Below are 57,671 nucleotides of genomic sequence, written 5' to 3'. Positions count from 1 at the left end.
GAGGTATAATTTGTTTTTCAATAACTTCATCCGGTATTGTTAACTGCATACCTACACCTCCTCAATAAATTTTTTAATCTTTTCGATTTGATGCTTCGGCTTATCTTTCCCATTTATGATACGAGATAGATAACCTTCATTTATCCCAAGCTCATTAGCTAACCACGACCGGGACTTACTCTTCAATGCTAGAAAGACATCAACTTCTTTCTTTAAAGTCATTTATCACACCTCCTTTCTTTTTAGATTAAAACTAATAATTTTCACCACTAACAGCATTCACTGAAATGTCACAAGTCAAAACTCTTGGGTAGCTGCTCAAGCTACAAAACTTATGTCTGAGGATGTGATGCCATCGGCCCATAACATGAATAAAGTTATTTCTGTTATATAGTCACTTAACAAAAACGCTTCAGTAGCTGCTGCTCTAGCTGGTAATGAAAATGATTAGTCTGCCACCTGTTTCTGCAGACGGCTTTTTATATGTTAGCAAGAATATTTACAAATCTTATTGACATTTTTACGAAGTTTAGTAAAATAAGAGTATACAAAATAAACCTATCTAACACATTAATGCTTGCTGGGGAGCGGTTTTAATGAGTTCTATTTAGCAATTTATTTTGTAAATATTCTTGCTTACAAGATAACTATAACTAACTTTAATAAAATAGTCAACTATTTTTTATTAAAGTTCGTAATTAATTTCGGTAAGCTATTAAGGTGATGTTTATGAGTTTATTTGATCGAATAAAAGACCTAGCTGCCAAAAGAGGAAAAAATGTTCAAGATGTCGCAAGAGACTTAGGATTCGGCGAAAACGTAATTTATTATTGGAAGAAAAAAACACCGTCTACAGAAAAACTTCAGAAAGTTGCAGACTACTTCGGTGTCTCTGTAGACTATCTCCTTGGTAGAGAAGATTCTAAAAGAGTTGAGCTAAAGCCGGAAGAAGACGAATTGATTGTTATGTTCCGTAAAAATACGTCGGATATGGACGACGATGAAAAAAAAGAGTTCAACGAATCACTAGACAAGCTAATGTCATTTGCTAGAGAATTATTTGAAAAAGATAAAAAAAAGAATTAAGGACTGTTGCCTATGTATAATCGTGAAACTTTTGAGTACAGAAAATTAGATGCTTCCAACTACCTTTCATATTCAGAAAATGCTCTTTCCCTTCTGACTATCATTTCAGAATGGGCAGAAATGCCCATATCTGAAATTACTTACTTTAACGTCATTGATTTTTTTGTAATGCATTTCGAAATTGAAATCGTTTTTTTTGATAGTTCATCCGGAACTTATAAGTCTATCTATGACTGCTTCAATCCAGAAGTATTGGAGGTTGACGCAACATTCTATAAACATGTCTCTGGTTTTACGGTTACAAACGGATCGAGTTTTAAGATATTCCTGCACAAATATAGAAACAAACATCGAATAATCTTCACTCTACTACACGAACTTGCTCATATTTATTTTCATTGCTCAGATAATTCATATATGCAAATTTTTGCTTCAATGGATGTTAGGAGTCACTATCCAGATGAAATATTACCTTTCGAAGATGAAGCAAATGTAATCGCTTCTATACTTTACCTGAACAATGAAAAGCTAGCTGAATACCTGGACGATGGGAGTTCTTTCGATTTAATTCTAGCAAAACATTGTATAAGTCGTAGAGCTTTGCACAACAGAATTAAAAACTATCTTATTTATGACCTAGGCTTAAACCACGATGTTGCAATTTCTAAATACCTAGTGCCTTATAGGTCAGAAGTATATGGTAAATACGCTATTACTCAGCTTCAATCAGTTATGAGCATGTCCAAAAGCTTTCATTTTTAAGCATAAAAAAATACCCCCTAGAAGCTGTATACTTCTATCAGGGTACCCTCTTACTCTAACAACTATAATTTTACCAGAAAGAGGGAATGGAATGAAGAAAATTATGTTTTTAGGATTATTAATAACGGTATTTTTGTTATCTGGATGTGGAAACAATAAATCCATTGATTTGAGTGATATTAGAAGCACTACTTTCGACGATACCGTATTCACTCCAGTTGAAGCAGAAATTGAAAACAACGAATTACTAAAGCTTGAATTTACATGGAAGTATGGGAAAAACGAAAATAGTCGTGAAAAGTATATATTTAACGGCACTTATGTAAGAATTGATGTTTCACAAAATGGACGAAACCTTAAACAGGCAAATACTCCTGCTGAAGCTCGAATGAATAATCCAATCTATGAGGCTCAAGAAGCAACTATTCGTCCAAGGTATGAGTTATTAAATACGAAAGATGCGGTTGAAGTGCTAATATCTGACAAAACAACAGGGAAATCATATAGACACTTTGTTATCGACTTAAATAATGGTACCGCAGAACAAACCGAAATTAATGATATTTCTATATCTTCTAGGGAGGCTAAAAGAAAAAACGAAAGCTCGGATGACAACGCCGATGCACTAAACATGTTTATCTCTATGTCAGATTTTTATGCGAGTTTGAAAGAATATTTAAATTCAAATGAATTGAATAACGTCATTGAAATTAGCTCAGACAACCTAGTTTGGGCTGCCGAACAGACTCTAACCAAACTGGAAACACAAGCTCCTGATTCTGCTGAATATCTTAAAATGTTATCAAATAGATGCATTGACTATGCAACTGCTGCCCGAAAATCAGATGAAGAGAAACTTGATGAGTTATCAACCCAAATTGACAGAATTATTGGAACTCTTTCTAAAAATTACTTTGATGACTATATGCCAGATTCTATAAAATCTTTACAAGGAAACTAATAGGGGAAATAGTCTCAGATTATAAATTGATTAGGTATAAGAATATTTGGAGGAGTTTTTACAATGAATGGATATAGAAAATACAAAAAAATGTTTTGGATACTCTCACTAGGTATTATCGGATTTTATCTTTTTCTAGGGTGGAAATTGGGTAGCTATAAAGAAGATGGGATACTATTCATTTTAGCAATCGCTCTTATCACCCTATTTCTGGCTACACGTAGTAATAATTTCTATGATAAGTGGGAAAAATGGAATACTGAAGGACCCGAAAAATATGATAAGTTGACCGCTCAAACACGAGTAAAAAAAGAGAATAAAAATATCATCAAATGCCCAACCTGTCAATCCAGAGATGTGCAATTCATGCAAAATAATAAAAAAGGATTTTCAATTGGGAAAGCTGTCAGTGGTGCTGCATTGACAGGCGGAATAGGTACATTGGCAGGATTTGCTGGAAAAAAAGGGAAAAATCAGTGGTTCTGTACGAATTGCCACACTACATTTGAAACAAAAAATTAAAGACTAGCCTTTGGGCTTTTCTTTTCCATATTTACAAGAACATATATTCTTGAAAGGAATTTTATTATGGCTATGATCAAACAATACACAAAGAAAAATGGAGAGAAAGCTTGGTATTTCAAAACATATTTAGGCATAGATCCGATGACGAAGAAGAAAAAGTATACTACTAAAAGAGGATTTAAAACACAAAAAGAGGCTAAAATAGCCTTATCAAGACTAGAATTAGAAGTTGAGAAAAACGGACTTCCAACTAAAAAAATTGAAATTCCAACTTTCAGAGAAGTCTATAATCTTTGGTACGAACAATATAAAAACACGGTCAAAGAAAGCACGCTATTTGTCCAAAAAAATGCGATTGAAAAGCATATCCTGCCAAAGTTTGGATCGCTCTCGTTAGACAAAATAACCGTTGTTTATTGTCAAGAACAAGTGAATAATTGGTTCACTTACTATAAAAAATATTCTAATCTTATTGGCTTAACGACTAGGATAATTGATTATGGGCTTAAAATCGGTCTTCTCTCAACTAATCCAATGAATCATGTGATAAGACCACGAAAATCCGAACGAATTGATCAAGAAAAATATGTCTCCCCTTTTTATTCTAAAGAGCAATTGAAGAGTTTTTTAGAGATCTTAAACCGTTACGAAGACATACAACTGTTTACTATGTTCAGAGTGATGTCATTCACAGGACTACGAAAAGGAGAGCTACAGGCCCTGCGTTGGAAAGATTGCGATTTATCAAAAGGCACTATATCAGTCAATCAGACATTGGCAAAAAGTGAATACGGTAAAGAAATATTCCAGACTCCCAAAACAAAGCATAGCCGTCGTACTATTTCAATTGATGATGAAACTCTTAAGTACCTTGTATCTTGGAAAAAAGAGCAACGTAGAAGATATCTAAAGCTAGGTATTAATACTCTCAAACCTGAACAGCTTCTGTTTACTGACATTGACAATAAACATCTTTACCTCGATTATCTGAATAATTTTATGAAAGCTTTTTTAAAGGAACACAATTTAGAGAAGATTACTATTCACGGTTTTAGGCATACACACTGCAGCTTATTATTTGAAGCAGGCGTCAGCATTAAAGAAGTACAAGAGCGAATGGGGCACACCGATATAAAAACCACGATGGATATCTATACTCACGTAACCGAAAAAGCCAAGGAACAAACCGCTGAAAAATATGCCGCGTATATGAATTTTTAAAAGTATGGTCAAAAGTATGGTCAAAACAAAAAAAGAGGCGTCTCTCGAATTGAGAAACACCTCGTAAAGCTTGATATAACAATGATTAACGTTTCGAGAATTGTGAAGCTTTGCGGGCTTTTTTAAGACCTGGTTTCTTACGTTCTACCATACGGGCATCACGTGTAAGCAAGCCAGCACGTTTAAGAGCTAAACGGAAGTCAGGATCAACTTCTAGCAATGCACGAGCGATTCCGTGACGGATAGCTCCTGATTGTCCAGCGTAGCCTCCACCGTTTACGTTAACAAATACGTCATATGCGCCTTTTGTTTCAGTAACGCCGAAAGGTTGATTGATAACTTCACGCAAGTCAGCATGTGGAATATATTCTTCAACATCTTTTTTGTTGATAGTAATTTTACCAGTTCCTGGTACTAAGCGTACGCGAGCAACTGCATTTTTACGACGGCCTGTGCCGATATATTGAACTTGTGCCAATGAAATTCCCTCCTATTAGATTAAGTTTGTGATGTCTAAAACTTCTGGTTGTTGTGCTGCATGTGGATGTTCTGCTCCACCGTATACATTCAATTTTGTAAATTGTTTGCGGCCTAAAGTATTTTTAGGTAGCATGCCTTTTACAGAAGTTTCGATCAAACGACGAGAATTTTTAGCACGCAATTCACCAGCTGAGATTGATTTCAATCCTCCTGGGTAGTTGCTGTGACGGTAATAAATTTTATCAGTCGCTTTTTTACCTGTTAATTTCACTTTATCTGCATTGATAACAATGACGAAATCGCCAGTATCCAAATGAGGGGTGAAAGTTGGTTTATTTTTTCCACGTAGTACAGATGCAACAACTGTTGAAAGACGTCCCAATGGAACATCAGTTGCGTCTACTACATACCATTTACGTTCTACTTCGCCTGGTTTGGCCATATATGTTGTACGCACGTTAGTTTCCTCCAATTTAAGTTCTGATGTTTGACATACACTTCGAGTTTCCGGGGCTCTTTGTGGGGCAAACAATACCATTTAACATATTACCTGCAAATACCGATAATGTCAACGTTTTTCTGTGCTTTTGAAAAATTAAATTTCTTTTTCATTTTTATTTTTTCATCATTTTGGTTTCTTTTAGACTAAGAAACCAATTTTGTATAAAAAATTGTGTATTTACATTATTTTTGAATATTATTTTCATTTTATTTATTTTTTATGTATATTTATTTAATTTATTGATTGCTTTTTTATTTTTATGGTGTTATCATTTGAAACATCTATTTTGAAAACACTTAAAAATAAAGGGGCGATTTTATGAAAGAAAAAATTATATTGGCTTACTCAGGTGGCTTAGATACCTCTGTGGCAATCAAATGGTTGGCAAAAGATTATGAGGTGATTGCTTGTTGCCTAGATATTGGTGAAGGCAAAGATACAGCTTTTATTAAAGAAAAAGCACTTCAAGTTGGCGCAATTGCGTCTTATGCCATCGATGCCAAAGAGGAATTTGCTCAAGAATTTGCATTGATCGCGCTACAAGGTCATACGTTTTACGAGCAGTCTTACCCACTGGTTTCTGCGCTTTCTCGCCCCTTGATCGCAAAAAAATTAGTGGAATTAGCCCGAAAAACTGGCGCAACGACGATTGCTCATGGCTGTACAGGCAAAGGTAACGACCAAGTTCGTTTTGAAGTGGCTATCAATGCCTTGGCACCTGAAATGAAAATCATTGCACCGGTTCGTCAGTGGCAATGGTCTCGGGAAGAAGAAATCGCCTATGCAAAGGAAAATGATGTGCCGATTCCAGCAGACTTGGAGAATCCATATTCTATCGACCAAAACTTGTGGGGACGTGCTTGTGAGTGTGGTGTGTTAGAGGACCCTTGGGCGACTCCGCCAGCAGGTGCTTATGATATTACGACAGCCTTGGAGTATACACCTGATCAGCCGGATATCATTGAACTCACTTTTGAACAAGGTGTACCAGTTGCTTTGAATCAAGAAAGTTTACCTTTATCTGAATTGATCTTGTCTTTGAATCAATTAGCCGGCAAGCATGGAATCGGACGGATCGATCACGTGGAGAATCGTCTGGTAGGGATCAAATCGCGGGAAGTGTATGAATGCCCTGGAGCGATCACTTTGATGCAGGCACATAAAGAACTGGAAGATTTGACCTTCGTTCGTGAATTAGCACATTTCAAACCAATGATCGAGCAACAGTTGAGCCAAATGATTTACGATGGTCTCTGGTTCAATCCATTGACCGATGCGTTGATCTCTTTCTTGAAAGCAACACAGACTGCGGTCAATGGGACTGTCCGTGTCAAACTATTCAAAGGAAATGTCATCGTTGAAGGACGTAAATCAGCCAATAGTCTATATAACGAAGAACTAGCAACGTATACTTCAGCGGATACCTTCGATCAACAAGCTGCTGTCGGTTTTATCAAGCTTTGGGGTCTACCATCGAAAGTCTATGCGGAAGTTCAAACGCAACAACAAACAGCCGTAGGATCAGAGTAGCGAGTAAAGCAATCAAAAGAAAAGTAAGGTAAAAGCTGAGTGCGAACTCAAACAGGACCTTTTACCTTCTTTTCTTTCATTCAAAACATAGGAGGAATCACATGGATAAACTTTGGGGTGGACGGTTTCAAGGAAAAAGTGAACAATGGATCGATGCATTCGGTGCTTCGATCTCCTTTGATCAAAAATTAGCTGAACAAGATATTTTAGGTAGTCTCGCCCATGTGAAAATGTTGGCCCATACTGGGATTTTGTCCGTGGAAGAAGCGCAACAGATCATCGCTGGTTTGGAAAAACTGCAAACACGCTTAACGAATGGCACTTTGCATTTTTCGGTGGAAAATGAAGACATCCACTTGAATATTGAAAAATGCCTGCATGAGGAAATCGGACCTGTTGCTGGGAAACTACATACTGCTCGTAGCCGTAATGACCAAGTCGCAACAGATATGCACTTGTATCTGAAAGAAATGGTCCTTGAACTGATCGACAAACTTCATTCGTTGCGCCAAACGTTCGTGGAAAAAGCAGCGGAGCATACGGCTACGATTATGCCAGGATATACTCATCTACAACACGCCCAACCGATTTCCTTTGGCCATCATCTCTTGGCGTACTATCAGATGTTTACCCGTGACCATGAACGGTTCACAGAAAGCCTGAAACGAATCGATATTTCACCGTTAGGCAGTGCTGCATTAGCAGGTACGACATTCCCTATCGATCGTTCATTCACCGCGACTGAATTAGGCTTTTCTGCTGTTTATGCAAACAGTTTAGACGCCGTTAGTGACCGTGATTTTATTCTGGAGTTTTTAAGTAATGCTTCATTATTGATGATGCACTTGTCCCGTTTTTGCGAAGAAATCATTTTTTGGTGTAGTTATGAATGCCAATATATTGAACTTTCGGATACTTTTTCAACAGGCAGTTCGATCATGCCCCAAAAGAAAAATCCTGATATGGCGGAATTGATTCGTGGAAAAACTGGTCGGGTATATGGTAATTTATTTGGTTTACTCACGTTGATGAAAGGCTTGCCTTTAGCTTATAACAAAGATTTCCAAGAAGATAAAGAAGGCATGTTCGATACGAGTGAAACGATTTTAGCCAGCCTCTCAATCATGGAAGGCATGGTCAAAACCATGGCAGTAAATAAAGCTCGAATGTATGCGGCCACGCAAAAAGATTTCTCCAATGCGACTGAGTTAGCCGATTACTTGGCTGCGAAGGGTTTACCTTTCCGTCAAGCACATGAGATCGTCGGCAAATTAGTCTTACAATGTACACAACAAGGCTGTTCCCTTCAAGATGTATCTTTTGCGGAATATCAACAAATCAGTCCACTGATCGAGATGGATATCTATGATGCTTTACACCCAGAAACAGCAGTAAAACGTCGGAATTCATTCGGCGGGACCGGATTTGATCAAGTTCAACAACAGATCGATCAAGCACGCCAACAGTTACAAACAGAGAAATAAAAAAGACCCCTCACTTATCCTTACGTTCAAGTGAGGGGTCTTTCAATTCAATTTATGCGTCAATTCCTGGGGCTTTACCTAGATGTGCTTGTATCATCCAGATGCGTTTTTCTGTTGCTGCTTTAAATTCAATAAACATATCTTGCGTAGGATCGTCGCCTTCTTCACCAGCAGCTTCGATTCCTTTTTGGAAAAGATCTGCTAAATAGCGGTAACCTGCGACTAATGTTTCTAAACGTTCTTCCATCGTGCGATCCCAACGACCAACTTCATCAGGGATTTTTGTGTTGTCTGCAAATTCACGTAATGTTGAATAAGGTGAACCATCTAATGTGATCAAACGTTCTGAGATTTCATCTAATTGTTCGTTCAAGTCGTCCATGAAGCTGTCCATCATTGGATGCAATGTCAAGAATCCAGGACCTCTCATATACCAATGTGTTTGGTGGACGATCACCGACATTTGGCTTAAATCTGCTACTAATTGATTCAATACTTCTTTTGTTTGTTGAAATTTCATGTAATTCTGCCTCCTCGCATTTGCCTATATTAAAATCATAGTAAACTTTGAGGGAAAAGTACACTAAAACCCTTTAACTGAGAACGATTTTCATCCCCGGAGTAATGCTTTTTTTAATAGCAAAAAATCCGCTAACTAAATAGAAATTATAACTAATGTTATCATTTACGATTCGCCTTCTTCATCTATCATCTCTATTGATAGATCCTCTCGTAGTTCCGCAAACAACTGAGAATAGCGGCTTAATTCTTGTTGTGTCGAAACAAACAAAGGATATATTTTGTTGTACATGCGACTGGCTTTTTTCTGAACAGTCACTTGTTGTGCTAATTCAATATACGCGGAAGCTTCACCTAATGTTTCGATTCTGCCTTGGCTCTGCCAACCTAATATGACTGCCCCTAACGCTGAGGCTTCTTTAATTTTTGGAAAACGGATGGGCTGCCCTAATACATCTGCCATGATCTGCCGAAATAAAACCGACTGAGCAAAGCCACCAGTTGCACGTAACTCAATGACTTGATCGGGTGGACAGATACCTCGCAAAATTCGTTTGAGATTAAAACAAACCCCTTCCAGGACCGCTCGCATCATGTCTTTTTCCGTATGCCATCGTTGCAGACCAATAAAACTTCCAAATGCCTCCGCATCCCATAGAGGTGCTCGTTCACCCAGTAAATACGGTTGAAAAATCAGTCCATTGGCTCCAGGCGGGACAAAAGCGATTTCTGAAAGAATTGCTTGATACGGATCTGCACCTTGTTCCTTGGCTCGTTGAACGACATCTTGCATCAATGTATGGACCGCCCAATCAAAGATCCCTGCGCCATTACTGGTTGCTCCTCCGATGACCCAGTGTGTTTGATCCAAAACGTAACAGAAGGTTTCCATTGTTGGATGAAGCTTTGGACGATTTGTAATAAACCGTAATGCGCCACTGGTACCGACAGTCAGCGCTGCCGTCGTCTCACCAAATGCACCTAAGCCTAAATTGGATAATGGCCCATCCGCTCCACCTAAAATAAAAGGGATTTCTTGATCAAAATGAAACTTCGTACGGGCTTGTTTTGTTAATTTCGTGAACCGGGTAGTCGCAGGTACCACTTTTGGTAATTGCTCTTCTTGTATCCCTAACTCTTCAAGAATAGGCTCTGACCATTGGAAATGGTGGATATCGAAGTACCCTGTGCCAGAAGCAGTACTATAATCACTGACTAATTCAGCAAACAGCTCATAAAAAAGATAGTCTTTGATCCCTACAAAATAAGCCGCTTGCTCAAATACATCAGGAAAATCCTTTTTCAACCAATTGATTTTGATCAATGGTGTCATTGGATGGATCGGCGTACCCGTCCGCTCATAGATTACTCGACCTTTTTCAGTTGCTTTTAATTTTTCTGCTTCATTGACGGCACGAGTATCTGCCCAAGTAAACATACGAGTTAAAGGTTTTTTATTTTCATCTAATAAAATCAAGCTGTGCATGGCTGTTGAAAATGAGATGAATTGGATTGTCTGTGCGGGTAACTGTTGGATCACTTCATTTATGACCGTATACACTGCATGGACGATCAATTCCTGATCTTGTTCAGCCATTCCTTGGATTTCTTGGATCAGCGGGTAATGAAAGTAGGCTGTAGCTACTTCTTCTGCTTGTTCATTGAATGCAACTGCTTTCGTTTGCGTAGTACCGATGTCAACACCAACTGCAATCATTTTTTTCATCCTCTCTTCTCCTTTTTGCGTATCTTAACCAAAAGGAGGTTGGTCTGATGTTTCTTCATTTTATCATTGGTTGTTGCTTTGGTTCTTTTTTGTGCTTGGTCGCACAACGTGTTCCTAAAGACCTTTCTATTATTTCCCCTCGTTCTCATTGTGTCAACTGTCACCAAACATTGCGTTGGTATGAGTTGATTCCATTACTTTCGATCCTCATGCAACGATTTCGTTGCCGCTCTTGTCAGACCAAACTTTCACCCATGTATCCACTGGCTGAGTTGATCAGCGGTACGCTATTTATGTATGCAGAATGCTATTTGCCAGATACAGTCCATTTGATTTGGCTATCCATTGCTTTTTTATTTTCACTGATGGATATTTTTCATCTTGCGATCGACATTCGTATCCTCTATTTCTCATGGACGTTCTTATGGGTCTACTGGTTATTGACCGATCAGTTTCAAGTCAGTACAAGTTTACTATTCAGCTTGATCAGTTTCGGTTTGCTGCGATATGGTCAAGCCTATTTAGGGGCCGGTGATACGTTACTCTTGCTTAGTTGGAGTGGCGGGATCACCTCCTCACAGCTCATCATGCTTTTATTTCTCGCCAGTTGCCTTGGAATCAGTTATTTTGGTCTCACGGCCTTACTTCATAAAAAAAGAAAACAGCTGCCCTTCATTCCTTTTCTGAGTATAGCTTTATGGTTGACTCTTCATTTTCGATAGCATAAAAAAGAAGAAGTACCCGGAGAAAATATCCGTCCTTCCTCTTGTCTTACATCTATCATACGTGACTACTTATGCTTAAAAGACTAGTCTTTCCAGTTTTTTCTAAGGAACCCTGCCCGGCCAGAGCCTTCACGATACAACTGATAATGGATTTTGTTTTTCTTGTAGTAATCTTGATGATACTCCTCTGCGGGATAAAAGGTCGTACGAGGTTCGATCTTTGTGACGATCGGTTGATCGAAACGGCCACTTGCTTGTAACTGTTGTTTTGAGTTTTCTGCGACTTCACGTTCTGCTTCATCACTATAATAAATGACCGGACGATAAGAGTCCCCACGATCAGCAAACTGCCCTAAAGCATCTGTCGGATCGGTCTGTTGCCAATAAATCTCGACCAATTGTGCATAGGTGATGATTTCAGGATCATATTCGATTTCAACCGCTTCAGTATGTCCTGTTGTTCCAGTCGTCACTTGTTCGTAGGTTGGATTTGGTACATGTCCTCCAGTATAACCGGACGTAACGGAGAGGATACCTGGTTGTGTTTCAAACGGTTTGACCATACACCAAAAACAGCCACCTGCAAATACAGCTTTTTTCACTGCCATTTCTTATCAGCTCCTTTGGTTTTATCATACTCATTTTCATTGAAATAAATAGTAATATGCTTATTTTACCCCCTACCGGTATTTTCAGCCTATTTTTATTGTTTTGCTTTTATTATTTGAGGACTTGTGGATAAGTTTTGGTATACATAATAATTATCCCCTGTGGATATCTATTGCCGTTTCTTTTATCCACAGTTACCTTCTACTTCCTTGATTCTAGTTTATCCACAAAAAGAAGGTCAAGTCCCTGAAACAGGAACTTGACCTTCTTTTTGTGAACTCATGGTTTATCGTGTTTGTTCATTCATTGCATCTTCGGCAGCCATTTGTGCTTCGATGTCAGAAATGCTATACACGTTTTCACTTGCAACGCCAACTTCTTTTGGTTCCATGTTGCGGTAACGTGGCATACCAGTACCAGCTGGAATGATCTTACCGATGATAACATTCTCTTTCAAACCAAGAAGTGGATCTTTTTTGCCTCGGATTGCAGCATCAGTCAAGACACGAGTTGTTTCTTGGAAGGATGCAGCTGATAAGAAGCTGTTTGTTTCTAATGATGCTTTTGTGATACCTAGCAAGACTGGACGAGATGTCGCAGGAACGCCACCAGCAACTAACGTATTGTAGTTTTGGTCTTTGAAGTCTGCGATATCTAACAGTGTACCTGGCAAGATTTCTGTATCACCTGGGTCCATGACGCGCACTTTACGAAGCATTTGGCGAACCATTACTTCGATATGTTTGTCGCCGATTTCTACCCCTTGCATACGGTAAACGCGTTGTACTTCACGTAAGAGATAGTTTTCAACAGATAGAACGTCACGTACTTGCAACAATTGTTTTGGATCGATTGATCCTTCTGTCAATGGTGCACCACGATGGATCATATCGCCTTCAGCCACTTTCATACGTGCAGTGTAAGGCACTGTATACGTACGTGTATCTGTTTTCCCTTTGATCGTTACTTCTTTGGTACGTGTAGCAGGATCTTCAGAGATATCGATGACATCCCCTGTTACTTCAGTGATCACTGCTTGCCCTTTCGGATTACGTGCTTCAAAGATTTCTTGGACACGAGGAAGACCTTGAGTGATATCATCTCCGGCAACCCCACCCGTATGGAACGTACGCATGGTTAACTGAGTACCTGGTTCACCGATTGATTGAGCGGCGATCGTACCAACTGCTTCTCCGACTTCAACGTCAGAACCAGTTGCCAAGTTACGTCCGTAACAATGTTTGCAGACACCATGTTTTGTGTTACATGTGAAGACAGAACGGATCGTTACAGTTTCAACACCTGCATCAACGATTTGTTTTGCGACATCTTCAGAGATCAATTGATTTCCGGCAATGATCATTTCGTTGGTTTCAGGATGACGAACTTCTTTACGTGTGTAACGTCCAATCAAACGATCTTCAAGAGATTCGATGATTTCATTTCCTTCACGGATTGCTTGGATCTCAAGACCGCGGTCAGTGCCACAATCTTCTTCACGAATGATGACATCTTGGGCAACGTCAACTAAACGACGTGTCAAGTAACCAGAATCGGCTGTCTTCAAGGCTGTATCAGTCATTCCTTTACGAGCCCCGTGAGTTGAGATAAACATTTCCAAGACAGAAAGTCCTTCGCGGAAGTTCGAAATGATCGGCAATTCCATGATACGTCCATTCGGTGCGGCCATCAATCCACGCATACCAGCAAGCTGAGTAAAGTTGGAGATGTTACCACGGGCACCAGAGTCTGACATCATGAAGATTGGGTTTTTCGCTTCCAAACCTTCCATCAGTTTTTGTTGGATGCTGTCTTTCGCAGCGTTCCAAACAGCGATTACTCGTTCATAACGCTCGTCGTCAGTGATCAATCCACGACGGAATTGCTTCGTGATCGACTCTACTTGTTTATGTGCTTCGTCAATGATCACTTGTTTTTCATTCAAGACACTGATGTCGGCGATCCCTACAGTGATACCTGCATGTGTTGAATGTTTGTATCCTAAGTCTTTCATACGGTCAAGCATCTTAGATGTTTCAGTTACTTTGAAACGTTTGAAGACTTCGGCGATGATGTTTCCTAAGTTTTTCTTCTTGAATGGTAAAACTAGTTCTTGTTCTTTGATGTGAGCAGGAATATCTGTTCCAGCTTCAACAAAGTATTTGTCCGGTGTTTGGACAGTCAAGTTGAAGTCAGTTGGTTCATTCAAGTAAGGGAATTCTGGTGGCATGATCTCGTTGAAGATGATCTTACCAACAGTCGTGATCATCGTACGTTCTTTTTGCCATTCTGTAAATGGTTTGTCCCCTAATGTCGTTGGGTTCACCCCAATACGTGAATGTAAATGAACGTAGCCATTACGCCATGCGATGACTGCTTCGTTTTGGTCTCTAAAGACCATTCCTTCGCCTTCACGACCTTCTTCTTCCATTGTTAGGTAGTAATTTCCTAAAACCATATCCTGAGAAGGTGTAACAACTGGTTTACCATCTTTTGGATTCAAGATGTTTTGAGCAGCTAGCATCAGCATACGTGCTTCTGCTTGTGCTTCTTCGTTCAACGGTACGTGAACGGCCATTTGGTCTCCATCGAAATCGGCATTGTATGCTTCACATACCAATGGATGCAAACGGATCGCACGCCCTTGGACAAGAACTGGTTCAAATGCTTGGATACCTAATCTGTGAAGCGTAGGTGCCCTGTTCAATAGAACTGGATGTTCTTTGATGACGTCTTCTAAGACATCCCAAACTTCATCTTCTTGACGTTCGATTTTGCGTTTCGCATTTTTGATGTTTGAAGCAAGTTCACGTTGAACTAATTCGCGCATCACGAATGGTTTGAACAATTCGATCGCCATTTCTTTTGGTAATCCACATTGGTACATTTTCAAGAAAGGACCTACGACGATAACTGAACGACCAGAGTAGTCGACACGTTTACCAAGTAAGTTTTGACGGAAACGACCTTGTTTCCCTTTCAACATATGAGAAAGAGATTTCAATGGGCGGTTACCTGGTCCTGTGACAGGACGGCCACGACGACCGTTATCGATCAACGCATCTACCGCTTCTTGTAACATCCGTTTTTCATTTTGAACGATGATTCCTGGTGCATTCAAGTCTAACAAACGTTTCAAACGATTGTTACGGTTGATTACACGACGATATAGATCGTTCAAGTCACTTGTTGCAAAACGTCCACCTTCTAATTGGACCATTGGTCGTAGATCTGGCGGGATGACAGGGATAACGTCCATGACCATCCAGCTTGGTTCATTGCCAGAAGCACGGAATGCTTCTAAAATGTCCAAACGGCGGATCGCACGTGTACGTTTTTGTCCTTGTGCAGATTTCAATTCTTCTTTCAACTCAGCTGCTTCAGCATCCAAATCAACGTTATCAAGTAATTGTTTGATCGCTTCTGCACCCATTGCTGCTTGGAATTCCTGGCCATATTGTTCACGTTTTTCGCGGTATTCGCGTTCAGTCAACAATTGTTTTTTCTCTAAGCTTGTGTTTCCTGGTTCAATAACAACATATGAGGCAAAGTAAATGATTTCTTCTAATGCGCGTGGGCTCATGTCTAATACAAGACCCATACGAGAAGGAATACCTTTAAAATACCAGATATGTGAAACAGGTGCTGCTAATTCGATATGACCCATGCGTTCACGACGAACTTTTGAACGAGTCACTTCCACGCCACAGCGATCACAAACGATTCCTTTATAACGGATACGTTTGTATTTTCCGCAGGCACATTCCCAGTCTTTTGTAGGACCAAAAATCCGCTCACAGAACAACCCTTCGCGCTCAGGTTTTAAGGTACGATAGTTAATCGTCTCAGGTTTTTTTACTTCACCGTAAGACCAGCTTCTGATTTTTTCGGGAGAAGCCAAACCTATTTGCATACTTTCGAATTTATTTACATCGATCAAAAGGGGTTCCCTCCATTTCATTTAATGGCAAAACCGCAAGGCGGCTGATCTTCGACCGCCTCACAGTATCTCAGACCGGATTAGTCTAAATTATCTTCTGCGGTTTCAAAGTTTTGGATGATGTCTTGTCTTTCATCTTCGACTTGTTCAGCAGCTTGTTTTTCTAGTTCTTTTGCTGTTTGTTGTTCAGCGAATTTTGTCAAAGCATCCACTGTGATCAAATCATCGTCTTCGTCATCCATGTCACGAAGTTCGATTTCGCTGTCTTGGATATCTAGAACACGCATGTCTAATCCTAGTGATTGTAGTTCTTTGACTAATACGCGGAAGGATTCAGGTACACCTGGTTTTGGAATTGGTTCACCTTTGACGATTGCTTCATATGTTTTCACACGTCCGACTACGTCATCTGATTTGTATGTCAAGATTTCTTGCAAGGTATAAGCCGCACCGTATGCTTCCAGTGCCCAAACTTCCATTTCCCCAAAACGTTGTCCACCAAATTGCGCTTTACCACCTAATGGTTGTTGCGTAACGAGTGAGTAAGGTCCAATTGAACGTGCATGCAACTTGTCGTCAACCATGTGAGCTAGTTTGATCATGTACATCACACCAACAGATACACGTCCGTCAAATGGTTCACCTGTACGTCCGTCATAAAGAACAGTTTTCGCATCGCTAGCCATACCTGCTTCACGAACTGTTTCCCATACGTCTTCATCACTTGCACCATCAAATACTGGTGTTGCAACGTGGATGCCTAATTGACGTGCAGCCATCCCTAAATGCAATTCCAATACTTGTCCGATGTTCATCCGTGATGGTACCCCTAATGGGTTCAACATGATATCGATCGGTGTTCCATCAGGTAAGAATGGCATATCTTCTTCCGGCATAATACGGGAAACAACCCCTTTATTACCGTGACGTCCGGCCATTTTATCCCCTTCGTGGATTTTACGTTTTTGAACGATATACACACGAACTAACATGTTGACACCTGGTGATAATTCATCGCCAGCTTCACGAGTAAAGATCTTCACATCGTGAACGATCCCACCTCCACCATGTGGTACACGTAGAGAAGTATCACGTACTTCACGTGCTTTTTCACCGAAGATCGCATGCAATAAGCGTTCTTCTGCTGAAAGTTCAGTTACCCCTTTTGGTGTTACTTTACCGACTAATAAGTCACCGTCTTGGACTTCCGCCCCAATACGGATGATCCCCATTTCGTCTAAGTCTTTCAATGCGTCTTCACCGACGTTCGGGATTTCGCGAGTGATTTCTTCAGGTCCTAATTTTGTATCACGAGCTTCTGATTCATATTCTTCGATATGGATCGATGTGTAAACATCATCTTTTACTAGACGACGGCTCATGATGATCGCATCTTCGTAGTTGTATCCTTCCCAAGTCATGAAACCGACTAAGACGTTTTGTCCTAGAGCCATTTCACCTTGTTCCATTGATGGGCCGTCTGCCAAGGTATCCCCTTTTTCGACTTTCTCACCTAAATGAACGATTGGGCGTTGGTTGTAACTTGTTCCAGAGTTTGAACGACGGAATTTTGTCACTGAGTATTTGTCTAATGCGCCATTGTCGCGACGAACGCGGATCTCAGAAGCATCGACAAATTCAACTACACCATCGTGTTTACATAATAACGCAGCTCCTGAGTCATGAGCTGATTTATATTCCATCCCAGTACCAACCCAAGGCGCTTGTGGATTGATCAATGGCACTGCTTGACGCTGCATGTTGGCACCCATCAAGGCGCGGTTGGAGTCATCGTTTTCCAAGAAAGGAATACATGCTGTCGCTACCGCAACTACTTGTTTCGGTGAAACGTCCATATAATCGACTTTATCGATCGATACTTCTAAGTTTTCACTTTGGGCACGAGCCATGACGATTTCTTCAGCAAATGTACCGTCATCATTCAACTTACTATTTGCTTGGGCAACGATATAATGGTCCTCGATGTCTGCTGTTAAATAATCGATTTGTTCTGTCACACGTCCAGTTTCACGATCAACACGACGATACGGCGTTTCGATAAAACCAAATTTGTTTACTTTCGCGTAACTAGATAAACTATTGATCAACCCGATATTTGGTCCCTCAGGCGTTTCAATCGGACACATACGGCCATAGTGGGAGTAGTGAACGTCTCGTACTTCATAGCCGGCACGGTCACGAGTCAAACCACCAGGTCCTAAGGCAGAAAGACGACGTTTGTGTGTCAATTCGCCCAATGGATTGGTTTGGTCCATGAACTGAGACAATTGTGAAGATCCAAAGAATTCTTTAATACTTGCGACAACTGGACGGATATTGATCAATTGTTGTGGTGTCAATGTTTCTGTATCTTGGATTGACATTCTTTCACGTACAACACGTTCCATACGTGCTAATCCGATACGGAATTGATTTTGTAAAAGTTCTCCGACAGAACGAATACGTCGATTTCCTAAGTGGTCGATATCGTCCACGTTGCCGATGCCTTCCATCAAGTTCAAGAAATAGCTCATTGAAGCAACGATATCCGCTGGACGAACAGTTTTCACTGTTGTGTCTGGGTAGCCGTTACCGATCACGTTGACTTCACGTTCTGGGTCTTTTGGTGAAAAGACTTTGATCACTTGGACAGTCATTGGATCAGTGACTACGCCATCTTCTGTTGGGTAGTAAGTCACAGAGTTCAAACCATTGTCGATGAACGGTGCTAATGTTTCCATCACTTGATGGGTCAAAGCTGTTCCTTTTTCAACAATGATCTCGCCTGTTTCAGGATCAACCAACGTTTCAGCTAACGTTAAGTTCAATAGACGTGTTTTCAAGTCTAATTTTTTGTTTACTTTGTAACGACCAACATTTGCTAAGTCGTAACGTTTTGGATCAAAGAAGCGGGCATTCAGCAAGTTACGTGAACTATCTGCTGTTTTTGGTTCGCCTGGGCGAAGACGCTCGTAGATGTCTTTTAATCCTTCTTCTGTTCTAGAATCACTTGCGTTTTTGTGTAAATCTTTTTCGATCGTGTTACGCAATGTTTCACTATCCCCAAAGATTTCAAAAATCGTGTCATCTGAACCGAAACCTAATGCACGAACTAATACAGTCAATGGAATCTTACGTGTGCGGTCGATACGTACATAAGAGATGTCTTTTGCATCAGTTTCCATTTCTAACCATGCACCACGGTTAGGGATCACAGTGGAACCGAATCCTTCTTTACCGTTTTTGTCTACTTTCCCATGGAAGTAAACACCTGGTGAACGGACTAATTGAGAAACGATAACACGTTCCGCACCATTGATGATGAATGTACCTTGCTCTGTCATCAATGGGAAATCACCGAAGAATACTTCTTGGGCTTTGATTTCGCCTGTTTCACGGTTTGTTAAACGTAAAGTCACATGTAATGGTGCAGAGTAATTTGCGTCATGTGCGCGTGCTTCTGCTACTGTGTACTTTGGTTCTTTCAACTCATAATCTACAAATTCCAAAGAAAGATTGCCATTGAAGTCATCGATTGGCAAAATATCTTCAAACATTTCTCTTAGTCCTTCATCCAAGAACCATTGGTACGAGTCTGTTTGAATTTCGATCAAATTTGGTAATTCCAACACTTCACTGATTCGTGCGAAACTTCTACGTTCGCGATGTTTTCCGTATTTTACTACGTGTCCAGCCAAGCTCTTCACCCCTCTAAAATGTCATTCAAAAAGACTACCCGATCAATTGTTACAATAATATTAAAAATATTATATTTAGGTAACAACAGACATTTTTTGCGGCTTTTAGGCAAAAAAAAACCAAAAATAGAACGTTCTCTTGAGTACTTGCCTACGTGAGCTTCTACTTTTGTTTCCTTATATTAAAGCCGAAACGGACAATATTTCGTTTCTGCCTTCGCTTCATCAGATAGTTTTTGCAACTTCATATAATACACTGTTTAAACGTAAAAGTCAATACTTCCTGGCGTTTCCTGTAAATTTTCGTAATTGTTTCTTAATCTTTCTTTTTTGTTCCAATTTCGTCCATTCCTAATTGTATGACTCTTCCTCACAAAATCTTTTCGTCTTTATAGAGACTCAAACAAAAAGTATGACGCGCTGTCCTCATTCGATCGCAAATCTGTTAATATATAAGATAGTAGAAAGGAGATAGATCGATGACGACAAAAGCCAAGGTACTACACCTTTTAAAAAATACTCAAACATTTCTATCCGGTGAAAAAATCGCCCAACAACTGAATGTCTCCCGAACTAGTATTTGGAAAGCCATCAAAGAATTAGAAAAAGAAGGTTTTCGCTTTGACCATCAAGCGAAAGGGTATCGTTATCTCCCCTCCGATGTATTAGATCCTGTAGAGATTTCCCAAGCATTGTCCTCTTTTGATGTTCAAGTGAAGGTATTATCACAATCTGAATCCACTATGAAAGATGCTAAATCGGCATCTCATATGGATACTACGAAACCTAGTTTATTTATCGCGGATACACAAGAACAAGCCCATGGACGTTTTGGACGTTCCTTTTTCGCTCAACCAGGTCAAGGAATCTACATGAGCCTATTATTGCATCCACAAAAGCATTTTGAGGAATTACCACAATATACGTTGATTGCTGCCAGTGCATGTGTCAAAGCGATTCAAGAAACGACAGGAAAACATGCAATGATCAAATGGGTCAACGATATCTACCTTGAAGGGAAAAAGATTTGTGGAATTTTATCTGAAGCGGTAAGCGATATGGAAAGTGGTGAATTTCGTTCGGTGATTATTGGTGTGGGCTTGAATTTTTCGATCCCTCAAACGCAATTTCCTGATGAGATCCAGCAAAAAGCGACCTCCTTGTTTCCTGATGGTGAAGCATCGATTACTAGAAATCAATTGATCTGCGCGATTTGGAAACATTTCTTTAGGTATTTAGCCGACCCTTCGCACACCTATTTTGATCTTTACACAGAACGGTCATTTGTCCTAGGTAAGTCTGTCAGCTTTACCCGACAAGGAAAATCTTATCAAGGAATTGCCCAGGCAATCGGTCCAAAAGGAGAACTGATCGTAGATACGCCAAACCAGCGCTTCCAACTACTCTCTGGGGAAGTCAGTTTAACAGAAATCGATGGGCTACCATCAGCAAAAAGAGGCTAGTTCGTTTCCTAGCCTCTTTTTTATCAATGGTGGGTTTGTCATGCTCGCTTTATTTTCATAAGCTTGATGTCACGAGAAAACATGCAAGCTTCTTTACGATGTACTCTATTTTTCTACTATGTGCTTGATTCTATGTTTGAGGTACTACATTATGTGTTTTATTTTACTTTTGTGTCTACATCTAATTTCTATGTTTGTTCTATGTTTTAGTTCTATGTTCGATATCCTTTTTAAATTAGGATAGTACTATGTGCTATTGTCAGTAGCAGTAGAACAATCAAACTACTGCCTGGCAATACTAATGGACACCTGATACCATTTACCTACACTTTTATCTAAAGGCGCTGTCGCAATCTGTGATGCACGTCGTCAAGTAGGTGAGACCGAGCAACTATTTTTCCCCGAAATAGTTTTCGGCAATCCAGTGGCGTTCTATGTGTGTTGTTTCCTCTATTTACTACTTCTAAGTCATTCATAAGCTTATCTATTGAAGACCAACGATCGATTTCTCAACTTCTTCCTAACCATACCCCTCTTCCATTTAACGCCCCCTTTTTTGTTTTGCTGTCGTTCTGTTTGTATCATAACGCATAAGAAAATAAATGAATTCTTTTGTATTGAATTACAACATTTTTTATTTTTAGGTCAAATACAAGTAATCTCAAGTTAAAGACATTCTCATTTTTACTTTCAAATTTGACAGAATTGTAATTGATGGGCTTTTGAAGAAGTAAAATACTCGATTTTTAAATTGAAATTTTTTACGATCAAACAACGGATCAAAAATTTATCAGCTGGAGTTAATGGTTGTTGATATTCTTCTTCAATATCACGAAATGAAAAATTTTCCTTCTTTTCACTTAATCTAGTCACAATCTCAATCACTGTTAGTTTCGTTAGTTCTGTTGTATATTGTTTTCTCACAAAGACTCTCCTTTACTCATCTTTTTCTTTAATTCAAAATATAGCATGAAATTTTTCCTTTGTTAGACCCTTTTTTTCAAAAATAAAAAAGTTTGTTTCGTCTCTAAAAAAACTAATAATCTTCAAACCCTTTCAATACTAATTACTGACAATGAAGTACCTTACATACACTAGATAAAACATGACACGTTCAACTCAAATTACCTAGACCAATAAATTTCCTGAGATAGAAAATATCGGCGTAAATCACAAAGTAAAAAATGCTATTTTCATAATATACAATAAAATAAATAAGGAGAAAAAAATGCCTGAATTAAATGAATTGAAAAGTAATAAAGACATCATCCTTTTTTTAAACAATGCAATCTCCACAGAAAAGTTAGATCTATCCACACTTGATCCAGAAAGCGCTTCTCGTTTAAAGTTACATTTAATGATCAAAGAACAAGCATTCAAATTACAATTAAAAAATGCGAATATATCTGAAAAAGATTCAACTAAAATTGCTAAAAAATTGAAAATTATTGGAGAATTCACGAAACAGACAGAAACTATCAAACCAGAATTTGTCTATATGTCCATTCAAGAAATTAATGCTAAGATTGGAAAATTAACTACTGAAAAAAATAGGTTAGAGGCTGAGGTAAAGAAATTTAAGGCTATTATGGATAAGAATAGGAACAAACACGGCGATGAAAATGCATATATCCAAGCAGAAAGTAAACTCCGCAAGGCAAATCAGAAAATAGCCAAGGGCCAAACACAAATCTATAGTTACCGCGGAATGAAACATGTGATCAGCGTACAAGACCAACAGAAAGCGAATAGTAGCCAACGGGAAGCTGTGGGGCATTCTACCCAGCAACAATCAGTAGTCCAAAAAACAGCTGATCAAAAAACAGAAACTCAGCAAAAAGTGAAGCCCTTAAAAAACCATACTCAAAAACAACCAAGAGCACTTACAGAAAATGAAAAAAAGTTGGTAAACCAAATTATCCAGGCAGAACTTCAAAGAGAAGGCTTTGCTAAAAAAAGAGACGCTCTGATAAGTACTCCTGATGTAAAAGAAATCTATGCTGAATGGACTAGAAAAATGGGTGATCAGCGAATACGTGCAGACTATTTTTATGATAAACTTGAAAAATCTGCGCCTGATATGGTAAAAAAGATAGAAGAGAGATTTGCTAATTCTCCACATGGTGATTTACCCTGCCCATTAACGCCAAAAGAAATCCAAGCTCAAAAAAAACTACAAGAGACACAAGCAAAGTTACAAGTGGCGAAGGAAAAATACGACAAACATTATGGAGATATCATTATCGATTCTACAACTGATAAAGTAACCAAAACAAGATTTAGTGATAAAAAACCTACAAAACCAATAAAAAGTGAACATCACAAGACAGCTGAAAAAGAATTAGAGAAAGTATATGCAAAATTGGCACCTTATAAAAAAAATGAAAACAGTATAACTGGATTGATTGTTAATTTTTTTCGGATGAGTAAGATACGAAACTTACATCGTCAAAAAAAGGAATTGGAAAGAAAAATAGAGGAGTATAAGAAGCCGGAAAAAGGAATTTTGAAACCCTCACTTAGCGAAAAAGTGCAAGGGGCTCACTTAAAACAAAAAGCTCAGCTAACCAAACAGCCAGACCATCAAAAAACAAGATCTGAACGTGTGCAGCCTCAACCGAGTTTAGTCAAATAAAGAAAAACAGAAAGATTCTTTCCAAATGGAAGGATCTTTCTGTTTTTCTTTATTTATTCCTATCATCCAGTAACGTTTCCCCCAAAATGTAAAAAAGCTGATTGATAAGAATAAACAAAATATGAATGTTTTAACTACTTGTTTAGTCCATAGTTTACTCTATACTATGTAATATTTCTTCTAAGTTTTTCCTTTAGCACCCCTCCCTTATTTTTCCTTCATCATCTTATGTACTTAGGTCCATAAAATAAAGTAACGTACCTGCTCTTCCCGATGACCAATCCATGAGTCACGAAGAAGAGCAACAAACGTTTGATACGTGTTTTAATGCTAAATTGAAAAAAGCAATTACACAATACCTATTATTTAGCATACCTCTTTCTCCTAGACAGCGAAAAACCGATTTTTCTTTCCAAAGAAAAAAATGAGCGTTACCTAGAAAGTAACACTAATAACACTCATTTTCTGTAGTCAATCTGCTCGTTTTAAAATCAAAGACGTCAATGCGAACAATGTTTCTTTGGTTCTCGTTGACGTATCTGGTAGTTTTTTGATTTCTTTTAATGCTTGTTTTGTATAGGTTCTCGCCAGTTTCTGAGCATTAACAACCCCTTTTGCTTCAACTACCAATTGTTGAACTTTCTCAGCTTCAGTTTGTGACATCTGTTTTCCTTTTGATAAATATCCGAGTAACTCCGCTCGTTTATTCGTTTGCAAGGCGTAAATCAACGGCAATGAGTACACACCTTGACGAACGTCTTCTAATACAGGTTTGCCGATTTCATCACTTTGTTTTGTATAATCTAAAATGTCATCAATGATTTGAAACGCCATGCCGATCGCTAACCCGATATCCCCAGCTTTTTTTGCAAAACGTTCGCTTGTGCCACTTTCGTATGCACCTACAAAACAACTCAGTTGAAACAGTTCAGCGGTTTTACCAGAAATATTCTGTAAGTATTCTTCAACCGTCAACTGGGCATTGTATCTATCATCCATTTGCCCGAGCTCGCCGTTCAATACTTTTTCCATACTTCGAGCATTTAATTGCATACTCTTTAAGGAGGAGGTATATTCGGACAATAGTTTGAAACAACAAACAAATAAATAATCCCCCGCATAAACAGCGACACTATTGCCAAAACGGCTACGTAAGTTAGGCTTTCCTCTGCGTAAGTCAGCTTCATCAACGATATCATCATGGATCAACGTAGCAATGTGTAGCATCTCAATAGATGCTGCCAACGAAATGGCTTTATCGCGATCTTGCTCCGGGCCAAATTGAGCAAATAATAATTGATACGCCGGACGCAGTAACTTTCCACCTGCATGAATCGTTTCTTTTATCGCTTCTTCTACTGGTTTGTTTTTCAGCCGAACAACACTTTCCATTTTTTTTAGTGTTTGATTCAATTCCACTTGGATCGTTGGATAGTCCACCCACATTTGATGTAACTTCATAAAAAAACTCCTTGCATAACGCTTATTTTTTCAGAAATACCGATTGCCATTGACTATTGGTCTGTCGATCATAGTCTGCTTGGAAACGCTGAAGTGTTCTCACATGTTTCAGCAGATAATTAGCAGCTATCCCTATGGCCAATCCTGATAGAATACCTAGAAATGATAAAATCGGTAAGTAGAGCATGACTGTCCATGATTGAGCGATAAATGACGCGGTCAATAACTGACCGACATTATGCATAAATCCACCTGTCGCGCTGATACCAATAATGCTAACCCTTTTAGGGCCCAATTGTTTGACTATCAACATCCCTACATAACTCAACAACGCCCCACTCATACTATAAAGAAACGTCGAAATCGTGCCGCCTAATAACGTGGTCAAAAATAAACGCAACCAAAGTAATAAGAAGCTATCTCGTTTTTTCATTGTAAAAATTGCCACAATCGTAATCAAATTAGCCAATCCTAGTTTTGCACCTGGCGCAAAAGCGAAAGGATAAGGAATCATATTTTCCAATAAACCGATGATCACACCTTGGGCAACTAATAAAGATATATAGATCATTTTTTGTAATTTACTCATGACGTGAACCGTCTAATAAATCAGACTGTCTTCCCCACTCCCGTCTGTTGATCGCACTTCGATCACTAATTTGTGAGGCAAACAAACGATTGTTTCACCATTATTCGTTGCCCATCCTCGGCGAACGCAAATCTGGTCGTCGCAGTCTGCTTCTTTGATCCGAATTCGTTCCCCATCGATCTCGATCACGTTTTTGTCGCCATGATCATCTTCGTATAAATAGGTATAAGCTTTGGTTTCAGTTACCAACGGAAACGTTTTGATTTCTGTTCCATCGACTCGTAGCACCGCTTCTTTATTTGGTGTTACATCCACTTGTTGATAACTAAAGATGAGAACCGGCAAGAAGGAGAGCATGACTAACAAAAGAATAATGATGATATCCCAAGGTTTTAATAAACTTTTTTGAATAAATTCTTTCAAGTACTCACTCCCTTTTTCTCCTCGTTTGATTGCTCCAATTTTACCATGAATAACGAAAGTTGTGAATGAGAGGCACAACACAGCTAATTCAAGGATTTGATCGATTCATCATTTTTATACGAACCTATTTAAGAAAAAGACGAGCTTGGAATGTTTGCACACCCCAAGCTCCTCCTTATTTCTTCTCATGACATGATTTTAGTTGCTAAAATCTTTTTGATTATTTGAATGGTTAACTTTCTCTATTCACCGTAACGTGCTTTTGGTTTCCCGTACCACCAATTACCGAGTGTTTTCTGTAACCAAGGAATCACCCAACGATCCAAACCGATCGCACGACCTGAACCATTCATCAATGCGAAAGCCACAAAGATGAACCAGATGTTTACCCAGTAGAACATTCCAGAAATACAGAAAGTGATGACTAAAACAATCGTTGTCGCACTGCATAACCAAGTGAATAAACCGGCAATCAATGCCAACGCTAACGCGATTTCAAAGAAGACCATGAATTTTTGGAAGAACATCGCTACATCGTTATTTGGCATGATGACTTGCATCATGCTGTTGAACCAGTCTGGTGATTTATCGATCACTGCCATTGGTTCTTCACCATATGCGTAGCTCAAGCCAAAATGTGCCGCTTGTGTTGCTGCTTCTCCAGTTGTTGCACCTGCACCGCTCGCAGCTGTTGTTGCATCACCTGCTGCTGAAGCACCACTTGCTACATCTGCTACATTGTATTCCCAAGTCCAAGGGAACACACTGTTCCCAGTAAACCATGAACCTTCACCAAACCAAGTGCTTGGTTTTAATACTTCACCATTACCGATCATTTTTTTAGAAGCTTCGACTAACCAAACGAGACCGTAGAAGATTCGTAATGGGACACTCCATAAAACATTACCGTAACGGGAAGAATGTCCACGAGTCACATTGCGATCATCTTTGATATGAAAGAATTCGTGCATCATATATTGGAACATATAATAACCTGAACGGATATCAAAGAAATATTTCAGGTTGACGATATGCTTCATGATAATTGCTAAAAAGCCACTTAAATGGATTTTGTCAAAAAGGTTCGCTACACCCCATTTTGCACCAACAGAAACCATAAATCCTTGGTAGTTTCCTTTAAATTTATGTTTCTCGCCACCTTTAATCGAAGCCACGATATTCGCTGCAGCTGTATGGCCTGTTTGTTCTGCGGCTTGAACAATCTGTGGTGTTGGTGTATTAGGGAATTCTTCGTAATACACTAAATCACCAATGATGTAAATATTTTGTTCTTCATAGCCTTTTGCTTGCATATATTCGTTTGCTACTAAACGTTGGCCACGTGCAGTCTCTAATCCGAAATCAGCCGCATCTGTTGTTCCTTTAACACCTGCTGTCCAAATCAAGGTATGCGTAGGCACTTCACGACCGTCTTTTAATTTGATATGGTCAGGAGCGACTTCAACGATTGGCGCATTCAACAATAGCTCAACATTCTTTTTATTTAAATAACGTTCTGCTTTGGCTGCATCATTACGATCCAACATATTCAAAATCGTTGGCATTGCTTCAACAACCATTAGTGTAATCTCATTTGCATCTAGTTTGTAGTCTTTGGCTAAACGATCTTTCCAATCCACTAACTCACCAATCATTTCGATTCCCGTAAACCCAGAACCACATACAACAAACGTTAACATTGCCTTACGCAAATTTTCGTCTGGTTCTAATGCTGCTTTTTCGACTGTTTTCTCAATGTGCTTACGGATCTTAACGGAATCTTCAAATGACCAAAGAGTAAAGCCATTTTCTTTAACACCTGGTGTACCAAAATCATTTGGTTCACCACCCATACCTAAAATCAATTGATCGAATGGATAAGCGCCTAATTTGGTTTTGACGATTTTTTTCTCTTTGTCGATGCCAATTACTGTATCAGTCACTAGGTCTACATTTTTTTGTCTTGCAAATAATCGTTGTAAATCGTACTGGATCGCCTCTGGTTCCACACGTCCGCCTGCAACTTCGTGAAGTTCTGTCATCATCGTGTGGTACGAATGACGATCAATCAATGTGATTGTTACGTCTTCTTTTTTCAGTTTCTTCGCTAAGTGTTTTGTAGCTGAAACACCCGCATAACCAGCACCCACAACGACAATATTTTGCTTTGTCATTGAATATCCGCTCCTTATTTTTCATCTATATAAATTATTAATAGTTGATCGTTTTTTCAATTTGATAATGATTACACAATCTTTATACATTATATAGATGTTTTGTATATTTGTCTAACACCTTTTTATGTTTTTTTTGTTACAATAAAAACGCCTATTTTTCACGAAATTTCCAGAAAGAAAACGCTCAATTAAATCACTGTCGTTATTTTTGTAAAACGGTTGACTTATTGATGATATCCATTAGAATGTATAATGAATCACAAGGAATTTGTGGACAAAAAAATGAAATGGTGGGGTTAAAAATGAAGAAAAATCGGTTTGTTACGGGGGTTGCGGTATTAGCATTCTCAACATTGATGCTAGGAGCTTGTGGATCAGATAACAATGATAGTTCAAGTAGTACATCTTCTTCTACTTCTACTGCACAATCTTCTACAACAGAAACTAGTACAACAGAATCAACTAAAGAAATCGTTGCTGGTGGAGAATTACAAAACGGTACATACAAGTTAGAAGAAAAAAACTACTCTAATGGTTATCGTTCAGTATTTGAAATCGTTGTAAAAGACGGCAAGATCACTGAATCAAACTTTGATTACATCGATGCAGATGGCAAATCAAAACAAGATGACGCGGAATACAACGAAAAGATGGAAGCAAAATCTGGCACAAAACCAGAAACGTTCATTCCTGAATTGAACGATCAATTGGTAAGCGCACAAAGTGCAAGCGATGTAGAAGTTATCACTGGTGCGACACACTCATCAGAAAGCTTCCAAAACTATGCACAACAATTGATCCAAGCGGCTCAAGCAGGTAACACAGAAACAATTGAAATCGACAATGGCGCGGAATTACAAGACGGCACATACAAATTAGAAGAGAAAAACTATTCGAATGGTTACCGTGTACAATTTGAGTTGACTGTTGCAGATGGCAAAGTCATTGAATCAAACTTTGATTACATCGATGCAGATGGCAAATCAAAACAAGATGATACAGAGTACAACGAAAAGATGAAAGAAAAATCTGGTACTGATCCTCAAACTTACATCCCAGAATTAAACGATGAACTTGTTTCAGCAATGGGCGAAGAAGATGGTTCTCCAGCAGATGTAGAAGTTGTTACTGGTGCAACTCACAGTGCACATTCATTCATCATGTACGCACAACAATTAGTCAATGCTGCTGAAAAAGGCGATACACAAACAATTGAAGTCGATAACATTGTGACAAAATAAACTTTGTCTAACAGAAGGCTCATCTGCCTTTACGATAATCCTTTTGGAGATGTGGCAACTGTCACATCTCTTTTTCTGTGCTATCCCTACAAACGCTACACCCCCCGAAAAAAAGATGTTCATTCCTGCCAGATTATATTAGAATACAAAGCATGAACTTACTTTTGATTTCGCTTAGAGATTTCTCTTTATGTGGAACATGAAATAGATAAAAAGAAATGAGGAATAGATGTTGAAGAAACGATTACTTCCTTTTGTCTTGTTTTTGTGCCTATTGACCGTGGCTGGTTGTCGCACAGATTCAACGACTGAAGACAAACAAGAGAATAACACTTCCCTGCTTTCTGACCCTTACACAGACGAACAATTTTTGCTTGGTACTTACGTTCGTATCCGTATCTACGATGAAGGGAAAGAAGACGTATTGAAAACTGCTTTTGACCGAGTCAAAGAGTTAGGCGATAAAATCACAATCAATCAAAGCGGCTCCGAAGTTGATGAAATCAATCAACAAGCAGGAATCCAACCAGTCAAAGTATCCGACGATGTGTACCGTTTATTAAAACGAGCATATGAGTACAGCGAAGACTCACATGGAGGCTTTGATATGGCAATCGGTCCCATCACGCAACTATGGCGTATCGGTTTCGATGATGCCCGTAAGCCATCTCAAGCAGAAATTGATGAAGCATTGAAGTTAGTCGACTACCATAAAGTCAAATTCAATGATGAAGAAAAGACTGTTTACTTGCAAGAAAAAGGCATGATCCTTGATCTAGGGGCAATTGCGAAAGGGTTCATTACCGATGAAGTCGTCAAAGTCTTGAAAGACAATGACGTAACGACTGCGATCGTCGATCTAGGTGGGAATGTCTATGTTCTTGGACACAGTCCTAGAGGAGAAGATCAAGATTGGACAGTCGGTATCCAAGATCCGAATCTTGCCCGTGGTTCGATCCTCGGCTCGATCAAAGAACGAAATAAAACATTAGTCACATCTGGAATCTATGAGCGCTATTTAGAAGTCGATGGCGTGAAATATCATCACTTGTTTGATCCAAAAACTGGTTATCCATTTGACAATGACATCGCTGGTGTCACGATCATCACCGATCAATCTATTGATGGAGACGGACTATCTACTGCAGTCTTCGCCATGGGTGTCAAAGATGGCTTGGCTTACATCGAGGATAAACTGAATGACGGAACTGAGGCGATTTTTGTTACAAAAGATGATAAGGTCTATGTGACAGATCCAATCAAAGACACTTTCAAACTCGCTGAAGATTCAAAATATACTATGGGCGATCGTTCTGAATTAAACTAAGGAGTAACTGATATGACACTAAAAATCTTTTTAGAAGTAGTTGAACTACGTACGAAGGTCGCTAGTGTATTTCCTTTTGCGATAGGGGTTTTATTCTCTATCGCTTTTTTTCACGAAATACAGTGGCTGAACACTTTACTGTTTTTTATTGGTATGCTTATCTTTGACTTAGCAACTACCGCAATCAATAACTATATGGATTATGAAAAAGCACATTCGGAAATTTATAAATATGAAGAGAACGTCATTGGACGGACTGGTATTTCACCAAAACTCGTACGAAACATGATTTTGGGGATGATTGCTTTTGTCTTAGTCATCGGTATATTACTGACGTTGCGGACCGGTTGGTTATTGTTGCTAATGGGCATGATTTGTTGTTTTATTGGGATTTTTTATACTTTTGGTCCTATCCCTTTATCACGTATGCCATTAGGAGAGATTTTCAGCGGTTTTACCATGGGTTTAGGGATCTTTACGATGGTCATCTATATCAACACTCATCGTAGCGATCTATTTGATTTAACCCTGTCTTTAGCAACTGGCACCTTCAATTTGTCTGGCAATATCTGGGCAGTAGCCACCATCTTTCTTGCAGCACTCCCACTTGTTTTTACGATAGCCAATATTATGTTAGCGAATAATTTACGCGATTTGGAGCGAGATATTGAAAATCATCGATACACGTTAGTTTTCTACATTGGTCGCCCAATCGGTATCATGCTTTTTCAACTTTTGATGTATGCGTGCTATCTGATTCTTTTAGTAGGACTGATTAGTGGTATTTTTCAATGGCCAATCCTTCTGGCTTTCTTGACTATACCAAAAATCTATCTTAATCTTCAGCTATTCAAAGAGAGTCTACCGCAGCCTATCAGTTTTAGCTATTCGATCAAAAATATGATTTTGTTCAACAGTAGTTATGCACTTGGTTTATTCGCAACGATTCTTCTCAATCAACTATAGACATAAAAAAACAGGTGGAAATTATCCACCTGTTTTTTTCTCTAGATCTACAGACTATCTCGTTGGTAATGGTGTACCTTTACCTTTCGCTAGTGGATTTCTTGTCAATCCCTGACTTATTAATGCATCATTGTGTAGTTTTGCTTGACTATTCGCTCTGTTCGTCATTGCGGATAGTCTTGGTTTTCCATCTGGAGTGCCTCCTTTTTCAGCTGAATTACTCCTAGAGAGTAAGGGCTTTTCAGCTGAACTTCGTCCATGGGACATTGAGGCAGTCCCCTGTTCTCTGGTCAGGTGGTCTCTACTAATAACAAGTTTCCGCTTAACAAAGTTCCAGGCTTTTGATAAAGTTCCCTTATCTTTTGACTCTTTGTCTATTAACTTTTCTCTTCCATCTGCACGATTTTGCTGATACGTTCTGTATTTTTGTCTTAAGAAACGCCAAGCTCTGGCTAGAATTCCTTTTTCTTTTGGATCTTTACTTTTTGGATTTTCTCGTGCTTCTTTACGTTTTTGTCGAAATGCTTGGACTTTTCGAAATACTTTTATTCCTAATTGGAAAACTTTTTTTACGAATTTATAGAGCCAAATTGGTCCTCTTTGAAAGATTCTTTTAAAAATATTCTCTATCTTATCGATTTCTGGATCTTTATCAGCGTTATTTTGCATTTAGATCACATCTCTTTCTGTTATAGTGACTGTATTACCCTCTTCATCTGTGGTTTCTTGTGTTCTTGAGGTGTCTGAACGACTCGTTCCATCTTGTGTCATTTGTACAGACTCATACGGCTTTTCAAATAGAGTGTTCCATTGGAAGCTTCCTTCATTTCCAAGTAACCTGTATTTATTCGCTTCTTCAGTGATTCTAAAAGTGATTGTTTTCTGTAGATTCCCACTGTCTGTTCGATTGACAACAAAGTTGGCACCCTCATGATCGGTATCAAATGAAACAATTCGATACTCAAACGTTACTTCTTCATCTGATTTTCCTTCTTCATTTTTTTTCTGAGTAAATGTATCTTCTCCAAACTCTAACGTAAATGAACGACTAGTGTTCGTATTTTCCCATGTTCCTTGCATCAAGATATCCATCCACATTTGCGAAACTGCTTGTTGCGCGGCTTCAATCTGTTCAGACATTTCTGCTTCTAACTGCGCTTTTACTTCTTCTGTAGGATAAAGATACACATCTTCCCCATCATCTTCTCGATATAAGATCGTGTTTCCCATCTTGGTTTGTAGAGCAAATTCTTTGGTTTGCTTCTTATCGTTTTCTAAAACTACCTGCCCACTTGTATTTAAATAATAGATCCCTGATTCAAACCACTCACTAGATACTTTATACGTTCCATCAGTTGCTAATACGATTTCTGTATCATCTGGTAGATTAGAATACCAGGTGCCACTGTAGATCGTTGCGTTAAAACGATCTCTTGACTCTGTTGTTGCTTGTTCTTCTGTCGTTGAGTCTGTTGATTTACCTGTATTTTCTTGTGCAGTATTCATTAATGAATATCCTACGAGCCCAGCAACCACAGCAACAAACAATCCAAGTCCGATAATTATTTTTTTACCTGACTCTGTTTCTAAAAAATTTTTTAACATACTTCCTCCTTTCAAGATATCTTCTAAACCATCTCTGTTAATTATTTTCAGTATTATCTTCTTATGGCAGGCCATATCCTGAAATAACATTACTTCCAATGGCGTAAGTTCTTCTTCTTACTAGATTGTCAGAGTTACCTTCGATGACCTGAATAATATTTCCACCAGAATATTCAACGATTCCTACATGATCTTTTCCTGTTCTTTCACCAGACCAGTCGAAAAATACAAGGTCCCCAGATTGAGGAACATAATTTTCATTATGTGTTTTGAACTTATCATTCGCTTCAAACCATTCTTTCATATCAAGAACATTTGCTGTATTCAATACTCGTCCTTGTTCCAAGTACCCCGCTTCATTTGCTAGCCATGAAACGAATACGGCTGACCACTCCATTCGATTGTTGAATCCAGCCCATCGCCAATACTTCTCACCATTCGGATTGCCAAATTCTTTTCTAGCAAGCTCAGCTAATCTGCCTGTATCTGCCATGATGTTTCTTGTAACCATAGTGGTATAAAACATATTGCCAAAAGCATAGCGCCAGTTATAGCCCAATCCTTGCGCAACAATATGATCGAACGGCATGGTTTGATTATTACTTTTCATTTGTGCATACAATCGTGCATCTTCGAAGGAATAGGGCGCATTTCGTTTGATCAGATCATCAAGATACGCTTCACCATAATTATAGGCTTGAACCGCTGCCAGACCATTCAGATTATTACTTTGTGCTTTTTTGAGCAGATAAGCAAAATATTCGACGCCTTTTTCAATCGATTCCTCTGGCGTAGTGATTTTTTCTAGAGATGATAGTGCCAGTTGCGCATTTATGATATCTGGCTGAATGGCTTCATTTCCACCAGATTCCACCCAAATCATAGATAAAATCGCATTCGTATATGCTTCAATACCATGTTTACTCGTTTGTTCTGCAACTCTGTTTTGCCATTTAGTAACTGCTAATGGGGGATTGATCAGATTCCCATGTAACCCACCACCATTACGCATATAGGCTAAGTTGGTATCCGTACTAAAGGCTAAATTATCGATGTAGATCGCTGGATAAACATCCGGATCTTTATGCCAGAAACGATATTCTTTCATTGCAACTAATAAATTCCCATTAAACTGATTTCTTGTATAACCAATCAAATCCCCTGCTTCTAAGTTTCTTCCTGGTCTCACGACTGGATCGATGTTGACATAATAGGCATAATATTGACCAGTATCCGTTTCTATTGCCGTCGTCCTAGCTCCTGATCCATCGGTATGCCCAGCATAATAGCCATAGTTAATACTTTCCACTTCTTCAAATGTAGTGGCATAAACAGGCGTTCCTGGTTCTGCTTCCAAAGCGATTTGGTAATGTTGCGTATTGGGATCACGTCGACGATAGCCAAAATTATCCACTACATTTGCATAGTTCATCTTTCCAAATGGATTGGCCATAAAAATCTTATCTTCAAAGCGATCTTTTTCCATGATTGGGTAATATTTATCTATTTCATCGTCATCAAAGGCAATGACTCGTCCATAGTAATCGTCATCTCCAGAATAACGCCTAGACACATAGACCTCTACTTCAGGTTCAGAGTCAAACATTTCCCCAATCGTTTGTACATTTATTTTGACGGTAGCCACATTTTTTTTCTCACGTTTTACTTCTGTATGCTCTTCACCTGTTTCTTTATCGGCCGTTATTACAATGGTCTCAACTTCTTTATCCTTTTCAATGACGGTCGTGTAGTTGTAGACCATATCATGTAATGCATGGATCTCATCTTTTACCGTGAATACTTTGATAGGTTCAGATGATAATGGATGAGGTGCATCATGAAAAACGGCATATGTCCTATTTCTCAATGACCACGGAATCCAGACATCTGTTTTTTCTGCCACTCTTTTTCGATAGGTAGCAATGGCAATATTACCGATATCATAATCTTCAAATTTTGCATTTAAATAGTAGATATAGTTATCTCCGTTGGATATATACATAAACTGCTCTGGATCAGATTCTATCCCATTTACTTCAAAATAAACCTCATCATGCTCTGAATCATCAACTAGTCGATTGTATGTATCATAGACCTCCTTGTTTTTATAAGTATCTAACCATGTGACATAGTTGTATGCTTCGGTAATCATCATCGACTCGGTTTTTACTACGAATAAACTTAAAATCGTTGTCCAAAAAGAAACAAAGATCGAAATGATTGCAATGACCACGGCAACAATCAAAATAATAATAATTAATTTTAATAATAAGGGTAACTGTAGCATAAGAAGAACAGTTATGATCATCCCAACCAGATTCAAATTCCCCTCTTCATCTCGTCCAACCTTATCAATAATCAAGTCTTTGATTTTATTTTTAAAAGGATTTTTGGGTGAAATTTGATTTTTCAACATATTATCTAATTTGGTCCGCATATCCCTTTTAACTGCAACCTTCTTTTTTCCTTCTTTTCGCTTATTGTTTCTTTTCTTTTTTTCAAGCTGTTCATTTTTAGAAAGATGCAAGGCTCTTTTCTGATTTTTATGACGTATATTTGTTGTGTTAGAACTAATTTTTTCTTGTTGTCCTTGTTGCTTTTCCAGTTTTGCTTTACTGGTGTATCCTTTGTAGGTAGTATTTTTCTTTTGTTGTTCACGAATCTGTTGATGGCGGTTCTTTTGATTAAAAATTGCTTGAGTGTTCGCTTTTTCTTTTTTTTGATCTGTGTTGTTATTAGTAACAGGAGCAGGAGCGATGGTTGGATCGACTTTATTAGGGCGCATCATTGAATCATATTGCTGTTGCTTTAGCTCATCTCTTCGACTCTCTCGAACTCTTTTTCGTCGATGGATGCTCTGGGTATTGACCGATTTGCCTTTATTGGTACTATCTGAAGGTTCCGGATTCACATTATTCTTATCGTTTTTTCTTTGCTTTCTCTGAAAACTTGCTTGCTGGGAGTTTCTTTTGATACGAGGATTGTTCCCATTCAATAACTTCATCAGCTTTTTTCTTCGAGAAGTACTAATAGAATTATCTTTTTTTAAAGATAGTTTGCTACCTCTTACTACCATTTTTTTATTATTTGTGCTGGTAGTTGTAGCATTCTTACCTGCCCTGTTCTTGTCTAAAATTTTTGAATCAGCCACTTTCCTGTTTCCTTTCCCGTATGCCTATCAAGTTTCTCCAGGTTTCGTTGACATCATCTTATAGAGCTGCGTATCTTTAGGGAAATGATCATAAAAGGGTAACGTTGTATCCCCAAACACCATTAGACCATACCCTTCTGGAGAGTTCACTACGTATTTTTCTTGTTCTTCTGAAATATCAAACAGTCTAACTAGCTGTGTGCGGTCTGATTTTGCTTGATTCAACATCATGATAAAATCGCTATTTGACAACATCCGTCGAGCTAAATCGGACAATAGTAAGGTTTCGACGTTCTGGGTAATGCCAGTCGGGATTGCTCCCCACTTTCGTGCACGACTCCATAGTTCAAAGAAGTAGTTCTCAGAATATTCATTCGTAAACAAAAGCTGCATTTCATCGATATATAACCACGTACGAACACCACGTTCACGGTTGGTCGTGATTCGATTCCACACTTGGTCTAATACAATCAGCATCCCCATCGTTTTCAATTGTTTTCCTAGATCCTTGATATCATAAATCACTAAACGCTTGGTAATGTCGACATTTGTCTCGGCAGAAAAGACCGATAAACTTCCTTCAATATAGATTTCAAGATCCATGACTAACTGCTTGGCTTCTTCTTCTTCTTGTTCTTTTAAAATATTGTAAAAGTCAATGAAGGTTGGCGTACGGTCATTCAACACTTCATATGTTCGACGACAAACACGGTCAATCAACGTTTTTTGTGCCGAACTTAGCCCCAAGGCACCACCAATGATCAGGTCAAATAACGAAATCAAGAACTCTGATTTTAGCACGACCGGATCAGTATCATCTCCATAGTTCTCATTGATATCCATGGGATTGATCGTTGTCGGTGAATCACTCGAGATTTTGATGATCTCACCGTTGAAATTTTGACCAATAACAGAATATTCTCGCTCAGGATCAATAATGATGACTTCATCATCTGCATCGCGCAGTAGTACATTGACGATTTCACGTTTGACTGAGAAACTTTTACCAGAACCTGGTGTTCCTAGAACGAATCCATTCGGTGCTTTTAATAATTTTCGATCGAGTGAAAGAATATTTTTTGAAATCGCATTGACACCATAATACTTCCCATTTTCTTGAATCAAATCCGAAATCGTGAATGGGATAAAAATGGCGGTACTTGCTGTTGAAAGTGTTCGATCTAATGGAATCGCATTGATTCCCAACGGTAATGTTGCATTCAAGCCATTTTCTTGCATGAACTCCAATTCAATGAGTTTAAATCCAAAGCGACGAGACACTGAGTTTATTTCATCATGGACCTCAGCCAATTTTTCTTTCGTGGGTGAATGGAAATAGACAGATCCTGTTATCGCATATAATTTTTGTCCCCTGTTTTGTAGGTCATCCACCAGTCCTTTGGCTTCTGTTAATGAGTAAGAGAGTTCATAAGAGAGCATCTCAAAGTCATATCCACTTTGTAATGCCTTCTTCTGCTCATCCACTTTTTGTTGTTCCATAAAAGCCAATTTCGTCTTCACTAAATCAAAGGCTTCATCTTGATCCATTGGTTCAATATGTAAAGATACAACAATTTCACGAGGGATTTCTAACATTTCAAAAAGAAACGTATCTGATAATTCAGAAGGGTATTCTTGTAAATATAATGTTTTTGTATAGTGATCATCTATTTTTACGTGGTTTTTGTTTTCCTTAAATTCCATGACTTCAGGTAGTACCTCGTCGACTTCTGTCTTAACCGTCTTGTCATTCGTTAATAAAATTTCAGAAATCATATGTAATAATTTTGTTTTTTCTACCTTTTTTGCTTGACTGCCTAAGCGACTAGCAAACATTTCAAAACGATCTGCTACCATCTCTAATTCTTTTTGCGCAATCTCCAACGTAGGATGTTTCTGCACAAAAGTAAATAAGATCGTTTTTTTGAAGCCATTTTTTTCTTCATCTAATTTCCTTGAAATGACTTGATTCATTTCCTCACGATATGAATCGAGGAAATCATTTTTTGCCTTGTAATAAAGAACCGATTGCAAATCAGCAAGCGGTCGTTTCTTTTTATAAACAGTGAGTTGCAACTTTGTTTTACTACTCAATGAATTTAAAAAGTCGCAGTATTGAGAGAAAATTTCAATTTGATGATCGTCAGAAGATAATTGATAATTGATATCTTGTAACTCAAGCGTTAATGAATAGGTAAATTCATCGATTTTACAAATACCACTTTCATAAATCTCTTCAAACCTAAACGTATCTCTAAAAGGATCAATATCCTCTTTCTTCTTTGATTTAGGTTTACTAATAAATTCTTTTTCCTCATCTTTTGTTTTTTTAGTTGGTTTTAACGCTTTGAGTGCTTTTAACTTCATCATGTTTCTTGCCCGCCTACATCTTCAATTTCTTTATTCATTTCTTCCTTAGGCTTCTTTTTTCGTGTCCCTGGTGCCACATGGTATTTGAAAAATTGTTTAAGATAGATGTCAAATGTCAACCCATTTCTTTTAAACCAACCAAATGAAACGATTGGAATGGATGAAAGAATCATAAACCAACTTGTGATTTCCATAGGAATCTTTAATCCTGCAATGAAAATCAAACTGATCAAGACATTTACTCCAGCTGCAATAGCTAAACAAAGCAGCTGCTTTAAATTCATTCCTGCAATTACCTTTTCTTTATATTCTTTAATATCCTTTGGTATCTTTACCTCAACTGCCATAGTTCCTCCTTACGATGCTGACATCAATGTTTTTGCCCATCCCTTAGTTTTATTTACAGAAAGCAATAAAGCAATCATGTAAACTGTCAAACCTAAAATAATCCCAAAAATTCCTGAACCAACTTCTTCCATGATACGATGAAAAATCGTCGGATAAATTACCAATACTAACGCGATGAATGTTCCCTGTAGACCGAGTGCAGCGAAATTTTTGAAGAATCCCTTGCTCATCACGGAAAACTCTTGACTCGGTAAAGCACTCATCGGAATTGGGGCCATCGCACAAAATATATACATCTCCAAAAAACGAAGATAAATGGTAACTTGAACCAGTACGCGCACAACAAGTGATGCTAAAAACAGGATACACATCACGAGTAATACGACTAATTGTGACCACCAACTTAGTTGAGAGACCGCTTGTCTGACTGCATCTGCTGTATCTCTTACAGTTGAAGCATTTCCAATTGTTAAAATCCTAGTGGTTAGATTGCCGGCAATGATAACCATACCATCTAAAATATCTTGAATTCTTAAAATAACTATGTAACAAATGACGAATTTGATCAATGCTTTGATAATCATCTCAAATCCTAACATGGGAGCTCCACCTGCACCTTCAACTTTCGTTGAGATTTTTTGAAACTCTAATAGAATAAAAATTGCTAGAATGGATAAAGCAAGTGGCCCAACTACGTGTTGCTGTAGTCGTTCCACTAAACTGTAGGCATCATATATGTAACTTCGTAAATCCATTCCTAAAACATTTTTTAAATCGTCCCCATTAAGAAATGTCATGATTTGATCAAAGATAGTCATAATTGCAGATTCCATATGCTATACTCCTACTCTTCTTTTTGCGCAACGATTATGGTAAAAATGATCCAATGTTGAATGAAGTAGCAAACCAACCCGCAGCGACTAGAATCAATCCACCACCAACAATCTGCCAAATCCCTTGTTGTAATTGAGGGCCATTTTTATCTTTTAACGCACCAGCGAGGATAATTGTTCCCCAAATCAACCATAGTCCACCACCAATTAATGTAAACTGTGAAACTAATCCAAATACTTGTTCTAATAATTGTGCATCCATAATTTTGCTAATCTCCTTTTTTGTAAAAATAATTTTTTATTTTATTTCATAAATTTAGTATATGCGAAATTCTCTGTTTACTTGTATCAGTTATTTCTTCCATTAGAAATTTTAGAATAAATAGGGCCCGTTCCTTTAGTAGATGAACTGGATAATCGCCTATTAGCAAATGAATTTTGTTTTAAGGACTAGAACCATCCTTTACAATTAACCTTCGATAATAAACCGCCCACATGTTATTCTTACTGACTATTTCTATATTGCTTCAACGTCCGATCACTAAAATAAACAAATTTCATTGTTCTTTTCAGTGATCCTTGATTTTTAGCTACTAAAAAGCACCACATTCTCAAACTAACATTCGAATGAAGGTGCTCTCTATTTATTTATGAGTGATTCATTGATCGAACTAGTTAAGCAGATAAATTTCGTTCATACATATAGGAATTTGTTACATCGCCTAACTTCTTATAGTTTTTATGTTTCATAATATCATATTTCTTTGATAAAAACGGATGAACTCCGCGAATTTTCAAGATACACTCCTGTCCTTTGAGACTTGCTACTTCATCAGGGTCCATCAAGTTCCGTCCTAATTTCTGGAAGTTCTCACTAAAGGAACCATTGCTTCCTTTGGTGACACTTGTATTTCTTTGTTCAATCGTTTGTTTCCCTAGCAATTTTGAGATATATTCATGCGTACTTTGTTCCATTCCGCCTAAATATAAAAAGACATCACTGGTCCCAATAATTGTTTCCCACGTATCTTTATACAAGGTTTTTAGCTGACTGATATTTTGTAAAATAACATTTGTGGAGATTTCACGGCTTCGAATAACCGAAATCACTTTTTCAAAATCAGGAATTTGTCCAATATTGGCAAACTCATCTAGGATACAACGGACATGACAAGGTAATCGTCCCTTATAAACGTTATCGGCTTTATAAACTAACATGTCAAATAATTGCTGATACATCATACTCGCTAAAAAGTTGAAACTGGTATCTGTATCAGGCAATAAGATATATAAGATCGTTTTGACATCACCAACTGTATCCAGCTCAAGTGTATCTTGTGAAACGAGTTCCTTGATACTTGGGATATCAAATGGTGACAACCGCACGCCTAGACTGACTAAGATACTTTTCGTCGTTTTATCACCAGAAAGTTTAAAAATCTTGTACTGTGATACCGCAAAGTTTGTCGGATCTTTTTGTTCTAACTCATTGAATAAAATATCTAATGGGCTGACATAGCCAGGCACATCTTCTTCAATATCTGCTAAACGGACTAATTCAATCACGTTTCCTAACGTCCGATCTTCTGCGGTTACTTCTTGGATCAAAAAGCTAAAAATAGCCATCAATAGGGCTGTTTCAGCTTTTTCCCAAAAATCGTCTCCGCCTTTTTTATCTGGGTTCGTCGTATTTTTGATAAGATTGTTCACGATTTTCAAGATATCATCCTCTGTTTGGATATATTGAAACGGGTTGTACTGATGCGTATCTCTTCGGTTGATCAAGTCAAAAATCTTGATTTGATAACCCGCTTCTTCAAACATTTTGCCTGTTTCAGCTAATAATAAGCCTTTAGAATCACTGACGACATAAGAGGAATGCATTTGCATCAAGTTAGGTTTTACATAAAATCGCGTCTTACCACTACCGGCTCCTCCCACCACAACGACATTTTTATTTCGATTAAAATTATCGTTTCGTGTAATCTTCATACGTCCTGATAATGATAAGCTTTCACTCTTCGTCAACAAGATATTGAAGTCTTTTTTCTTATCAAGAAATGCACGGATGTCGCTGTACTTTCCCCATCGTGCACTTCCATATTCTTCATTAGGGCGGGTATTCTTCTCATCAAACGTCTTATATAAGACAAAAAGTACATAGGAAATAGCAGCAACCGCTGCTATCCCTAATGACATTGGTTCATAAGAAAATTGTGGGGCAAATCTAGAAAGTTCTTCAAATGTTCGGTTGAATGCTGTTAGTAAATTATCTACAAATGATAAATTCCCAGTATTCTCTGCTAAAAATAAATAACCAATACGATTACCCACATAAAGCAGAATACCAATTACTAACACATGCACTACCATAAGCTGCCGGGAATTTTTCAAATTTTTTTATTTCCTTTCAGTCAAAGTTATTTTTTATAATTGTGTCGTTTTAGTTTTCTTATTATTTTGAATTTGAGCCTGGGCTTGCTGACTACGCGCTCGGTTATTTCGCTCATTTGATAATTGCAACGAATTTCTTCTTAATGACTCAAAGCTTGCTTGTCGTCCGATATCTGGACTCGTACCGGAAAAGCTTGCACGACGTTCGATTGACGGATGTTCTCTATTTGTCAATGCGACTGGTTCTTTCAAGCCAGCTGGTGTTGGTTCTACCTTCGTTTGCGATGTATTTGGCTGAAGTATTGTACTATCCCTTGATTTCATCTCAATGACTTTCGATTCTTTCGCCGTCTCAGAGGTTCGTTCAGGTCTTTCTGTCGTTTTTTGTTGCTCATTGGTCAGGACTTGCTCAGGTGCTTTCGTTTTCTCTTCAAGACTTGCAATGGCAGAGACTTTCTCCCTAAATTCTTTTGAATCTAAAGATTGGCACTTTCCGAGCTCTTGGCATTCTAAAATTTTTTCATTCACTTTTTTTTCAAATGCCAGATCCTCTCTTTTGGCTACACGGCTTTCAAGTCGTTTGAAAACAAATTTGTCTAATAATTGGATCCCAATTCCAATACTGACACCAATCAAAGCCACGACGCCTAACTGCATCAAGAATGGCGCAGCCATAGAAGTTGTTAGCATTGGTACTAACGCAGATAGAGCAAACATTCCACCTATTCCTAGAGCCAGTGGTACAGCCAACATGATAAATAAAGATAATTTATTTTTCATGACATAATCAAACATCCGTTTTGGTGCATGGCGAATTGTTTCCCATGCACGTTTCGATTTTGATTGTTTTTCTTCTATTTCAGCTGTACTTGCACCTTCTTTGGTTGGTACTTCTATTCCTACAAGTTTGTCTTTTCCTTTGAGATCCTTAGAAGTTAACCCTTCTTTTGTTACTTCAGATTTCTCTATTCCTTCTGCCAATTTTTCATTTACTGGAATTGCTTCTTTCATTTGTTCCGCTGGCTGCTTTTGTTTCCCAAACGGCAATTTTTCACGTACTTTCGCCAATCCACGAGCCATTGGCCCAAATACTCTTGGAAATTTCTGTACTAACTTATTAAATAGCTGAGGAATTTTCTTTTTCGCATAAATAATTGCTTTTGAACCAAAAAAACTGGCAGTGACAAAACCAACTGCAGCGTTCACAAACTGTTGCCCAAAAATAGCCATTGCTGTAGATGGTAAAATAGATCCAACCCATGATACAGCAAACGGTAACATAGCAATCGGCCATAGATTAAGCAACCACCTAGCTGCACGAATTTTTCGGGAGTTTCTGAAAAATGATTGTTTTAATTTTGAGTGATTTAATTCACTCAACTTTTTCGTTTGTTCTTTTATTCCTCGAGTTTCTTCCTGTAATCCTTTGATATCTTTATCCATCTGTTTGATACTTTCAGCAGATAAATCTTTGGTCATTTTTTTTAATTTTTCAGGATCCGCTAAAACCGCCTTAAGTTCCTTTGCAAATGGCACGTCTTCGGTCGTGTTTCTCTGTTTGATCCGCTTCAATAAAACATCAGCATTCTTGTTTTTAGCTTCAAGCAACTCAACTTTTGCTTGAAGATTTTCAACATATGCTTTGATAAGATCTGCTTTTTTGCTCTCAAGATTTTCACGTATAACTGATTCTTTTATTGGTTCTTCTACGATTGGTTTCTGTAGCTTCTTTTTTTGGGGAACCTCGTTCATGATCACATTGACCTCGATCGGAGGTGGATTTTTTTCAACAGTAGAGCGATCTACTTCATCTTTTTTTGGTTCTTCCGCAACCACTAGATTTGGTTCGCGTTCAATCTTAGATGTAGTAATAGTCGCCTCACGATCAGCCTTACTTAGGACAACAGCTTCCTTTGCTTGCTCTGCTTTCACTTCTACCGAACGAACGACTTCTATTTCAACCTTATCTGTATAGTCAATCAGCCCTTTTGTTTCAGCAATTTCATTTTGAAATCCTTCTTTTATTGCACTAATTGCTTGAAGTTTTGACACTAACACTTCGTCTGAATCATTTTTATTTGCCGTAAATTCAGAAAAAGAATGAGAACGTCGCAAAGGTTCTGGTTGATCTGTGTCTACCGCAACCTTCTCTATCTTATCCTTTAATTCTTTTTGGACGATCTCAATTTTTTTAACCTTCTCTTCAGCTAATTGAACCTTTTGTTCAAGGACTGTCTTTTTACTTTTCTTTATTTTTCCAATCTCAGCCCTTAACTTATTGACCTCATTTTCTTTCGCTACTAGTCCTACTCTATGGGCGGTCAATTCTTTTTTAAATTCGTCTTTTTTGATCAATGCGAGAACGATTGCTGAATCAACTTGCTGGTCTTTTGTATTTGCTTTTAAAACACTTTGAGCACTTCCATATTTGTCTAATTCTTTTTGATGACCTTCCAGGGTTGATTGAACTTTTGTTAATCCCGCGTGTTTTTCGGTATACATATCGTCGATAGCCTGTTGCTTAGAAGAGCTGATGACTCCAATCCCATTGATGGTCGCTATGTCCCGTTCTAGACGAATAATTTCTGATTGGAAATCAAGGATTTTAAGCTCTTTGGTAATATTTTCTTTCTTATCACGAATCAACTCATTATGCGTCGTATCAAAATTTATGTCTTTGCTTTCATTTCTGATTTTTTCATCAATTGGAGATCCAATGATTTTGTTGATAATCGCTTCATTTTTATATGAAAATATAGACAGAAATGATTCATTGATATTACTTTTATTATTTTCTTTAAGCTTGTCTTCTCTAAGCATCTTTTCTTTAGATACATCTTCTATAGACATCCATCACTCACTCCTCTCTCATTTTCCTTTGCATTATCTCGAGTGTCCTGTCGTTAGAGATTGGCCAGAATAGGTGCGCAGCTGATTCGTTTGTTGCCGGGCTTGTGATACTCGCGTATTCAATCGACTATCTTGCGATATGTTTGAGCGGATTGACATACGATCTAAGTTGTTTTCCCTCTGTTGTGAAGCTACTCCACGCGAACGTACAAACGCTTTTTTTTGTGTCCTTTTTTCCCATCCTTTTTTTAACATCTTTCCAATGAACTTCCCAATTGCTTTGGTGACTACCCAAAGTATTTTAAAAGTTAAAAATAACGCCTTGAATGCACAACTATATACCCCAACCAGTAAAAAAATCGCTAACTTATTCATTTAATTCCCCAGCTCACTTTCTTTATAATATCCCTACCCTAACCAACTCGAACTAGCAGATGCTTTAAGCGTACCTGAGTTTCGACTGCCTCTACTATCTATTTTTTCAAAATTGATAAAAAGATGAAAAAAACGTCCAACATAACGATTTTCTATTAAGAAGAATAGAGACACTGCTCAAAATTATTCCAAAAAATAGAAGTAGGAACTTTAGAGATTTTCAAAATTTCGGAGGTGATCCGATCAAAATTTAAGGATAGATCAGTCAAAATCAAATCGTATTGATTGATTAATTGATAATCAATAGAAAAAACGTCCTTTTCATAGATATCAATATTTTTTAAAAATGGATGCTTATGTAGAATCAAATTTTTATATAAAAGAGATAAGCCAACTTCTTGAGAACTTAATAATAAAATCGACTTCTCTTGTATTTTGGGTTCAATCATTCGTAACAAATCATTTGAAGAAATGATTAATTCGAGTAATAATTCTTTATGTAATAGTTCGCTTTGCTCGACAAAATTTAATTGCGCAATTTGCAAAGATTTTTGATAGGCTTGCCAGATCTTAGGATTGTTCTCCATCATTTTTTTATAAAATATATCGGCATAGCTTACTTTGAAGATGGCTAATTCTTTATAAAAATTGATAAAATCAAAAAAATATTCGATTTCCGTAGTGTTGATCGGCATATCAATTGCTAATAGACTGTAAAAACTTTGAAGAAACCTTTCAATATTCTGCTCTAATCTCTGATCACGATGTTGGATCTCTGTAAACATTAGGCCAAAATAGGAAGTGAGAATATTGGAAACATTTTTTTGTGTGACATTGAATTTATATTTTTGACTCATCAACGTACAAAAAACTGTATCACTTTGGATGATCTCCAAGATGGTACCTACGATCTGCTCGTTGTCGATCAATTCTTTCTCAGGAATAAGATGTTTATTACCAATTCGAATAATCGAAGAATAAATATAATACACCGAATAAATCACTTTTGGTGTACTAATTGTTCTTTTTTGTACCTTCAAACAACGTCTGAGCATCTGATAAATCGTATCGAAGTAAGGAAATTCTTTTACTTTATAAATTTCCTTGAACATACTAGCAAATAAACGTCGAATCTCGATTTCATTTCCAGTGATCGTTAATTTGTTCTCTAATTTAATTTGGACATTGATTTTTTCTTTCAAGAAATATGTATTCATTTTGACAACGATCCTGCGGATACTCGTTTTACTTAAAAATAATTTCGTCGCAATCTCAGATAGAGAAGGTTCTGTAATGAATATGTACTTCAAAATTTTCACATTTGTTGAATTATTAAGTATCCTGACAAATATATCATCCAAGTTCAATTTCTTTGGTATCGAAAGCGATACCTCTTTGTACTGATTGGTTTCAATACGAGCTGGAAAACAAGCCGTATTAAAACTATCGATATCTGCCGCAATCGTCTTATCTGTAATACTCAATTCTTTGGCTAGGTTAATAATATTCGATGGCTCAATATTTAGCAAATAAAGCAATGAAATTTGTCTCTCTAATTGTTTCTCAAGTACACCCATAATCAACAAGCTCCTTTCATTTTAAAAACCTATACTGTATCGTACAGCTTTTTCGATAATTTCTTAATATTAGTTTTTCTGTTTTATAAAAAACATGTTCAATAATCACATTGCTCGGATGTTATAGTTAAAGATTTGTAAGTGAAATAGACCATTTAGTCCATAGATACATGTTATTCTTAATTTTTTTTGTTCGATAAAAAAATTTAACTCATAGAAATAAAAAACATGTATCAGAAAACTTTACTTTCATGTGGATCAAATGACCACTTCTAGTTATTTAGGTTATCTTATGCTTTTTTTTATTTAATAATGTCTATTAAATAAAAAAGGTAATCTTACTTTAAAATAACCATTGAATATAACAAAAAGAAAAACTCGAATAATTAGAAAAATATGATAAAATAATGTTTATAAAATTAATAAAGGGTGTGAAAAAACAGGTTTTCTATTTTTAGAAGATCTGAAAAGTATGATAAAACGAACAAATATGCTTGAAAAGACTTCTGAAAGGCAGATTAAACTAGCTTTACTCTTAGGCATGGCTGCCATTGACTGTTCGACTTTAGCAGAACAACTTGGAGTAACAAAAAAAACTTTATTGTCCGATATTGTGTTTTTTAACCATACATATTCACCAGTACGCATCAACACCGATAAATATCAAGTAGCTTCTTTACTATTACCACCAGAGATCAATTTGGAAGATTTAATCAAGCAAATACTCAATCAATCAACAAATGTACAAATACTACAGACGATTTTTGAAGTAGAGCCAACGTTATCTAAATTAGCAAATAAATTATATTTAAGTGAAACAAGTATTCGCCGGATCATTACAAACATCAATACTTATTTCAGCGAGATCAATGCGCCATTATCCATACATATCTCCTCAAAACTCAAAATTATTGGGGATGAAAGTTACATCAGGCAATTCTTCTGTAGTATGTTTCGTGAGCAATATACACCACAACAATTGCCCCATTTTTATCATATCTTCGATGTGTTACAACGTTACTATAAAAAGCAAGCAACACATCAAACAATTAGTACATATAAAGTGATTATAAATAGTTTTTATCTTTACACAGCAATCATTCGGATTGGACAAGGTCATTTGTTACCACCAAATCAAGAAAAGCCAATCATCGATCCTTCTTTTTTTGAAATAATAAAAAATAATACTGTGTTTTGTTCAATCATTGAAAAAGAATACGGTTTCAATGTGACAACCACAACTGTCTCAAATCTATTAGAAAAAAAAATCTATTTCCCTTGTGTTCAGCCAGCACCTAATAGTCCGGGGGAATATCAACGGATTCGACAATTTTCGGAACACTTTTATCGTTCCTTATCCCAAGACTTCTCTTTGAATCAAGAAGGTATTCAGAAATTGAATGATTTAATCAATTACAATAAAAACCGACAATTCTTTAAAACAACGTATCTACAGATTTTATCTGAAATCCTATTTACGCATTCGCCTCAGATACTAAAAGTATATAATCAAGCCATTGACTATGCTGGATTAATGATGATCAAACGGAATCAATTACTCTATGAAGAGTTACTATTAGAATTGATTTCATTGTCACCTGCTTTACTGACGACCGTTTTTCCTTACAAAAAGAAGGTGTCTATCTTGATTGTTTCTTATCAGGAAGAAAGAACACTTGCACTGTATAAGCAACTGTTATTCAAAAAAATCCCTGTGATTCATAGGATCCATACATATACTGATAACATTTTTCAAGTAAACTACGACACAGTCAATCAATATGATTTAGTTTTAACAGACATCGAACTGAACCAAGCTAAAACGAAAGCTAAAATGATTAAAATTTCTAAAATACCAACAACCTCATTTTGGAATAACATTGAAACAGTTCTTTATACATAGTTTTATCTGCATAAATCAGAAAAAGCAGACGGATATTCCGTCTGCTTTTTCGATATGGGTATTTCCTCAACTTACTAACGACTTAACGCATTGTAACAAATTCTTCTGCACCTGTTGGATGGATGGCTACTGTATTGTCAAAATCTGCTTTGGTTGCTCCCATTTTGATCGCTACTGCAAAACCTTGTAACATTTCATCGACACCTACACCGATGGCATGCAGCCCAACAATTTTTTCTTCTTCACCCACACAGATCAATTTCATTTCACATTTTTGTCGATAATCGTTTAAAGCAAAATACATTGGCGTGAATCGTGAACGATAGATTTTCAATTGTCCTTCACCGTATGTCGCCAACGCTTGCTCTTCGGTCAATCCGATAGTTGCAATCGGTGGATGAGTAAAGACGACTGTTGGAACTAAATCATAGTCTAAATAAGAATTTTCTTTTCCATTGAACAGCCGCTCGGACAAACGACGACCTGCAGCAATCGCTACTGGCGTCAAGTCGATTTTACCAATTACATCACCGATGGCATAAATGTGTGAATCGGTTGTATTTTGGAATTTATCCACTTTGATAAATCCTTTTTCATCTAATTCAACGTTCGTTTTTTCGATGCCTAATGCATCTGTATTCGGTACACGTCCGCCAGCAAATAACACACACTCTGCCATTAGTGTTTCCCCATTTTCAAAGATAACGGTGTAGACATCCCCGTTCTTTGTTATTTCACTAGCCGTAAAGTTTGCATAAGTGTGGATTCCTGCTTCTTGATACATCTCAATCAAGTTATCAGATAACATTTTATCAAACGTACGTAATGGACGTTCTTTACGATACGCCCACATCACTTCACTTCCCAAGCCATTTAACACACCTGAAAGTTCAGCTGCAATGTAACCAGCACCTAATACGATCGTCGATTTCGGTAATTCTGTCAATGCAAAAAATCCGTTTGAATCAATGGCATATTCACCGCCAGGAATCGTCATCTTGCTTGGTTTTCCACCGGTAGCAATCAAAATATGATCCGCTTGATAGCTTTCACCGTTTACTTCGACGGTTTGACTATCTACAAAGCGAGCATATCCTTTGATTGCTTCAACGTTATTACTATCTAAGCCTCTTTGATAAGCGCCATGAAGGAAATCAATGTATTTCTCACGCTTCTCTACCAGTTCTTTAAAGTCAACATGTTTGACACCTGCTTGGATACCATAGCTTGAAGCATCACGTTCGATCGTTTCTAAGATCGTACTTGCTTGCCACATGACTTTTTTTGGAACACATCCGACATTGACGCATGTGCCACCTAGTTCATTGCCTTCAATCAATAATACTTTCGCTCCATGCATACCGGCACGATTCGCTGAAGCAATGCCTCCAGATCCTCCGCCAATGACAATATAATCATATATTTTCATCTTGTTCCTCCTTTTAGCAGCTGATACTATATTCTACCGCTTATTTTTTAATAAACTTTTTTATCAGCTCTTACAAAAAATAAGTGTAGCACGTTTCTAGTCATTCTGTTGACGAGATGCTCATTTCGCTTGATTGCTTAAAAAATTATTTTCTTTTTCTAATCATATCTCCAGGTTTAACTGGTTGTGTGACTGGCATGGTCAAAATCATCATAGGATTTGGTGCGCGATCAATGGATTCTCCTTCTTCATTGTGCATCACTTCAACCATTTGACTGAAGTGAGTAAAACCAGGCCCATAAAATTCGATTTCATCCCCTACAGAAAAGAGGTTTCTCTGACGGATTGTCGCTTGTTTCGTCTCCTCGTCATAAGATAAGACTTCTCCGACAAATTTATACACAGGGATCTTACGACGTTCACCAAATAATTGTTCATTTTCGCTAGGTGTATCGTAATAAAATCCTGTTGCCAGTTCTCGTTGAGCTACTTTCCATAATTCATCGATCCATTCTTGTTTGCAAACATAGTTTTCAGGATCTTCCATATAACTATCTACAGCTGCTTTATAGACATTTGCGACAGTTGATACATAATGGATCGACTTCATTCGACCTTCGATCTTAAAACTATCCACGCCATTTTCAATCAAGTCAGGAATATGTTCGATCATCGACATATCTACTGCACTCATCGAAAACTCTTCTTCGATTTCGCCAGCATCTGTCAAAGAGTTTCTCTCTTGTCCAAATGGCAAATCATACAATTCATATTTCCAACGACAAGATTGTGAACAGCCTCCACGATTGGCATCACGCATTGACATATGATTCGACAACGTACAACGTCCTGAATAAGAGATACACATTGCTCCATGAATAAAGGCTTCAATCTCTACATCAGTATGTCGACGTATCTCAGCAACTTCTTCCATCGAAACTTCCCGAGCTAAAACTACACGTTCCAAGCCTTCTTCTTTCCAGAATTCCAATGTTTCATAGTTGGTAGCAGAAGCTTGAGTCGATAGATGGATAGGTAAGCCAGGGGCTTCTGTGGCACAGATCTCAATAAGTGCTGGATCAGAGACGATCACTGCTGAAATCCCCACATCGCGCAGGTTACGGAAAAATTCACCAGCTCCTTCGTCATTTCCTTCATGTGTGACCATATTTGCTGCTACATACACTTTCGCTTGATGCTCTTTTGCGAATGCAACGCCTTCTGCCATTTCTTCATAGGTAAAGTTTCCTGCGCGGCTACGTAACCCATAAGCATTACCACCAATATACACAGCATCTGCGCCATAATGGATAGCTGTTTTTAGTTTTTCAAGCGTGCCGGCTGGTGCTAAAACTTCCGGACGTTTTAATTTTCTTTTTGTTGTCATTTTATTTCACCATACTCCTTACTTGATAGATTCAGGATCAATATAAAAGAAACCTGTATCAAGTCCTCGATTTGTTGGATGTAATCCGATGATCTTATTCGTCATCTCTTGCGCTAAGGTTTCTGTCCATGTGTCTGCTAATAATGCTTTTTTTGCCTCAACAAATAATTTAGTGATCTCAACAAATGCTTCACCAGGCGTAAAAACGCCATCTAATTTCCAGGAACGGAAATGATGGGCATAAAGCTGTGGGAGTTCATTACTTAAATTGATATCATTATTCGCAAAAATATGCGTACCATGTGAATCTTCATAAATCGAATAATGTGTATCTTCTTTTTTAGGTTCAGCGAGAAAGAGTCCTCTTTCACGATCTTTTTTTTCGTCCTGTTGCGTGTAGTTATAGTAATTCTGTAATAGTGGACGTTTCGATTGATGGATGCATGTAGCTCCATACACAAGTGTTTCCACAGGAATCTGTAACTTATTTTCCATTTCTTTCATCTCATCAAATGGCACTTCACGTGCTAAAACAGCAGAAATCGCCCCTTTTTTTGCCCAAAAATTGATTTGACGTGCACTCGTAACCAATGTTTCTGCATCAAAAACATAAGGGATACTCAACTCTGGATTTTTTCTCATGGTATAGATAATCCCAGTATCACCAACTGTGATCATGTCCACATTGATTTCTTTTAAAAATTGCAGATACTCTGGAACTTTTTTCATTTTTTCAGGATGAATGATCCCATTGACAGCTATATTTACTTTTTTACCGTACCGATGTGCCAGCGCAACTAATTCGCGTTTTTCTTCTCTTGTAAAAGAAGTTGGTAAGCGTAGGCCGAAGCGTTCTTCCCCAAAATATAAGGTATCCACTCCTGCTTCAAGCAATTCTTCTGCTTGTTTCATTGATTCTATAGTAGTTATGATTTCGATCATCATTTCCTCCTCCTACAACTCCATAATAGTAGCACAGCTCTGAAAACTTTCCAATACTTCTTACATTTATTATTGATTGTAACGATACTGTAAAATAATTTCTGTCTTATCAATTGTGTCCCTATTGATTTAGAAATAACCCTTTAGAAAAAACAAAAAGGGAGTGGGACATTCGTTCACCTCCCTCACCTATAACCGAATAAACGGCGGGAACAGAAGTAACCTCTTCGAAAATAAGGCGCCATCCACAAAAATTTGAAAAACAATTTCGTGGATGGCGCCTTATTTCTCGAGGCTGAACACTTCTGTCCCGACCTCTTCTGGCTTGTCTATCAGAGCTAGCTATTTCTGTTGCAATCTTACTCTATCATTATACTTTAGCAGTTATTTTCTTAGGTTCACGCACATTCACTGTGATTTTGCCCTTCGAAGCGCCAACAGTGATTTGATCGCCTAAATGGATTTCTCCTCCAAGCAGAGCTTCGCTCAAACGATCTTCTACTTCTTTTTGTAATGCCCGTCTTAGTGGTCGTGCACCATACTCTGGATCAAAACCGACTTTCCCAATCACATCAACTGCTGCTGGCGTGATTTTCACTAAGATATCTTGTTCTTTCAACCGTTTGACGACCGATTGGCTCATGATTTGAACAATCGCATGGACTTCATCTTTTGTTAATGAATGAAAAACGACTGTCTCATCAATACGGTTCAAGAATTCAGGACGAAAAGCTTTCTTCAGCTCTTCAAGTATCCGTTTTTGCATCGCTTGATGATCCTTAGTAATATCTTGGACGTTGAATCCAACATTTTTTTCCTCACGGATTTGAGTAGCACCAATATTAGAAGTCATGATCATGATCGTATTTCTAAAGTCTACTTTTCTTCCTTTCGCATCTGTTAAATGACCGTCATCTAACACTTGTAATAATAAATTGAAGACATCTGGATGAGCTTTTTCCACTTCATCTAGCAAGATAACTGAGTAAGGTTTTTGACGAATTTTTTCCGTCAATTGTCCACCTTCATCATAACCCACATAGCCTGGAGGCGAACCGATCAAACGACTCGTACTATACTTCTCCATAAATTCAGACATGTCGACACGAATCAATGCGTCCTCTTCACCAAACATTACTTCTGATAATGCTTTCGCAAGTTCTGTTTTTCCGACTCCTGTTGGACCTAAAAACATGAAGGAACCAATCGGGCGATTTGGATCTTTTAAGCCACTACGCGCCCGTCTGATCGCACGAGAAACAGCTTTGACTGCTTCATCTTGTCCAACAACACGTTCGTGAAGCAATGCTTCTAATTCAAGTAATCGTTGACTTTCTTTCTTTTCTAACTGTTGCAATGGTACACCTGTCCACTCCGAAACAACAGTAGCTACATCTTCTTCAGTCACTCGATCCGCAAAGCCATTTTTATGTTTTGCTTCAATCGCTAAACGTTTTTCTAGTTTTTTCATTATGCTTTTTTCTTGTCTACGTAAATGCGCAGCTGTTTCAAAATCTTGTTTTTGAATCGCCTGTTCTTTTTCTTTATTCACTTGATCGATTTCTTGTTTCAGTATCGCCGTTTCTGACAAATCGTCCGCTTGTTCCAATCGAACTTTCGCTGCCGATTCATCAATCAAGTCGATCGCTTTATCTGGTAACTGTCTGGAAGTGATATATCGAACAGAAAGATTGACTGCCGCTCGTACTGCTTCATCGGTAATCTCAACATGATGATGTTCCTCATAGCGTGAACGTAAACCACGTAAGATTTCTTCCGCTTCATCTGCTGTTGGTTCATCTACTTGGATACGTGCAAAGCGTCGCTCCAATGCCGAGTCTTTTTCAATATATTTTTGGTATTCATCTAATGTTGTCGCACCAATCGTCTGTAATTCTCCACGTGCTAACGCTGGTTTCAAAATATTCGATGCATCGATGGCACCTTCTGCACCACCAGCACCAATCAATGTGTGTAATTCATCAATAAAGAGAATAACTTGACCATCATGATAAATTTCATCAATGACTTTTTTCATTCGATCTTCAAATTCTCCACGATACTTCGTCCCAGCGACTAACGCCCCCATGTCTAACATCATCAACCGTTTTGCTTTCATCTCTTCAGGTACTTCACCTAAAATGATTTTTTGAGCCAACCCTTCTGCAATCGCAGTTTTACCGACCCCAGGTTCTCCAACTAAAACAGGATTGTTTTTTGTTCGGCGACTAAGTATCTGGATTAACCGTTTGACTTCTCTTGAACGCCCTACGACTGGATCTAATCTGTTTTCTTTTGCTAACTTAGTTAAGTCTCTAGCTAATGAATCTAACGTAGGAGTACCTTGTGTCATTGTCCGCTTTTCTTGTGGATTTCGACGGCGAATACCACCGGTACTCGTGTCCGTACCCATCGTACGCTTCAAAGACTGACGAACTTTGCTCAAACTGATTCCTAAGTTGATCATGATACGAGTAGCCATGATACTCTCATCTTTTAGTAGACTAAGTAAAATATGCTCAGTCCCCACTTTTTTTGCACCCATTTTATTTACTTCGCTATTTGCCAAAGCAAAAGTTTGTTTCATTCGAGGAGAATAAGGAAGAAATACACCTTTTGCATAAGTTTTCACTGTACCATAACCGACTAAATGCTCGATTTCTTCATAAATATCTTTTTCATTCAATTTCATATCTCGTAATACTTTCCCAGCAATCCCGTTGGGTTCGATCACTAAAGCCAATAATATATGTTCTGAACTTACCGTTTGATGTTTGAAGCGTTTTGCTTCTTCTTGGGCAATTTCTAACACACGTTGTGCTCTTTCTGTAAATATTTCTGCCATTTAAATTTCACTCCCCGTCTTCATAGCTTAATCGTTCTAAAAAGGCTCGTAAGATTCGAGCACGCGTATAATCTTCTGTCTCGTTGATGTTCAATGTATTTTTAGCAATCGCACTCAACATCAAGTTTCCCTCTTTTTTGGTAATGATTTGGTCTTCATATAGTTTCTGAATAATGGCGTAGGCATTTTTTTCATTGATTGTTTCGCCAAATAGCAAGTTGATTCGTTCAAGCATTTGTTTTTTATCCGACATCCTCACTTTAGCAATGCGGATATACCCACCACCACCACGTTTACTCTCAACCAAATAGCCACGTTGAATCGTAAAACGTGTATTGATCACATAATTGATTTGTGAAGGAACGCAGTTAAATAGATCTGCCAATTCAATCCTTCGAAGCTCGATCATCTCGTTTTTTTCCAGGATCTTTTTTATATATGATTCAATTAGATCCGAAGTATTTTGTTGTGCCATCCCACTCATTCCTTTGACTAATATTGACCTTAATTATAGCGAATTTACAGGTAGAATGAAAGGAGAACGCTTGTTAGATATTTGATTCGAAGAATAACGATAAGCGACGATTTTTTTATGTAAATAAAAAAACTAGGAATTCAATGAAGTCCCAGTTATTCCAACGCGCCCAAGAGGAGTCGAACCCCTAACCTTTTGATCCGTAGTCAAACACTCTATCCAATTGAGCTATGGGCGCATATTCAATTAATTAAAAATAATCATACAATAGAACGTATAACTTTGCAACAAATAAAAAAAAATCGGGAAGACAGGATTCGAACCTGCGACCCCTTGGTCCCAAACCAAGTGCTCTACCAAGCTGAGCTACTTCCCGAAAAAATAAAAAGACTACGCGCCCAAGAGGAGTCGAACCCCTAACCTTTTGATCCGTAGTCAAACACTCTATCCAATTGAGCTATGGGCGCATATTTGTAATGCCGAGGACCGGAATCGAACCGGTACGGTGATCACTCACCGCAGGATTTTAAGTCCTGTGCGTCTGCCAGTTCCGCCACCCCGGCGCGTAGTACATTGGCAAAGCGGAAAACGGGGTTCGAACCCGCGACCCCCACCTTGGCAAGGTGGTGCTCTACCACTGAGCTATTTCCGCGTATTTACGATGCCGGCTAAAGGACTTGAACCCTCGACCCTCTGATTACAAATCAGATGCTCTACCAACTGAGCTAAGCCGGCGTAAAAAAATAGAATAAATCATATGATGCGGGTGAAGGGACTTGAACCCCCACGCCGTAAGGCGCTAGATCCTAAATCTAGTGCGTCTGCCAATTCCGCCACACCCGCAAAAATATGAGCCGTACAGGGCTCGAACCTGTGACCCTCTGATTAAAAGTCAGATGCTCTACCAACTGAGCTAACGGCTCATATGGAGGTTAACGGGATCGAACCGCTGACCCTCTGCTTGTAAGGCAGATGCTCTCCCAGCTGAGCTAAACCTCCAAAGATAACAAAGCGTGGCGGCGTCCTACTCTCACAAGGGGCAACCCCTCACTACAATCGGCGCTAAGAAGCTTAACTTCTGTGTTCGGCATGGTTACAGGTGTATCCTTCTCGCCATCGCCACCACACTTGGTGTTA

At 38.1% G+C, this 57,671-nt stretch carries 43 protein-coding genes, 9 tRNA genes and 1 rRNA gene (1 of these 53 running past the window's edge); 14 read left to right on the top strand and 39 right to left on the bottom strand.

Annotated features, from left to right (window positions below; genetic code table 11):
* On the bottom strand, positions 1-49 hold the 5' portion of the coding sequence (locus tag P3R27_RS11830; RefSeq protein ID WP_301356754.1) for a hypothetical protein. 233 nt of this gene lie to the left of the window's left edge; only the first 49 of its 282 coding nucleotides appear in the window; its start codon is at positions 47-49; its stop codon lies beyond the left edge, outside the window.
* 2 nt (positions 50-51) lie between these two features.
* Positions 52-222, bottom strand: a complete 171-nt coding sequence (locus tag P3R27_RS11825; protein ID WP_034689484.1) for a hypothetical protein — start codon at positions 220-222, stop codon at positions 52-54.
* 507 nt (positions 223-729) lie between these two features.
* On the opposite strand from P3R27_RS11825, the gene P3R27_RS11820 reads away from it, so the two are divergent.
* The 5 genes from P3R27_RS11820 to P3R27_RS11800 all read left to right on the top strand — a co-directional run bounded on the left by P3R27_RS11820 (position 730) and on the right by P3R27_RS11800 (position 4,555).
* On the top strand, positions 730-1,086 hold the full coding sequence (locus P3R27_RS11820; RefSeq protein WP_034689485.1) for a helix-turn-helix domain-containing protein: 357 nt from the start codon (positions 730-732) through the stop codon (positions 1,084-1,086).
* A gap of 12 nt (positions 1,087-1,098) precedes the next feature.
* Complete coding sequence (locus P3R27_RS11815; RefSeq protein WP_034689486.1) at positions 1,099-1,848, top strand: ImmA/IrrE family metallo-endopeptidase; 750 nt, start codon at positions 1,099-1,101, stop codon at positions 1,846-1,848.
* Positions 1,849-1,939: 91 nt separating this feature from the next.
* On the top strand, positions 1,940-2,809 hold the full coding sequence (locus P3R27_RS11810; RefSeq protein ID WP_301356753.1) for a hypothetical protein: 870 nt from the start codon (positions 1,940-1,942) through the stop codon (positions 2,807-2,809).
* 63 nt (positions 2,810-2,872) lie between these two features.
* Positions 2,873-3,331 (top strand): hypothetical protein, encoded by a 459-nt coding sequence (locus P3R27_RS11805; RefSeq protein ID WP_051536257.1) that lies wholly within the window; start codon positions 2,873-2,875, stop codon positions 3,329-3,331.
* 66 nt (positions 3,332-3,397) lie between these two features.
* On the top strand, positions 3,398-4,555 hold the full coding sequence (locus P3R27_RS11800; RefSeq protein WP_301356752.1) for a site-specific integrase: 1,158 nt from the start codon (positions 3,398-3,400) through the stop codon (positions 4,553-4,555).
* An 85-nt stretch (positions 4,556-4,640) separates the two neighbouring features.
* On the opposite strand, the gene rpsI is transcribed toward P3R27_RS11800, so the two are convergent.
* Together rpsI and rplM are read right to left on the bottom strand one after the other, a co-directional pair.
* A complete protein-coding gene (rpsI, locus tag P3R27_RS11795) occupies positions 4,641-5,033 on the bottom strand; it encodes a 30S ribosomal protein S9 (RefSeq protein ID WP_010733940.1) in 393 nt (130 codons plus the stop codon).
* 15 nt (positions 5,034-5,048) lie between these two features.
* Entirely contained in the window at positions 5,049-5,477 is a 429-nt protein-coding gene (rplM, locus tag P3R27_RS11790) for a 50S ribosomal protein L13 (protein WP_153830627.1), read from the bottom strand.
* A 378-nt stretch (positions 5,478-5,855) separates the two neighbouring features.
* On the opposite strand from rplM, the gene P3R27_RS11785 reads away from it, so the two are divergent.
* Together P3R27_RS11785 and argH are read left to right on the top strand one after the other, a co-directional pair.
* On the top strand, positions 5,856-7,067 hold the full coding sequence (locus P3R27_RS11785) for an argininosuccinate synthase (protein WP_023520555.1): 1,212 nt from the start codon (positions 5,856-5,858) through the stop codon (positions 7,065-7,067).
* Positions 7,068-7,168: 101 nt separating this feature from the next.
* Positions 7,169-8,551 (top strand): argininosuccinate lyase, encoded by a 1,383-nt coding sequence (argH, locus tag P3R27_RS11780; protein ID WP_034689490.1) that lies wholly within the window; start codon positions 7,169-7,171, stop codon positions 8,549-8,551.
* A gap of 52 nt (positions 8,552-8,603) precedes the next feature.
* Here argH and P3R27_RS11775 read toward each other — a convergent pair whose 3' ends face one another.
* The gene (locus P3R27_RS11775; RefSeq protein WP_034689491.1) at positions 8,604-9,071 is read right to left on the bottom strand and encodes a Dps family protein; all 468 of its coding nucleotides are present in this window, start codon (positions 9,069-9,071) and stop codon (positions 8,604-8,606) included.
* A 165-nt stretch (positions 9,072-9,236) separates the two neighbouring features.
* Entirely contained in the window at positions 9,237-10,787 is a 1,551-nt protein-coding gene (locus P3R27_RS11770; protein WP_126134440.1) for a gluconokinase, read from the bottom strand.
* Between the two features lie 56 nt (positions 10,788-10,843).
* Here P3R27_RS11770 and P3R27_RS11765 point away from each other — a divergent pair, with 56 nt between their 5' ends.
* The gene (locus tag P3R27_RS11765; protein ID WP_034689494.1) at positions 10,844-11,518 is read left to right on the top strand and encodes a prepilin peptidase; all 675 of its coding nucleotides are present in this window, start codon (positions 10,844-10,846) and stop codon (positions 11,516-11,518) included.
* Between the two features lie 86 nt (positions 11,519-11,604).
* On the opposite strand, the gene msrA is transcribed toward P3R27_RS11765, so the two are convergent.
* From msrA to rpoB, 3 genes are all read right to left on the bottom strand, one after another.
* Positions 11,605-12,129 carry a peptide-methionine (S)-S-oxide reductase MsrA gene (gene msrA, locus P3R27_RS11760; RefSeq protein ID WP_034689496.1) on the bottom strand — a complete coding sequence of 175 codons (525 nt, stop codon included), beginning with the start codon at positions 12,127-12,129 and terminating at the stop codon, positions 11,605-11,607.
* A 287-nt stretch (positions 12,130-12,416) separates the two neighbouring features.
* On the bottom strand, positions 12,417-16,070 hold the full coding sequence (gene rpoC, locus P3R27_RS11755) for a DNA-directed RNA polymerase subunit beta' (protein ID WP_126134410.1): 3,654 nt from the start codon (positions 16,068-16,070) through the stop codon (positions 12,417-12,419).
* Between the two features lie 80 nt (positions 16,071-16,150).
* The gene (gene rpoB, locus P3R27_RS11750) at positions 16,151-19,768 is read right to left on the bottom strand and encodes a DNA-directed RNA polymerase subunit beta (protein WP_010733925.1); all 3,618 of its coding nucleotides are present in this window, start codon (positions 19,766-19,768) and stop codon (positions 16,151-16,153) included.
* A 479-nt stretch (positions 19,769-20,247) separates the two neighbouring features.
* On the opposite strand from rpoB, the gene P3R27_RS11745 reads away from it, so the two are divergent.
* Positions 20,248-21,231 carry a biotin--[acetyl-CoA-carboxylase] ligase gene (locus tag P3R27_RS11745; protein ID WP_126134411.1) on the top strand — a complete coding sequence of 328 codons (984 nt, stop codon included), beginning with the start codon at positions 20,248-20,250 and terminating at the stop codon, positions 21,229-21,231.
* 690 nt (positions 21,232-21,921) lie between these two features.
* Here P3R27_RS11745 and P3R27_RS11740 read toward each other — a convergent pair.
* Positions 21,922-22,155, bottom strand: coding sequence for a hypothetical protein (locus P3R27_RS11740; protein WP_034689502.1), 234 nt, complete (start codon positions 22,153-22,155; stop codon positions 21,922-21,924).
* A 304-nt stretch (positions 22,156-22,459) separates the two neighbouring features.
* Here P3R27_RS11740 and P3R27_RS11735 point away from each other — a divergent pair, with 304 nt between their 5' ends.
* Positions 22,460-23,866, top strand: a complete 1,407-nt coding sequence (locus tag P3R27_RS11735) for a hypothetical protein (protein WP_126134412.1) — start codon at positions 22,460-22,462, stop codon at positions 23,864-23,866.
* A gap of 471 nt (positions 23,867-24,337) precedes the next feature.
* Here P3R27_RS11735 and P3R27_RS11730 read toward each other — a convergent pair whose 3' ends face one another.
* The 4 genes from P3R27_RS11730 to P3R27_RS11715 form a co-directional block, all read right to left on the bottom strand.
* The gene (locus P3R27_RS11730) at positions 24,338-25,327 is read right to left on the bottom strand and encodes a polyprenyl synthetase family protein (protein ID WP_034689506.1); all 990 of its coding nucleotides are present in this window, start codon (positions 25,325-25,327) and stop codon (positions 24,338-24,340) included.
* 22 nt (positions 25,328-25,349) lie between these two features.
* On the bottom strand, positions 25,350-25,916 hold the full coding sequence (locus tag P3R27_RS11725; protein WP_010733918.1) for a Gx transporter family protein: 567 nt from the start codon (positions 25,914-25,916) through the stop codon (positions 25,350-25,352).
* Positions 25,917-25,928: 12 nt separating this feature from the next.
* Positions 25,929-26,339 carry a NusG domain II-containing protein gene (locus P3R27_RS11720; protein WP_034689507.1) on the bottom strand — a complete coding sequence of 137 codons (411 nt, stop codon included), beginning with the start codon at positions 26,337-26,339 and terminating at the stop codon, positions 25,929-25,931.
* Between the two features lie 242 nt (positions 26,340-26,581).
* Entirely contained in the window at positions 26,582-28,513 is a 1,932-nt protein-coding gene (locus tag P3R27_RS11715) for an NAD(P)/FAD-dependent oxidoreductase (protein WP_034689508.1), read from the bottom strand.
* Between the two features lie 305 nt (positions 28,514-28,818).
* Between P3R27_RS11715 and pplA the strand changes: the two genes are divergently transcribed.
* From pplA to menA, 3 genes are all read left to right on the top strand, one after another.
* The gene (pplA, locus tag P3R27_RS11710; protein ID WP_301356748.1) at positions 28,819-29,757 is read left to right on the top strand and encodes an extracellular electron transfer flavoprotein PplA; all 939 of its coding nucleotides are present in this window, start codon (positions 28,819-28,821) and stop codon (positions 29,755-29,757) included.
* Positions 29,758-29,986: 229 nt separating this feature from the next.
* Positions 29,987-31,084, top strand: a complete 1,098-nt coding sequence (locus tag P3R27_RS11705) for an FAD:protein FMN transferase (protein WP_126134414.1) — start codon at positions 29,987-29,989, stop codon at positions 31,082-31,084.
* Positions 31,085-31,096: 12 nt separating this feature from the next.
* Positions 31,097-32,050, top strand: coding sequence for a 1,4-dihydroxy-2-naphthoate polyprenyltransferase (gene menA, locus P3R27_RS11700; RefSeq protein WP_034689511.1), 954 nt, complete (start codon positions 31,097-31,099; stop codon positions 32,048-32,050).
* A 54-nt stretch (positions 32,051-32,104) separates the two neighbouring features.
* On the opposite strand, the gene P3R27_RS11695 is transcribed toward menA, so the two are convergent.
* From P3R27_RS11695 to P3R27_RS11650, 10 genes are all read right to left on the bottom strand, one after another.
* Positions 32,105-32,719: a hypothetical protein gene (locus tag P3R27_RS11695; RefSeq protein WP_126134415.1), complete on the bottom strand. Its 615-nt coding sequence runs from the start codon at positions 32,717-32,719 to the stop codon at positions 32,105-32,107.
* Positions 32,720-33,655, bottom strand: a complete 936-nt coding sequence (locus P3R27_RS11690; RefSeq protein ID WP_126134416.1) for a hypothetical protein — start codon at positions 33,653-33,655, stop codon at positions 32,720-32,722.
* Between the two features lie 61 nt (positions 33,656-33,716).
* On the bottom strand, positions 33,717-36,806 hold the full coding sequence (locus P3R27_RS11685) for a lysozyme family protein (protein ID WP_301356747.1): 3,090 nt from the start codon (positions 36,804-36,806) through the stop codon (positions 33,717-33,719).
* 27 nt (positions 36,807-36,833) lie between these two features.
* Positions 36,834-39,176, bottom strand: a complete 2,343-nt coding sequence (locus P3R27_RS11680; protein ID WP_034689516.1) for a VirB4-like conjugal transfer ATPase, CD1110 family — start codon at positions 39,174-39,176, stop codon at positions 36,834-36,836.
* Positions 39,173-39,523: a PrgI family protein gene (locus tag P3R27_RS11675; protein ID WP_019722807.1), complete on the bottom strand. Its 351-nt coding sequence runs from the start codon at positions 39,521-39,523 to the stop codon at positions 39,173-39,175. Before P3R27_RS11675 ends, P3R27_RS11680 begins: the two co-directional genes overlap by 4 nt.
* A gap of 9 nt (positions 39,524-39,532) precedes the next feature.
* Entirely contained in the window at positions 39,533-40,357 is an 825-nt protein-coding gene (locus tag P3R27_RS11670) for a VirB6/TrbL-like conjugal transfer protein, CD1112 family (protein WP_034689517.1), read from the bottom strand.
* A 34-nt stretch (positions 40,358-40,391) separates the two neighbouring features.
* Complete coding sequence (locus P3R27_RS11665) at positions 40,392-40,619, bottom strand: hypothetical protein (protein ID WP_034689518.1); 228 nt, start codon at positions 40,617-40,619, stop codon at positions 40,392-40,394.
* Between the two features lie 413 nt (positions 40,620-41,032).
* The gene (locus P3R27_RS11660) at positions 41,033-42,730 is read right to left on the bottom strand and encodes a VirD4-like conjugal transfer protein, CD1115 family (protein WP_126134442.1); all 1,698 of its coding nucleotides are present in this window, start codon (positions 42,728-42,730) and stop codon (positions 41,033-41,035) included.
* A 54-nt stretch (positions 42,731-42,784) separates the two neighbouring features.
* Positions 42,785-45,601 (bottom strand): hypothetical protein, encoded by a 2,817-nt coding sequence (locus tag P3R27_RS11655; protein WP_126134417.1) that lies wholly within the window; start codon positions 45,599-45,601, stop codon positions 42,785-42,787.
* Between the two features lie 530 nt (positions 45,602-46,131).
* Entirely contained in the window at positions 46,132-47,553 is a 1,422-nt protein-coding gene (locus P3R27_RS11650) for an AcpB/EbpR/MafR family transcriptional regulator (RefSeq protein WP_301356745.1), read from the bottom strand.
* A gap of 472 nt (positions 47,554-48,025) precedes the next feature.
* On the opposite strand from P3R27_RS11650, the gene P3R27_RS11645 reads away from it, so the two are divergent.
* Complete coding sequence (locus tag P3R27_RS11645) at positions 48,026-49,456, top strand: AcpB/EbpR/MafR family transcriptional regulator (RefSeq protein ID WP_301356744.1); 1,431 nt, start codon at positions 48,026-48,028, stop codon at positions 49,454-49,456.
* Between the two features lie 82 nt (positions 49,457-49,538).
* Here P3R27_RS11645 and gor read toward each other — a convergent pair whose 3' ends face one another.
* From gor to rrf, 15 genes are all read right to left on the bottom strand, one after another.
* Positions 49,539-50,885, bottom strand: a complete 1,347-nt coding sequence (gor, locus tag P3R27_RS11640) for a glutathione-disulfide reductase (protein WP_034689525.1) — start codon at positions 50,883-50,885, stop codon at positions 49,539-49,541.
* Positions 50,886-51,030: 145 nt separating this feature from the next.
* Positions 51,031-52,272 (bottom strand): peptidase U32 family protein, encoded by a 1,242-nt coding sequence (locus tag P3R27_RS11635; protein ID WP_019723386.1) that lies wholly within the window; start codon positions 52,270-52,272, stop codon positions 51,031-51,033.
* 18 nt (positions 52,273-52,290) lie between these two features.
* Complete coding sequence (locus P3R27_RS11630; protein WP_301356743.1) at positions 52,291-53,214, bottom strand: peptidase U32 family protein; 924 nt, start codon at positions 53,212-53,214, stop codon at positions 52,291-52,293.
* 370 nt (positions 53,215-53,584) lie between these two features.
* Positions 53,585-56,059 carry an ATP-dependent Clp protease ATP-binding subunit gene (locus P3R27_RS11625; protein WP_034689529.1) on the bottom strand — a complete coding sequence of 825 codons (2,475 nt, stop codon included), beginning with the start codon at positions 56,057-56,059 and terminating at the stop codon, positions 53,585-53,587.
* Between the two features lie 7 nt (positions 56,060-56,066).
* Positions 56,067-56,534, bottom strand: coding sequence for a CtsR family transcriptional regulator (locus tag P3R27_RS11620; protein ID WP_010733901.1), 468 nt, complete (start codon positions 56,532-56,534; stop codon positions 56,067-56,069).
* A 164-nt stretch (positions 56,535-56,698) separates the two neighbouring features.
* Positions 56,699-56,772 (bottom strand) — tRNA-Arg (locus P3R27_RS11615).
* Positions 56,773-56,836: 64 nt separating this feature from the next.
* A tRNA-Pro gene (locus P3R27_RS11610) sits at positions 56,837-56,910 on the bottom strand.
* A gap of 17 nt (positions 56,911-56,927) precedes the next feature.
* A tRNA-Arg gene (locus P3R27_RS11605) sits at positions 56,928-57,001 on the bottom strand.
* A gap of 10 nt (positions 57,002-57,011) precedes the next feature.
* Positions 57,012-57,097 (bottom strand) — tRNA-Leu (locus P3R27_RS11600).
* A 17-nt stretch (positions 57,098-57,114) separates the two neighbouring features.
* Positions 57,115-57,186, bottom strand: a tRNA-Gly gene (locus tag P3R27_RS11595).
* A gap of 10 nt (positions 57,187-57,196) precedes the next feature.
* Positions 57,197-57,269: transfer RNA gene (locus P3R27_RS11590), tRNA-Thr, on the bottom strand.
* A 26-nt stretch (positions 57,270-57,295) separates the two neighbouring features.
* Positions 57,296-57,377, bottom strand: a tRNA-Leu gene (locus P3R27_RS11585).
* A gap of 7 nt (positions 57,378-57,384) precedes the next feature.
* Positions 57,385-57,457 (bottom strand) — tRNA-Lys (locus tag P3R27_RS11580).
* Positions 57,458-57,460: 3 nt separating this feature from the next.
* Positions 57,461-57,533, bottom strand: a tRNA-Val gene (locus tag P3R27_RS11575).
* 12 nt (positions 57,534-57,545) lie between these two features.
* Positions 57,546-57,661: ribosomal RNA gene (gene rrf, locus P3R27_RS11570) — 5S ribosomal RNA — on the bottom strand.
* Between the last annotated feature and the right edge of the window lie 10 nt (positions 57,662-57,671).

It is taken from the genome of Enterococcus spodopteracolus (genome assembly GCF_030441955.1).
Taxonomy (GTDB): domain Bacteria; phylum Bacillota; class Bacilli; order Lactobacillales; family Enterococcaceae; genus Enterococcus_B; species Enterococcus_B spodopteracolus.
The sequence above is the reverse complement of the archived record's forward strand: the minus strand, read 5'-3'. Positions and strand labels throughout refer to the sequence as shown.

Coding starts and splice junctions, on each gene's coding strand:
- P3R27_RS11825 (WP_034689484.1), bottom strand. CDS start 222: ATGACTTTAAAGAAAGAAGTTGATGTCTTTCTAGCATTGAAGAGTAAG.
- P3R27_RS11820 (WP_034689485.1), top strand. CDS start 730: ATGAGTTTATTTGATCGAATAAAAGACCTAGCTGCCAAAAGAGGAAAA.
- P3R27_RS11815 (WP_034689486.1), top strand. CDS start 1,099: ATGTATAATCGTGAAACTTTTGAGTACAGAAAATTAGATGCTTCCAAC.
- P3R27_RS11810 (WP_301356753.1), top strand. CDS start 1,940: ATGAAGAAAATTATGTTTTTAGGATTATTAATAACGGTATTTTTGTTA.
- P3R27_RS11805 (WP_051536257.1), top strand. CDS start 2,873: ATGAATGGATATAGAAAATACAAAAAAATGTTTTGGATACTCTCACTA.
- P3R27_RS11800 (WP_301356752.1), top strand. CDS start 3,398: ATGGCTATGATCAAACAATACACAAAGAAAAATGGAGAGAAAGCTTGG.
- rplM (WP_153830627.1), bottom strand. CDS start 5,477: ATGGCCAAACCAGGCGAAGTAGAACGTAAATGGTATGTAGTAGACGCA.
- P3R27_RS11785 (WP_023520555.1), top strand. CDS start 5,856: ATGAAAGAAAAAATTATATTGGCTTACTCAGGTGGCTTAGATACCTCT.
- argH (WP_034689490.1), top strand. CDS start 7,169: ATGGATAAACTTTGGGGTGGACGGTTTCAAGGAAAAAGTGAACAATGG.
- P3R27_RS11775 (WP_034689491.1), bottom strand. CDS start 9,071: ATGAAATTTCAACAAACAAAAGAAGTATTGAATCAATTAGTAGCAGAT.
- P3R27_RS11770 (WP_126134440.1), bottom strand. CDS start 10,787: ATGATTGCAGTTGGTGTTGACATCGGTACTACGCAAACGAAAGCAGTT.
- P3R27_RS11765 (WP_034689494.1), top strand. CDS start 10,844: ATGTTTCTTCATTTTATCATTGGTTGTTGCTTTGGTTCTTTTTTGTGC.
- msrA (WP_034689496.1), bottom strand. CDS start 12,129: ATGGCAGTGAAAAAAGCTGTATTTGCAGGTGGCTGTTTTTGGTGTATG.
- P3R27_RS11745 (WP_126134411.1), top strand. CDS start 20,248: ATGACGACAAAAGCCAAGGTACTACACCTTTTAAAAAATACTCAAACA.
- P3R27_RS11735 (WP_126134412.1), top strand. CDS start 22,460: ATGCCTGAATTAAATGAATTGAAAAGTAATAAAGACATCATCCTTTTT.
- P3R27_RS11730 (WP_034689506.1), bottom strand. CDS start 25,327: ATGAAGTTACATCAAATGTGGGTGGACTATCCAACGATCCAAGTGGAA.
- P3R27_RS11725 (WP_010733918.1), bottom strand. CDS start 25,916: ATGAGTAAATTACAAAAAATGATCTATATATCTTTATTAGTTGCCCAA.
- P3R27_RS11715 (WP_034689508.1), bottom strand. CDS start 28,513: ATGACAAAGCAAAATATTGTCGTTGTGGGTGCTGGTTATGCGGGTGTT.
- pplA (WP_301356748.1), top strand. CDS start 28,819: ATGAAGAAAAATCGGTTTGTTACGGGGGTTGCGGTATTAGCATTCTCA.
- P3R27_RS11705 (WP_126134414.1), top strand. CDS start 29,987: ATGTTGAAGAAACGATTACTTCCTTTTGTCTTGTTTTTGTGCCTATTG.
- menA (WP_034689511.1), top strand. CDS start 31,097: ATGACACTAAAAATCTTTTTAGAAGTAGTTGAACTACGTACGAAGGTC.
- P3R27_RS11695 (WP_126134415.1), bottom strand. CDS start 32,719: ATGCAAAATAACGCTGATAAAGATCCAGAAATCGATAAGATAGAGAAT.
- P3R27_RS11690 (WP_126134416.1), bottom strand. CDS start 33,655: ATGTTAAAAAATTTTTTAGAAACAGAGTCAGGTAAAAAAATAATTATC.
- P3R27_RS11680 (WP_034689516.1), bottom strand. CDS start 39,176: ATGATGAAGTTAAAAGCACTCAAAGCGTTAAAACCAACTAAAAAAACA.
- P3R27_RS11675 (WP_019722807.1), bottom strand. CDS start 39,523: ATGGCAGTTGAGGTAAAGATACCAAAGGATATTAAAGAATATAAAGAA.
- P3R27_RS11670 (WP_034689517.1), bottom strand. CDS start 40,357: ATGGAATCTGCAATTATGACTATCTTTGATCAAATCATGACATTTCTT.
- P3R27_RS11665 (WP_034689518.1), bottom strand. CDS start 40,619: ATGGATGCACAATTATTAGAACAAGTATTTGGATTAGTTTCACAGTTT.
- P3R27_RS11660 (WP_126134442.1), bottom strand. CDS start 42,730: ATGGTAGTGCATGTGTTAGTAATTGGTATTCTGCTTTATGTGGGTAAT.
- P3R27_RS11655 (WP_126134417.1), bottom strand. CDS start 45,601: ATGTCTATAGAAGATGTATCTAAAGAAAAGATGCTTAGAGAAGACAAG.
- P3R27_RS11650 (WP_301356745.1), bottom strand. CDS start 47,553: ATGGGTGTACTTGAGAAACAATTAGAGAGACAAATTTCATTGCTTTAT.
- P3R27_RS11645 (WP_301356744.1), top strand. CDS start 48,026: ATGATAAAACGAACAAATATGCTTGAAAAGACTTCTGAAAGGCAGATT.
- gor (WP_034689525.1), bottom strand. CDS start 50,885: ATGAAAATATATGATTATATTGTCATTGGCGGAGGATCTGGAGGCATT.
- P3R27_RS11635 (WP_019723386.1), bottom strand. CDS start 52,272: ATGACAACAAAAAGAAAATTAAAACGTCCGGAAGTTTTAGCACCAGCC.
- P3R27_RS11630 (WP_301356743.1), bottom strand. CDS start 53,214: ATGATCGAAATCATAACTACTATAGAATCAATGAAACAAGCAGAAGAA.
- P3R27_RS11625 (WP_034689529.1), bottom strand. CDS start 56,059: ATGGCAGAAATATTTACAGAAAGAGCACAACGTGTGTTAGAAATTGCC.
- P3R27_RS11620 (WP_010733901.1), bottom strand. CDS start 56,534: ATGGCACAACAAAATACTTCGGATCTAATTGAATCATATATAAAAAAG.